Raw genomic sequence first — 57,671 nt, 5'->3', positions numbered from 1 at the left:
ACATTGCAGTATCCACTATTCGCTACCCGCGTCCTCAACTGACGAGAGCAGGCCTGTGATTCAGGGTGTCTGCCAATAACAGAGCGCCAAGGTTAATGAGAAAACAGATGAAAACAAGAATCGCGTCAGGAGTGGCGGTATCGTTGCTGCTTTGCGCAGGGTTATATGTGCAAAGTGCGGCAGCGACTAACGCTGGTTGTGATTGGGATAGTTCTTCCACCGTGATTTCGCCGCTTGAGACACGCTTAAACATCGGTGGTTATGTCACCGTGGGTGAGAGTTTGCCGATTGGCAGCGTGATTTATTCCCAGCGGATTCAAACTAATGGCAGTGGTGCGGCTTTGCTGTGTAAGGCTGGTATTTATGATTTAGTCGCTACGGTGACTAGTACACCCTACGGACAATCAACGTATAGCGATAGCTCGTTTCCTATGGTATTCAATACCAACATCCCTGGTGTAGGGGTAGCACTATGGCAGAGTACCCCCAATGGTGATCAACGTTTATATATACCTGGAAGGCTCCCTGCATTTCTCTCAAACAGCAGCGACACCATTGTCTATTTTTCTGGCCAAAACGGCGAGACTCCGCTGACTTTCAATGTCGATTTTATCAAAACGGCCAATAACGTGGGGAGCGGGACAGTCACCAGTAGCGATATGCCGAAGTACAGTACTTCATTTGATGGCAACGGGGTGAATTTTGTGTTTCGCAGAACTTCGGTGCTTGGTAATTTAACGGTGATCCCGGCAACTTGCAACGTGGGCAGCAACTATTACCTACCGCTGGGTGAGCATTACCCGGATGAGTTTAGCGGTGTGGGCAGTACCGCCGGCATCGCCGAAACCCAGATTGTCCTCTCTGATTGCCCGGCGTTTTATGGCACCACCTCTTACGGCATTATGAAACCTAATCTTATCAACATCAGGCTAACGCCACGCAATGGGTTTGAAGACGCTGAACAGGGGATTTCGAAGCTGAATACCGAAGCTGGGGATGCAGCTGCGGGCGTCGGAGTACAACTGAGCTTCAGACAGGAGAACGGCGGTTATCAGATAGCCAAGTTTAATCGGGATATCGATCTGGCTAACTACATTACCTTTATTGAAGATCGTGGCAGTAATTACAACTTAGGGGTTAAGGCCACGTATATTCAGACTGCGACCCCGATCCGGGCAGGCAAGGCTGATGCTCAAATCGAGTTTATGATCACCTATCAGTGACCGGGAGCGTGAAATGCAAATAGCGAATACGTTAAAAAGCCTCTCTGTGCTGGTGCTGTTCGGTTATGCTGCAAGCGTGCAGGCCGCTTCCACCGGGGTGCTTAATGTCACGGGCTCTATTAAGATCGCCACCTGCTATTTCGATAGTATCGAGGGGCAAGACAACAAGACCTACGATTGGGTGCTACCGCAGGTGTACATGGGGAATCTGAATAGCCTAGGCATGACTCATGGCCGCACTCAGGGCAGCATCCATATTGGCGGGACACATTGTACCAATGGGTATACCCCTTATATTACGTTGAATAATGGTGCCACCGTCAATGCGAGTACCGGTAATCTGGTTAATACCTTGAGTGATGAGGCTACAAACGTCGAAATCAGGTTGTTGATGAATGATACGCCGTTGGATTTACGCACCAGCCCGCGCGTGGGGTGCGCGGTGATCGTCAATAATCAGAGCCAGTGTGATATTGAATATGAGTATTACGCCACTGGCCGAGCCACACCCGGGCGAGTGAAAAGCGCGATACAGTTTAATATTTCCTACGACTGATGGCTTGGCGGGGAGAATGCTTCTCCCCGCAACCCCGTGAGTTATGGCACCAGTTCCAACCCGGCCACGCGTCGCCAGTAACCGTTGCACTCAGCGCGATCGGCAAGCGCCAACGGCTGCGCTCCCTGCTGGTTGGCGCGGAAGCGATCGAGCATCGCCAGTGTCTCCTCCCCTTGCGGTGACAGGCGTACAATATCCACCAGCCCCTGCATTCCAGCCAGTTCGTTACCCAGGTTGTAGCAATAACCGCTCATGGTCTGAATACCGTTCAGCACGAACACCTGCTGATTTTCCTGTGAGTTGACCATGCGCCCTTGTGGATATTTAATACAGCAGGTTTCACATTCGTCCTTACCGCGGTTTTCCGAACGCGCGGTAAAGCAGCGCGCGGAATAGGCCAGCGGCAGATGGCCATAGCTCAGCACCTCCACCTCAAACCGTTGGCGGAACCCCAGCTCTTCGCACTGGTTCAGCAGGTTCACCAGCCAATCGCGGGAAAGCTCCACCGGCATACACCAGCGGGTCATGCCCTGCTGATGCAACAGGCGCAGCGTGTAGGCGTTGTAACAATTGAGCGCATGCCCGGCGACAAACGGCAAACCGCGCTCGGCGGCCATATTCACCGTGCCGAGATCGTTGGCTTCGATCAGGAACTCGCCGTTTTCCACATAGCGCTTCAGTTCGTTCAGTTCTGAAGGCGCTTGCAGCAGCGCCAGAGTGGAGATCACCACCTGCTTGCCGGATTTGGCGATCTCCTGCGCCAGCGCCAGCCAGTCGCCCACTTTCATCTCGCGCCGTTTGGTGCAGACGCTCTCGCCAAGATAGATAATGTCGGCGCTGCTATTGGCGGCCTGCTGATAAAACGCCTCCACATCGTTTTTTGGCCAGTAGTAGAGCACCGGGCCTAAGGCATATTTCATGGTTCCTCCTGCTACTGCCATTTGCGGTGATAGGCGCCGAGTGTAGTCTGGGTGCCTTCGGACATTGCACCGAGTGTTTCCATCCAGGCAGCATCGGCCTGATAGGCCGCCGGATTGGCTTTGCAACGATCGATCGCCTGCCGCCAGACGCGCGCCACCTGGCTGACATAGGCCGGGCTGCGCTGGCGGCCTTCGATCTTCACCGAGGCGATATTGGCGGCCAACAGCTCCGGTAACAGCTCCAGCGTGTTCAGGCTGGTGGGCTCTTCCAGCGGGTGATAGAGCACGTTATCCACCCGATAGCGGCCTTTGCACAGCGTAGGATAACCGGCGTTTTCGCCGTCCTGATAACGATCGATCAGCACATCATTCAGGCGTGATTCCATCCCCTGCGGCGTTTGCTGCCAGCGCACAAAACGCGCGGGCGAGCAGGCGCCTACGGTGTTGGGGGATTCACCCGTCAGGTAAGAAGAGAGATAACAGCGCCCTTCGGCCATGATGCACAGGCTGCCGAAGGCGAATACTTCCAGCGGCACCGGACTGGTGCGCGAAAGCTGTTTGACCTGATGCATCGACAGCACCCGTGGCAGCACCACGCGGGCGACATCAAAATGGCGCTGATAAAAGCGGATGGCTTCTTCATTGGTTGCGGAAGCCTGCACCGAAACGTGACGCTCGACCTGCGGATAGCGTTGTGCGGCGTATTCCAGCATCGCCAGGTCGGCCAGGATCAGCGCATCGGCCCCGAGTTGCGCGGCCATATCCACGGCGCGCTGCCAACGGGCATAGCCATCGGGGTGGGCAAAGGTATTGATGGCGATATGCAGTTTGCGCCCATGCCGATGCACATACTCGGCCGCTTCTTGCAGCTTCTTCTCGGTAAAATTCAGCCCGGCGAAGTGGCGTGCGTTGGTATCGTCTTTCAAGCCGATATAAACGGCGTCTGCGCCATTATCCACCGCAGCTTTCAAGGCCGGCAGATTACCGGCGGGGCAAAGCAGCTCCATAGATTTAATCCTGATTCAGCCGTATGCCTAGTAAGGCATACGCTGTGATAATGGTTGCCGGTTAAGGTTTGCGCCCGGCAATGAGGTCAACGGGGGGATAATTTTAGTCAACCTGCTGTTAACAGGTTTTGATTTGAGGCAGTTTCTGGCGTATTGATAGAAAGGTGACTGTGGGTGTTAATTGCACTATTTGTTGATATAGGCCGGTGATGCCGTGTGCCAATGTGGCAAAATAGCGGCAGACTGAGTGGAAAGGAGTGAATGACAGTGTTGGAAAAACTACGGGCACGCATTGTGCGTCAGGGGCCGTCGCTGTTGCGCGTGCCGCTAAAATTCACGCCGTTTGCTCTGCAGCGTCAGCTTCTGGAACAGGTGCTGGGCTGGCAGTTTCGTCAGGCGTTGGTGGACGGGGATTTAGATTTTCTCGAATCGCGTTGGCTGAAGATTGAGGTGCGCGATCTGGCACTGCAATGGTTTATGACGGTTGAAAACGGCAGGTTGGTGGTGAGCCAACAGGCTGAGGCGGATGTCAGCTTCAGCGGTGACGCCAACGATCTGGTGTTGATTGCAGCGCGTAAGCAAGATCCCGATACGCTGTTTTTCCAGCGTCGGCTGCAGATTGAAGGAGATACCGAATTGGGCCTGTACGTAAAAAATCTGATGGACGCCATCGATCTGGATGCCATGCCTGCGCCGCTGCGCGTTGGCCTGCTGCAACTGGCGGCCTTTGTTGAAGCCGGTTTGCTGGAGGGCACGGTGCAATCCTCCCGTGTGCCGCAGCCATGCTGATCCGTGTTGAAATTCCGGTTGATGCCGCGGGTATTGATGCTTTGCTGCGCAGGGCTTTTGGCCGTGATGATGAAGCCGATCTCGTGCAGCAACTGCGTGAAGACGGCCTGCTGACGCTGGGTATCGTTGCCACCGACGATCAAGGCGGTGTGGTTGGCTATGCGGCCTTCAGCCCGGTTGATGTGGCGGGCGTCGATCGTCAGTGGGTGGGGCTTGCGCCGTTGGCGGTTGACGAAAGCCTGCGCCGCCAGGGCTTGGGTGAAAAGCTGATATACGAAGGGCTGGATGCGCTGAACGAGTTCAGCTATGCCGCCGTCGTGGTGCTGGGCGATCCGGCCTACTATGGGCGTTTTGGTTTCAGAGCCGCCGCCCAGTACGATCTGCACTGCCGTTGGCCGGGTACGGAAACCGCATTTCAGGTTTACCCACTGGCAGAAGATGCCCTTAACGGCGTGAGCGGGCTGGTGGAGTATTCGGCGCCTTTTGGGCGGTTTTAACGGGCAGTAGTAAGTATTACGGTGAGAGAGGTGGGTGAAGCTCCCGCCTCTTTTTTTGTTTTTCAGTCAGCCAATTCATTCGATATTTTAATCGCTTTAGCTCCATACGCGCTATTGCACCTGTTTTTAGGAAATAACTAATGCGTTGATTTTAAAAGGCAGAAACGAATAGGTTGAAAAAGGGTTTTTTTAGCCTTTTAGATTGTTATTCAATGATCATTAATGCAGTTAGCTTAATTCTTGGAGGGTTACTGCCGTAGAGGCAGTGTAAAGATGATTAACGTAAGCTCGGATCTAGGGTAGCGAAGAGGTTAACATAATACTTAAAACAGGTTATCCGTCATCATTTTTGTGAGGTTGCCTGTGTTTTTGAAATTGCGTTTCCTTTTTATTGAACTAATATATCAATGTATTTTCTGTCAGGTTGATTACATAACGTTTTTTCCACCTGTGCTGTCAGCGAATTGAATATCACGCATATACCCGTGCTGATGTGCAGGCTAGCCTTCCCGTCTTTTTATCGATGCGAGTCAGTTTCCAATGCTCCTTCGTTTGCCTGCTACTTGAAATCTGCTGGGTATACTATTTCCATCATTCATTCTTGGAGAAGAATAATGAGATTTTTTGCAAAGCACGGTTCAGGGAAAGGCATGGTACTCCTCGGGTTTATTATCTGTTTGGCGGCGTGTGATAACAGCCAAGCCTCATCAGAGATAATCAATAATAGTGCGGCACCGCTAAGTGATAATACGGATGTGGCTTCACCGGTTAATGATAATAAAGTGCAAGATCTGGCAGCGGTCTGCTCTTTCAATAATAAAGCCTGGTGGCCATTACCGCAGGGGAACAACGATGCTCCTCCCAATGCTTTTATTACCCGCGTTGATTTCCAGGATGATACGCCCGGGCTTTATACGGTAACAGATTTCTTGAAAGATTGGGGGATAACGCCAGGTAATTCATCGGGGTTAGCGCAGGGGCGGTTGAATATTGTGGCCGATCCAGACGCGCCTGCCAATAAGGTGTTACGCGTTACCTACAGCGCTACGGCAGGGCAGGATGCAACGGGTAACCCGACCCCTGGGATTGGTGGTAATTCAGCAATGACTTTTGATGCACCGTTGCCAAAAGGCAACACAGCGCTCTGGCTGCAGTATAAGGTGCGTTTTGATAACCAATTCACCTGGGTTCGCGGTGGGAAATTACCCGGCTTGGGCGGCGGTGGTAAGGCCCCCTCAGGCTGTATTGATAACAGTAAATTTAATGGCTTCACCACACGGTTAATGTGGCGCGAACGCGGCTCGATGTATAACTACCTTTATTACCCCACCAAGACCGAACATTGTGGCGACTATGCGGCGCTGAATACCCAATTCCTGCCGGGCCAGTGGTACACCATTACGCAGTATGTTCAGCTCGGTGATCCAGGGAAAGAGAATGGGCAATTAATTCAATTTGTCGATGGCGTAAAAGTGTTGGAGCTGGATAGCTGGAACTGGCGTTCAGATAATACGGTTTCTATCAGCACGCTGAAGATGGATACGTTTTTCGGTGGTGGAACGGCGGATTGGGCGCCGCAAACCGATCAATATGCCTATTTTGATGATTTTACCGTGACCACAGCCTCTCCACTGGGGTTAGTGACAACACATAAAACCCGCGATCAGCAGAGTAACGGGCCGTCATGCCATCCACAGCCGGGCTATCAGGCTTGGTCTGCCATGCAAAATTATCCGGCAGGCAGTGCGGTCTATGCCGTTGACGGCAGCGGTGAATACCACTACTACCGGGCACGCAGCGACATCGCTGCCGGGCTGTCACCGCTGGAGATGGAGCATGTGCTGATCGATATCTATGACGGGGTGGTCGCTTCACCGATCCCGGTTGATTTAGAGCAACCCTGGCTGGAACAGACCGTGGCACCCTGGTATGGCAATGGCATCACGCCAGGATCGAGTTGGACCACCGGGTTGGCGAACGCGGGCGGTTCAGAAGAGGGGGAGAATCCGGGGGATGATATCGACGATGGCTCGATCAAATGGAATCTGTACGCGCCCCTCACCAACGGTGGCCTGCTGCCGAATGTGAGCGGGGCGGTGAGCAACAGTTATGGCACGGCGAATCTGTTTGCGGTGAATGGCAATCTCACGCCGTTCAGCATTAACCCGGATAATACGCTGCGTTATGACAACACCGGGTCTGCCGTTACTACCGCGGTCCGTCTGTGCAATACCGGTTCCTGTGATAATGCCAATAAAGGGCTAAAGGCCAGCGCCGACAGCGTCACCAGCGATGGTTACCCGAAAGGGTTTACCTGGTTAGCCTGTGTCAAAGCTAATGAGCCCAGCAGCAAGAATGCGCTTGAGATCGAAGTAGCAACCGGCGATTTTCTGCTAGGGCCAGATTACAGCAGCCGGGTGAAAACGGTGATCCAGAAGACGAGTTCCGCTACCGGCGTGCAGCTTAACAGCATAGACGGCAGCAGCAGTTCTGTGGTGCAAACCGACACCAGTCAATATCATCTGTATCAGGTCAGTATCGCGATGGAGAACTACAATACGGGAACGGTGGACCTGTTTATTGACGGCAAAGCGGCGAAGGTGAAATCGGGGCCGGTGTTGCCTTATCGTGGCGTATTAAATGCCGTGTCACTCTCGGGGCCGGGTAATTATTTCTCTCTCGGTTCTGGCGCGGCAACCTCAACCGCGACCCATGGTTCATTGGCATGGATAATCTGGACTAAAGCGGCGTTAGCACCGGCTGATATTGCTGGTTCTCTGCCAGAGGAAGCGCTTGCGGGTTCACCCTGTAACCTATCGGTTTATTAAATCGATTTTCGTTCCGCCCCCCACTTCCCTTTGTGGCGAGTGGGGGTTCAACGAATTATTCTTGCCAAAATGGCCCATTTCCCACCGAATCTCTGACCAGCAGCTCTGAGGTAAACAGATTATCTTTGGATAAATACCCGCCATCGAGCATAGAAATCAGCCGGTCGATCACTTCATTCATCATGGCGCTGACAGGGTCTTTCACGCTGGATAATGCCGGGATCAGGTATGGAGCGGTGGGGATATTATCAAAACCAACCACCGAGACGGTATCAGGTACGCTGATACCCGCTGCGTTTAACTGCTTGATGGCACCCACGGCCATCTCATCATTGCTGGCAAGCACGGCGCTGAAGCCTATTTTACCGTTCAGTAAAGCGCTTACCGCTGCGGCACCGCTGTTCGGCGTCCATTTCCCTTTAACGATCAGATCCTCCTGCAGCGCGATACCATATTGACTCAAGGCTTCTTTATAGCCGGAAAGCCGCTCAATGGCAGTGGGTGAATCCAGTGAGCCGGTGATAAAGGCAATATCGCGGTGGCCCCGGGTGATCAGATATTGGGTGGCGTTAAAGCTGGCCCCTTTATGATCGCAGCAAATACAGTGGCTTTGGTGTTTCCTCAGCCTTCTGTTCACCACCATAATGGGCTGTTTATGCTGCTCGATAATGTCGTCCATGACATCGATGGTTAAGAAACGCGGGTAGATAATGATGGCATCACAGCGTAAATCGAGCAGAAATTGAATCGCCTGCTGTTCTTCTTCGGCACTGTGTTTGCCGTCCACCAGAATCAGCTGGCGACCGTGCTGCTCCAGTTTTTGCGCCGCCTGGGAAAGCAGCTCGCTGAAATAACTGCCGTTGTAGAGCGTGTTAGTGACAACTAAGCCAATGCATTGCGATTTATTGGTGGCCAGGTTTCTCGCCAGCAGATTGGGGCGATATCCTGCCTCTTCGATGGCTTTATATACCTGATCTTTCGTTGCTTCGCTGACGTATCCCTTCCCGGAAAGTACACGTGAAACCGTGGCTTTAGAGACGCCTGCCTTCTTGGCCACTTCCTGCATGGTAGACATGGGTATTTCCTGGCTTTTTGACAATGACGCACATTCTATACTCTAAATAATTCAAGTTGCATGTAGGCGGCAAGTCCGAGAGTCGCTAGGAGCATAGATAACTATGCGACTGGTGCGAACGGACGCAGCCAACACCCATGCGACTTGAAGTATGACGAGTATATACCCAAAAGAAAGCAGGTACAGCCAACGGCGATACCTGCTTGATGATTAACCAGATGAGCCCCGCGTCTTATAACGCCAAGTCGACTACGATACGCCCTTCGATTTTACCGGCGTGCATGCGGGCGAAAATATCGTTGATGTTGCTTAATGGCTCAACGGTGATATTCGCTGCCACCTTATGCCGCCCGGCAAAATCGAGGGCTTCCTGCAAGTCCTTGCGGGTGCCGACGATTGAACCACGCACGGTAATGCCGTCCAGCACCATATTAAAGATCGACAGATCAAAGGTGCCCGGTGGCAACCCGTTCAGCACCATGGTGCCGCCGCGGCGTAGGGTCCCGATGGCCTGCTCAAAGGCTTTCGGCGAAACGGCGGTGACCAGCACACCGTGCGCGCCGCCGAAGCTGTCATGGAAAACCTTCGCCGGATCGACATGTTTGGCATTCGCCACCACGCTGGCCCCTAAACGCTTGGCAAACGCCAGCTTGTCATCGTCGATGTCCACCGCCGCCACGTTCAGCCCCATGGCGAGCGCATACTGAATCGCCATGTGGCCGAGCCCGCCGATACCGGAAACCACCACCCAATCACCCGGTTTGGTTTCGGTCATTTTCAGGCCCTTATAGACCGTGACGCCCGCGCAAAGGATTGGTGCGATTTCGTTATATCCCACGTTATCCGGCAGGATGCCGACATAGTTCGCGTCCGCCAGGCAATACTCAGCAAAGCTGCCGTTCACCGAATAACCGGCGTTTTGCTGCGAGTGGCACAGGGTTTCCCAACTGTCCAGGCAGTGCTCGCAGTGGCCACAGGCGGAGTACAGCCAGGGTACTCCTACCCGATCCCCTTCCTTGATATGTTTTACGCCTTCACCGACCGCCACCACATAGCCCACGCCTTCATGGCCGGGAATAAAGGGCGGCTGTGGCTTGACCGGCCAGTCGCCCTCAGCGGCGTGCAAATCGGTGTGGCAGACGCCGGTGGCAACAATCTTCACCAGCAACTGGCCCGGCCCAACCTTGGGGATCGGCACTTGCTCAATCACCAAGGGTTCTCCAAAGGCCTTCACCACGGCGGCTTTCATCGTATTCATATTTTCATCCTTAAAAATAGACTGGGTTTAGAACAGCCCTAAAGGTGCCGTGTCATAGCTGACCAGCAGGTTCTTAGTCTGTTGGTACTGGTTTAACGCCATTTTGTGCGTTTCCCGGCCAACGCCCGACTGCTTATAGCCACCAAATGCGGCATGAGCTGGATAAACGTGATAACAGTTGGTCCACACCCGGCCCGCCTTGATGCTGCGCCCCATGCGGTAAGCCAGATTGGTGTCACGTGTCCAGACGCCCGCACCCAGGCCAAACTGGGTTTCGTTGGCGATAGCCAAGGCTTCCGCTTCGTCCTTGAAAGTGGTCACGCCAATCACTGGGCCAAAGATCTCTTCCTGGAAACAGCGCATCTGGTTATCCCCTTTAATCAGCGTGGGCTGAATATAGAAGCCGTTATCCAGCGCTGGTGTGATGCTGGCTCTGCCGCCGCCGATCAGAATTTGCCCGCCTTCATTGCGCGCGATATCGATGTAGGAGAGGATCTTGTCAAACTGCTGCTGTGAAGCCTGCGCGCCAATCATGGTGTCGGTATCCAGCGGATCGCCACGGCGGATGTTTTTGATTTTTGCCATCACGCGCTCCATGAAGGGGGCGTAGATAGACTCATGGATCAGCGCCCGCGAAGGGCAGGTGCAGACTTCACCCTGGTTAAAGAAGCCGAGCACCAGGCCTTCGACCGCTTTCTCGATAAATGCCGGTTCGGCATCCATCACATCGGCGAAATAGATGTTCGGTGATTTGCCCCCCAGTTCCACCGTGCAGGGAATAATATTCTCCGCCGCACAGGCCATAATATGGCGGCCAACCGGCGTTGAACCGGTGAAGGCAATTTTGGCGATACGCTTGCTGATCGCCAGCGCTTCACCCGCCTCGCGGCCATAGCCCTGCACCACGTTGAGCACCCCGGCAGGGAACAGATCGCCGATCAGCTCCATCAGCAGCGTAATGGCCAGCGGCGTCTGCTCTGCCGGTTTCAGCACCACGCAGTTGCCTGCCGCCAGCGCCGGTGCCAGCTTCCACGCCGCCATCAGCAGAGGGAAGTTCCAGGGGATGATCTGGCCTACTACCCCTAATGGTTCATGAAAGTGATAGGCAACGGTGTGCTCATCAATCTCTGCCGTGCTGCCTTCCTGCGCGCGCAGGCAACCGGCAAAGTAACGAAAGTGATCGATCGCCAGCGGCAGATCGGCATTCAGGGTTTCACGAATGGGTTTCCCGTTATCCCAGCTTTCTGCGACCGCCAGGTACTCCAGATTGGCTTCAATGCGGTCGGCCACCTGCAGCAGCAGGTTAGAACGGTGCTGGACGCTGGTTTTGCCCCAGGCGCTGGCCGCCCGGTGGGCTGCATCCAGCGCAGCGTTAATATCCTGAGCGTCGGAGCGCGGGAACTTGGCAATCTCACTGCCATTCACCGGTGAAGTGTTCATAAAGTATTGGCCGCCGAGCGGTTCTACGAATTTGCCATCGATGTAGTTGCCGTAAGCCGTTTTGAAAGAGACCAGTGCGTCCGGCGTGCCGGGATGTGCGTAGCGCATCGCAAACTCCTTATAGGGTATCGTTGTCAGAGTGTGGTAACCGCAGGTGGCGGCAGTTGCGTAATAGCTATTGCAGTCGCCGTGCCACTTTTCGCTCAAAATTAAATTTTATTTAAAATCAATTAATTAAAATTAACGCGTTGGTTTAACCTGCGGGAAGAATGGGGATAATCCGCCATTTGTGTTGCAAATCGCAACACAGGTAAAACCTATTGGATACAATATTGCAACACTTCCAGGCAGAAACGAGGTCACCAATGCGGGGAAATTCGTCAGCCACCAGCAGCGCCGTAACCGGCAATGTGCTGTTACTTAATGACTCCTGGTTGCGCAGCGAGCACTATGGCTTAAACCGCATGGCGGATGACTTCCCGCGCCTTCCTCAAGCCGAACTGGCCGATGCCTTGGCCAGTAACGCCGTGCTGCAGCAATTTGCCCGCCCGGCAGCGCAAACTCTGGCAGAGAAAATTGCCGACAAGCAATCCGTCGTGGTGCTCTCCGACGCCAGCGGCCTGATCTTGAACACCGTGGGTGACATGCGGGCTTTGCAAAAAGCCCAACGTTTTGCCTTGGCCCCGGGCAACCTGTGGAGCGAATGTGGTCGTGGCACCAACGCCATCGGCACGGCGCTGGCGATTGATGATGGCTGTGAAATCCTTGCTCATCAGCATTACCTCACCAGCAATCAGGGTTTGTACTGCGCCGCCATGACGCTGCAAACGCCAAACGGCCAGGTTGCTGGCGTGCTGGATATTTCAGGGCCGGCACATTATCCCCATCCCCATACGCTGGCCTGGGTTAAAGCCGCCGCACAGCAAATTGAGTACTTATGGCTGAAGCAGAGCCTGCGCCCGGATCAGTGGCTGATGAGCCTGCATGCACAGGCCGAGGGGGTTGATAGCACGACAGAGATGCTGCTGGTTTTCTCAGACAATGTGCTGATGGCGGCCAATCGCCTGGCGATGAGTGAACTACAGCTGAGCGCCGATCGCTTTGGCACGCTCACCTTCCAGCAGCTTTTTCCCCATAGCGAACAGCGGGCAAGCGGCGTCCCACAGCCGATCCTCACGCATCACCAACAGCGCTATTTCTTCTGCCTGCGCGCGCCAGCCCGCACGCACTTTGCAGTAACCCCTGCACCTGAGCGCCCATGTTCCCTGCCGGTGGATGCCACTAAACTGGTGCGGTTGTTGAATGCCGGGGTATCGCTGTGTATTCACGGCGAAACAGGCAGCGGCAAAGAGTACGTCAGCCGCGCGCTGTATCAGCAAAGCCGGTGGCGCGAGGGGAAATTTGTGGCCATTAACTGTGCGGCTATCCCGGAACCGCTGATCGAGTCGGAGCTGTTTGGCTACCAGCCAGGGGCGTTTACCGGCGCGAACCGGCAAGGTTATATCGGCAAGATCCGCGAGGCGGACGGCGGCGTGCTGTTTCTGGATGAAATTGGCGACATGCCATTAGCGCTGCAAACCCGCCTGCTGCGGGTGTTGCAGGAAAAAGAGGTGGCACCGCTGGGCTCCAGCCGCAGTTGGCCGGTCAATTTTGCGGTGATCTGCGCTACACACCGGGATCTCAATCAGCGTGTGGCCGCGGGCGAATTCCGTGAGGATCTGCTTTACCGGCTACAGGAGTTTGCCCTGACGTTGCCGCCGCTGCGCGAATGGCCCTCGTTACCGGCTTTTATCCTGCAACTGTGGCAGGAACTGGGCGGCGTGGCACGCGGTATCCAACTCGCCCCTGCGCTGCTGCAAACGCTGGCGAACCATGGCTGGCCGGGCAATGTGCGTGAATTAAGAAGCTTACTCAAGGTGTTGCTCGCCTTGGCGGACGATGGCGAGGTGTTGGGTTGTGAAGCTCTGCCAGAGAAATATCAACCTGAGCCTGCGCCATCTCGCGCTGCCCTGTATCAGCATGATGAGCGGGTGATTGCCGCCACCCTTGAGCGTTATAACGGCAACGTCAGCAAAGCGGCTCAGGCTCTAGGCGTTGCCCGCAGCACGCTGTACCGCCGCGCCGCCCGAGAAAAGCGCTAGCCTGCTTCGGCCCTGTTTCCCCCTCTGCCCTCCCTCTATCAATACGGCTTTGCCCCCAGCCAGATAAACCGATCGTATTCACAAAATCGACAATAAATAAATTTATCAATTGATATTTTAATTAAATATAAACAATCTTATGTGGAACCGGTTACCTATCTATGAGAGTTGTCCTCATGTCTAAGAATTACGCGGCGGTATCAAGATCGATAGTGGATGCAGTTGGGGGAGCGAGTAACGTCGCGGCGGTGACGCATTGCATGACGCGCCTCCGTTTTGTGCTCAATGACGGCAGCGTGGTTGATAGCGCCAGGCTGAAGGCCATCAACGGCGTGCTGGGCGTGGTAAGAAGCGAAAACCAATGCCAGGTGATCATTGGCAATACGGTTTCACAGGCCTACGCCGAAGTGCTGAAGCTGCTGCCAGAAGGGGCGGTAGCCCGGCAGCCTGCGCCAGAAAAAAACGAAATCACCCTGAAACGCATTGGAGCAGGGATCCTGGATGCGCTGATCGGCACCATGTCGCCGCTGATCCCGGCGATTATCGGCGGATCGATGGTGAAATTGCTCGCCATGATCCTGAATATGACCGGCGTCTTCGGTAAAGAGTCGTCAACGCTGATTATTCTCAACGTCATCGGCGACGGTGCCTTCTTCTTCTTGCCGGTGATGGTGGCCGCTTCCGCTGCGATAAAATTCAAAACCAATATGTCGCTGGCGATCGCGATTGCCGGGGTGCTGGTGCACCCCAGCTTTATCGATCTGATGGCCAAAGCGGCGCAGGGCCAGCAGGTGGAGTTTATCGGCCTGCCGGTCACGGCGGTGAAGTACACCTACACGGTGATCCCGGCATTGTTCATGACCTGGCTGCTCTCTTACATTGAAAAATGGATCGATCGCATTACGCCAGCCGTAACCAAAAACTTCCTCAAACCGATGCTGATCGTGCTGGTTTCCGCACCGATCGCTATCTTGCTGGTCGGCCCGTTGGGCATCTGGATTGGTAGCGGGATTTCGGCGCTGGTTTACACCATTCATAGCTATCTGGGGTGGTTATCCGTCGCCATTATGGGCGGGCTGTGGCCATTGCTGGTGATGACTGGGATGCACCGGGTGTTTACTCCTACCATCATTCAGACCATTGCGGAAACCGGTAAAGAGGGCATGGTGATGCCGTCAGAAATTGGTGCCAACCTTTCGTTGGGCGGTTCATCGCTGGCGGTGGCCTGGCGCACCAAAAACCCGGAACTGCGCCAGACGGCGCTGGCCGCTGCGGCATCTGCCATTGTCGCCGGTATTTCGGAACCCGCGCTGTATGGGGTGGCAATACGCCTGAAGCGCCCGCTGATCGCGGCGCTGATCAGTGGTTTTGTCTGCGGCGGCGTTGCCGGTGTTGCCGGGTTGGCAAGCCATTCGATGGCGTCACCGGGCCTGTTCACCAGCGTGCAGTTTTTTGATCCCTCCAACCCTATGACCATCGTCTGGGTATTTGGTGTGATGATCCTGGCGATCGTACTTTCCTTCATCCTTACGCTGCTGATGGGCTTTGAAGACATTCCCGTTGCGGAAGAGGCGGAAAGTGAAAAAGCCAAGCTTGCGCCCGCGTTGTCTGTAAATAATTAATTAACAAGAGGTATCTTATGTCAGCATCTGTTTTCCCCGCAGATTTTTTATGGGGTGGTGCTCTTGCTGCCAACCAGGCCGAAGGCGCTTATCTTGCAGGCGGCAAAGGGCTGACCACGGTGGATATGATCCCTCACGGTAAAGATCGGCTGGCGGTCAAGCTGGGCCAGGAAAAGCGTTTTACCCTGCGCGAAGATGAATTCTACCCGAGCCATCAGGGTATCGATTTTTATCATCGTTACAAAGAGGATATCGCCCTAATGGCGGAGATGGGCTTCAGCGTGTTTCGCACCTCGATCGCCTGGAGCCGTATTTTCCCCAACGGCGATGAAACCGTGCCGAATGCTGAGGGCATCGCGTTTTACCGCGATGTGTTTACCGAATGTAAAAAGCACGGCATTGAGCCGCTGGTCACGCTGTGCCACTTCGATGTGCCAATGCATTTGGTGCGTGAATACGGTTCGTGGCGCAACCGGCAAATGATCGAATTCTTCACCCATTACGCCCGCACCTGTTTTGAAGCGTTCGACGGGCTGGTGAAATACTGGCTGACGTTTAATGAAATCAACATCCTGCTGCACAGCCCGTTCTCCGGCGCGGGGCTGGTGTTTGAGCCAAATGATAACCAGGAGCAGGTGAAATACCAGGCCGCGCACCACGAACTGCTGGCGAGTGCCCTGGCAACCAAAATCGCCCACGAGGTGAACCCGCACAATCAGGTCGGCTGTATGCTGGCCGGGGGCAATTTCTACCCCTGGTCGTGCAAGCCCGAAGACGTATGGGCCGCGCTGGAGAAAGATCGCGAAAACCTGTTCTTTATCGACGTTCAGGCACGCGGAGCTTACCCCTCGTACACCCGACGCCTGTTCAGGGAAAAAGGCATCACCGTCGAGATGGCGCCGGGCGATGCGGAGATCCTGAAAAACAGCGTCGATTTTGTCTCGTTCAGTTATTACGCTTCGCGCTGTGCCTCGGCAGAGATGAACGAGCACAACAGCAGCGCCGCCAACGTGGTTAAATCGCTGAAGAACCCGTATATCCAGGCCAGCGATTGGGGGTGGGGGATCGATCCTCTGGGCCTGCGAATTACCATGAACATGATGTATGACCGTTACCAGAAACCGCTGTTCCTGGTGGAAAACGGCCTGGGCGCGAAAGACGAAATTAACGGACAAGGCGAAATCGACGACGACTACCGCATCAGCTATTTGCGCGAACATATTAAAGCGATGGCGGAGGCGATCAGCGACGGGATCCCGGTGATGGGCTATACCTCCTGGGGCTGTATTGATCTGGTTTCTGCCTCTACCGGGGAAATGAGCAAACGCTACGGTTTTGTCTATGTCGATCGCGATGACCAAGGGAATGGCACCTTAGCCAGAACGCGGAAAAAATCGTTTTATTGGTATAAGAAGGTCATTGCCAGCAACGGTTCGGATTTAAGCTGATAAAGAAAGGGAATATTGGCTTTAGGCGATATTCCTGTTCCCCCTCTCTCTGCGGGAGAAGGCCGAGATGAGGGGCCTTCCCCTCATCTCATCATGAATATCTTGTATTCATCTCTCAAATTCATTACCCACAAAAATCAAATAAAAACGTAGCCTTAATCACCCTCTTTTATGGGGGAACTATGCTATACCCTTCATACCTCGTGCGGCTTGGGTATTCGCCCTGTCATTCGCCAAAAATAGGGATGTTGCTATTTCATGAGTCATCAATTTTCCCCATCGGATTTAAAAACTATTCTGCATTCGAAACGCGCCAATATTTACTATTTACAATATTGCCCGATATTAGTGAACGGCGGGCGGGTTGAATATGTCACGGATGAAGGTAAACAATCTTTATATTGGAATATCCCTATCGCTAATACCTCCGTGGTGATGTTGGGAACCGGAACCTCTGTTACTCAAGCTGCAATGCGTGAATTTGCTAAAGCGGGGGTTCTGGTCGGGTTTTGTGGCGGTGGGGGTACGCCGCTGTATGCGGGTAATGAAGTCGAAACCGCCGTTTCCTGGCTAAGCTCCCAAAGTGAATATCGCCCCACCGAATATCTGCAGCACTGGGTCAGCTTTTGGTTTGACGATCGGCAACGGCTCGCGGCGGCGGTAGCTTTTCAGCGTGTGCGCATTCAACAGATTCGACAGCACTGGTTAAGTGCGCGCATGCAGCGTGAAAACGGCTTTGAACCTGATGAAAACCGTTTATGCCAGTTGCTTGCCAGTTACGAAAACAATCTCTCCAGTTGCCGTAACGGCACCGACTTATTGGCGCAGGAAGCGGTTATGACCAAGGCGCTGTATAAACTGGCGGCCGACACGGTGAAGTACGGTGATTTCACGCGCGCCAAACGCGGCGGCGGTGTCGATATGGCGAACCGCTTTCTTGATCATGGCAACTATCTGGCCTATGGATTGGCAGCGGTGGCGACCTGGGTGATCGGCCTGCCCCACGGTCTGGCGGTGTTACACGGCAAAACCCGCCGGGGTGGTTTGGTGTTTGACGCCGCCGATCTGATTAAAGACGCCCTGGTGTTGCCGCAGGCGTTTATTGCTGCGATGGCCGGTGAAGAGGAACAAGAGTTTCGCCAGCGCTGCATCGGCGGTTTTCAACGGGCAGACGCGCTGGATGTGATGATTGAAGCGTTGCAAACCACCGCCCTGCAACTGAGCCAGGCGGCCCGATGAATATCTTGCTGATCGCCCAATGTAGCAAGCTGGCATTGACCGAAACGCGCCGCATTCTGGATCAGTTTGCCGAACGCCGGGGAGATCGCACCTGGCAGACCGCAATCACCCTGGAAGGGCTGAATACGCTGAGAAAGCTGCTGCGTAAAACCGCCCGGCGCAATACGGCAGTGGCCTGCCACTGGATCAAAGGGGCCAATCAAACCGAACTGTTGTGGATCGTGGGCAACCTGCGCCGTTTCAACGAGCAGGGCGCGGTGCCAACCAATGCCACAGAGCGGGATATTCTGAAAAGCCAGAGTGAGAACCAGTGGCACAGCGTGGAAACGGTCAGCCTGCTGGCCGCTATCGCCGGGCTGTTTCACGATTTCGGTAAAGCCAACGTATTGTTTCAGAATGGCTTACGCGGCGAGGGAAAGAGCTTTCAGCCCTATCGCCACGAATGGATTTCGCTACGTTTATTCGTAGCCTGGGTGCAAGGCAAAAGCGATCGGCAATGGCTCACCGCGCTCAGTCAGATTGGCGAACAGGATGAGGAATCAATGTTGGGCAATCTGCTGAAAGATTCGCTCGATCCGTTTGAAAATCCTTTTATTCACTTGCCACCGTTGGCCAAAACCGTGGCTTGGCTGATCGTTTCCCATCACCGTTTGCCTGCTTACCCAGCGGAGGGCCAGCATAAGCCTGATTTAGCTCAGATTGAATGCTGGTTGACGCAGCAGCTGACCGCCGATTGGAACGCCACCAACCATCTTGATGCCGATTGGACGGTTGCGGACCGACGCAACGCCTGGGTGTTCCCGCATGGCACGCCGATGCGCAGCGCAACGTGGTGCGCCAAGGCGCATAAGTTTGCCAGCCGTGCGCTCCAGCAGCCTTCATTGGCCCATTTCGGCGTGATCGAACAGCGCTTTACCAGCCACCTGGCCCGTTTGGTATTGATGCTGGCGGATCACTTTTACTCTTCACTGCCCGCCACGGAAGGCTGGCAGGATGCCCGCTATCGCGCTTATGCCAATACCGATCGCAAAACCAAACAATGCAAACAGAAGCTGGATGAGCACAATATCGGCGTGGGCCAGAATGCTTTATTGCTGGGCCGCAGTTTGCCGCATCTCCGCAGCACGTTACCGGCGATCACCCGCCATAAAGGCTTTAAACGCCGAAGCGAACAGGCGAAGTTCCGCTGGCAGGATCGCGCTTTCGATCTGGCAGCGGCGATGCGTGAGCGCACTCAGCGGCAGGGTTTTTTCGGGGTAAATATGGCCTCCACCGGCTGCGGCAAGACGTTTGCCAACGCACGCATCATGTATGCCCTGGCGGATGAAAAGCAGGGCTGCCGATTCTCGGTGGCTTTAGGATTGCGCACCTTAACCTTGCAAACCGGCGATGCCCTGCGGGAAAAGCTTGGTTTGCAGGAGGATGACTTAGCAGTACTGATCGGCTCAATGGCGGTGAGCCAGCTCCATGAACTCAGCCATGATAAAGCCGTGCCACGGGGCAACGGCAGCGCCTCTGCGGATGAGTTATTTGCTGAACATCAATACGTGCGTTACGACGGCAGCCTGGATGATGGCCGTTTAAGCCGTTGGCTGAGCGACTCACCCAAGCTGCATAAATTATTGAGTGCGCCGGTGTTGGTGAGCACTATCGATCACCTGATTGGCGCCACGGAAGGCGTGCGTGGTGGCAAGCAAATTGCGCCGATGCTGCGTTTGCTGACGTCTGATTTGGTGCTGGATGAACCCGACGATTTTGATATCGCGGATTTGCCCGCCTTGTGCCGCCTGGTGAATTGGGCCGGGGTATTAGGCTCTCGCGTGCTGCTCTCTTCCGCCACCTTGCCGCCCGCGCTGATCCAGGCATTGTTCAATGCCTATCGGGCGGGCCGCGCCGATTATCAACAGGCCTGCGGCCAACCGGAACTCCCGGTTAATATTTGCTGTGCCTGGTTTGATGAGCATGATTCTGTGCAGGAGGATATTCAGGCCTCGGCAAGCTTTAAACAGGCGCATGAAGGTTTTGTTGCGCGCCGGGTTAAGCAACTGCGAGGTGCAGACGTTCTGCGCCGGGCGCAGTTGATCCCGGTTATCCTGCTGAGCCTGCGTGAAAGCGATGTGTTGAACAGCGTTGCGGCCACATTGCTCAGTTCGATGCAGCAGTTGCATACGGCGCACCATCTGCGCCACGAATCGGGCAAAACGGTGTCTTTGGGGGTGATCCGCATGGCGAATATCGATCCGCTGGTGGCCGTAGCCCAACGTTTATTGCAAACGCCTGCGCCGCAGGGGTGGCGCATTCATTATTGCGTTTATCACAGCCAGCACCCGCTGGCGATGCGTTCGCATATCGAACAGCGGTTGGACGAAACCCTCACGCGTTATAACGAACCAGCGTTATGGCAGATCCCGGAGATCAAGGCAGCGCTCGATTGCCCGGAACAACAGCATCTGTTTGTGGTGCTGGCCACCTCCGTAGCCGAAGTGGGCAGGGATCATGACTACGATTGGGCGATTGCCGAACCTAGCTCTATGCGCTCCTTAATCCAGTTGGCGGGGCGCATTCAGCGCCACCGTCAGCAGCGTTGTGAAATACCGAACCTGCATATCCTGCAAAAAAACGTTAAAGCGCTGAAAGGGAACGAGCTGGCGTATTGCCAGCCAGGGTTTGAATCGGGGAAATATCTGCTCAACAGCCACGATCTTAGCGAGATCCTACTGCCAGAGCAGTATCAGACCATTAATGCCATTCCACGGGCACAAGAACGATCTCCGCTGTTGCCGAAAGATAATTTTGTCGACCTGGAACACGCTAGCCTGCGCAGAAAATTGCAGGGTAAAAAAGACGAACGGGATTATTACGCCGCTCTATGGTGGCGCGAGCAGGCCACCTGGTGTGCTGAGCAGCAGCGCCTTACGCCGTTCAGAACGTCTGCACCTGATGAACAGCATTACCTGTGGCTTGAAGATGAAAGCGACGAGCCGATATTCCAATCCCCAGACAGTGAACCGGGGCAGTGGAAGCAGAGTTTTGGCTTTAGTGCGATCGAACCTGAGTTGGCCGCCGGGAACTGTGCCTGGATAACAATGGACTATCAGCAGGTTTATCAGCGGCTGGCAGATGAACTGAATATGGAACTTAGCGAGGTCAGCCAGAAATTTGGCGAGATCTGTTTGTGCGAGAAAGAGGAAGGCCTATGGCACTACCACCCGCTGTTGGGGGTGTTTGGCGCACTCGAGTGATACAAACAAGGGAACAAGGAGGCGTATGGAAGACAACGAATTCGGTCGGATTATCGTCCGCTACATCGAAAGCCGAAGGCAGCCCAAGCTTGAAGCCTTCGATAAAGAAGCGGAAAAGAGGCTGGCGGGGCTCACCGACAGCGAACAGCTTGCGGCCGCACAACAAGAAATCGCCCAGCAGCGGCGAGAGCTGGAACAACGTTATGAGGTGCGCAACTGGCTGACCGATGCCGCCAGCCGCGCCGGGCAAATCAGCCTGGTGACCCATGCGCTGAAATTTACCCACAGCGATGCCAAAGGCAGCAGCGTTTTTCTGCCCACAGTAGTCAGTGATTCTGCCTACCTTTCCACCGCCACATTGCGTAATCCGGCGATTGATGCGGTGGGCAACGCGGCGGCGTTGGATGTGGCCAAGCTGCTGCAAACGGAATACGAAGGCGAATCGTTAATTGCCGCCATTAACCGTGGCGATGATTCCCCATTGGCGGCTTTAGCCGAATCTGATCAGCAGTTGCAGCAGTGGATCAGCGGTTTCAAACAGGTGTTGGTGGATAAACAACCCAGTTCCCATAAGCTCGCCAAACAGCTCTATTTCCCGGTTGGGGACAACGACTACCACCTGCTAAGCCCGTTATTTTCATCTTCATTAGCGCATGCCATGCACCAGCGCATTGCGGATGCCCGCTTCAGTGAGGCAGCAAAAGAGATTTATGGCGCCTTTAAAGCCGGAGTTTGGCACTCGGCACCGCGGGTGAGCTACCCCAATACGGCAGTGCAGAATATCGGCGGCACCAAACCGCAGAATATCTCTTACCTGAACAGCGTCCGTGGTGGCCGCACCTGGTTGCTCTCCTGCGCTGCGCCGAGCTGGGAAATCACTCCTAAACCCCCAACCAAGCACAAATCGATCTTCCACGAGAATAGCGATTTCAGCCGGATGGCACGGCCCATCGTTCGGGAACTGCGCCACTATTTGTTGAGTGTAAAACAGCTCGAAAACACCAAAGAGATCCGCGACCACCGCTTAGCCTTTACCGACGAAATTATCGACACCCTGTTCAACTATGTGGCAGAGATCCAAAACCTGGACGTGCAGGTTGGCTGGAGTGCAGAAGAAGGTTGCCAGCTCAAGCGCTCGCAACAGCTCTGGCTGGATGCCGGTCGAGCGGAAAAAGATGAAGATTTTAAATTTGAGCGTGAAGGCGGCGATTGGCAAAAAGAGATCGCTCTGGACTTCGGCGTGTGGCTTAACCGCCGCTTGCAGCATGAAGAACTCAAATTTGGTGAAGTAGAACGTCGGGAATGGTCGACGGCAAAGCTGTTTAAACAGCGCTTGCGTGAGTTCGAGCAAGATCTGCAGGAGGGGCTGGTATGAGCACTCTGATTGTTTTGCGCCACGTCCGGGTCGAGAACGCTAACGCGGTGGCTGGGCTCACCTACGGCTTCCCGGCCATCACCCATTTTCTTGGTTTTACCCACGCGCTTGGGCGCAAATTGCAGCTAACGCATAGTCTGACGTTGGAAAACTGCGGCGTGGTTTGCCATCAACAGCAGCTTCATGCCCATGCATCCGGGCGCGATCGCGTTTTCTCTCTCACCCGCAACCCGCTGACCAAAGAGGCCAAAACCGCCGCCTTTAATGAGGAAGGCCGGATGCATATGACGGTTTCGCTATTAATCGAGTGCAACGGTGTGATTGCCAACGGGCGTGAAGGCGCGAAGGCCTTGGCTGAGCATTTGGAACCCTTGTGCCTGCGCCAGCGCTTGGCGGGGGGAACCATCGTGAGCATCGGTGAAGTCAGCGTAATGGCTTACCCAGATGAACCCAAGGCACTGCGCCGCCTGATGCGCCGTTTATTACCGGGCTTTGCCTTGCTCGATCGTTCCGAACTGCTGCAAGCGCATTTCGCGGCGCTAAAGCAGGCGGATCCGCAGGTGGAAATGATCGATGCCTGGCTGGATTTCGCTGCGCTGAAAATGCAGGCCACGGCAGATGAATCTACCCAATGGCGTTATGTGGCAAAACCGGAAAAGGGCTTTTTGGTGCCGCTGCAAACCGGCTATCAGGCTATTTCCCACCTGTATCCACCCGGTGAGGTGGAGAACGCGCGCAATCCGGCAACCCCTTTCCGTTTTGCGGAAGCGATCTACGGCGTTGGCGAGTGGCGCAGCCCACATCGGATTCAGGATCTGCAAACTCTGCTGTGGCGCTATCACTACCAGAACGATACCTACGTCTGCCGTGGCTTGACATCGGCCGCAGTGGAATACGACGAATTTAACGAAGAAGAGTAATTTTAAAGGAATAAAAAATGGCTAAAGCAACGATTAAAACCGCTTCCGTACTCGCATTCGAACGTAAATTAGCAAACTCTGATGCCATGCTGTATGCCGGTAATTGGGAGCAGCAGGGTGAGTGGCGGCCGGTAGAGATTCAGGAAAAAGCGGTGCGCGGCACCATCTCCAACCGTTTGAAGAACGCGATTGCCAGCGATCCGGCCAAGCTGGATGCCGAAATCCAGAAAGCCAACCTGCAACGTGTCGACGTTGCCGCGCTGCCTTTTGATTGCGACACCCTTAAAGTCAGTTTCACGCTGCGCGTCCTGGGCAATCTGGCCGTGCCTTCGGTGTGTAACGATCAGGAGTATCAGGCCGAACTGGCCAATGTAATTAATGGCTACATGGCGGAGCAGGGTTTTGGTGAGTTGGCAGCCCGCTACGCAGCAAACCTGGCGAATGGTCGTTTCTTGTGGCGCAACCGGGTGGGGGCTGATGCGATCAAGGTATGCGTGAAAAGCAAAACCCAGCAATGGGAATTCAACGGTGAAGAACATAGCCTGCGTGCATTCAGCCAGCCGCAGGGTGCTTTAGCGGAGTTGGCGCAGGAAATAGAGCAGGGCTTGGCTGGGGACAGCTTTGCGTTTTTGAGCATTGAGGCTTTTGTGCGTTTAGGCAATGGGCAGGAAGTGTTCCCTTCTCAGGAATTGGTGCTCGACAGCAACAGTAAGAAAAGCAAGGTGTTGTATCAGGTGGCAGGCGGTGCGGCACTGCATTCGCAGAAGGTGGGTAATGCGCTACGTACCATCGATACCTGGTATCCAGAGGCCACAGAATTGGGCCTTGGGCCGATCGCGGTTGAACCTTACGGCTCCGTCACCAGCCGTGGCAAGGCTTATCGTCAGCCTAAGCAGAAAATGGATTTTTATACGCTGCTGGATAACTGGGTCACCAAGGGTGATAAACCGGCGGTTGAACAACAGCACTATGTGATGGCCATTTTGATCCGTGGTGGCGTCTTCGGCGAGAAAAGCGAATAAGGGGATTGTATGGATCACTATATTGAAATCCGTATTCTCCCCGATCCTGACTTTGGCTCCTCAACCTTGATGGAGGTGCTGTTTGCCAAGTTACACCGGGCATTGGGCCAGGCAGGTGAGGGCCGGATCGGGGTCAGCTTCCCTGCGGCAGGTAAAACCTTGGGGGACCGGTTGCGTTTGCACGGTTCTCTTACTGCGCTCAGTGCATTAGATGCGCAACCATGGCGTAAAGGGCTGCGTGATAATACTGAGCACAGCGGCATTTTACCGGTGCCGGAGAAAGTGAAATACCGCACCGTGCGGCGCGTGCAGCCGAAGAGCAACGCGGAACGCTTACGCCGCCGTTCGGTGAACAAAGGGTGGCTGACGGAAGAAGAGGCGCGTCTGCGTATTCCTGATTCAGTAGAAAAACGCACATCTCTGCCCTTTATTCGGCTGAAGAGTTTATCCAGCGATCAAACCTTTCTATTGTTTATCGAGCAGGGGCCGATTGGCGATAGCGCAACCGAAGGAGCATTCAGCGCATATGGTTTAAGCGCAGTAGCGACCATCCCGTGGTTTTGACCCTAATTTTACGGCCGCTCCTAACTTATTGATTTAATAGGTTAGGATTGGCTGCTTGTAAAAAAGGGTTTTTTAACAGGTTTGCCTGTTGTTGTTTAGCTAACAGTAGGTTAGAAACGATCTGCAACAGTTCACTGCCGTACAGGCAGCTTAGAAACATAGAACGAACTCAGCCCCAGCACGACGAAAGTTCACTGCCGTACAGGCAGCTTAGAAATGAAATTCTCATAGTCCCAGAGCAATTAAAGTGTTCACTGCCGTACAGGCAGCTTAGAAATGTTCAGAAATGAGCCTTTGAGGATGCCAGTAGTTCACTGCCGTACAGGCAGCTTAGAAAAAGCTGGGTAACCGTCTGGCGACCGGCGTAAAGTTCACTGCCGTACAGGCAGCTTAGAAAGATTCCCGATACCAAGGGAACCCGGCTGGAGAGTTCACTGCCGTACAGGCAGCTTAGAAATTGTATACGGGAACCGGTTGGGTAATAAAGCGGTTCACTGCCGTACAGGCAGCTTAGAAACGGCGTTCGCTGGACGGCGAACAAAGGAGCAAGTTCACTGCCGTACAGGCAGCTTAGAAAGACCCGGCCAAGGCGCTCGAAGCGCTGGAAACGTTCACTGCCGTACAGGCAGCTTAGAAATATGACCCGATGGCGGTTAATGAATTCCATGTGTTCACTGCCGTACAGGCAGCTTAGAAACGGCGAGGGGGTGATCGATGAATGAATACCTTGTTCACTGCCGTACAGGCAGCTTAGAAATGCTGGCACGGCAAGCAATGACGTACAACTTAGTTCACTGCCGTACAGGCAGCTTAGAAATGGTCGCTGATCACCACGCGGCTCGCGCTGCTGTTCACTGCCGTACAGGCAGCTTAGAAACGGTATTTTGGGGGAGTTGTTCATAAAGTTCGGTTCACTGCCGTACAGGCAGCTTAGAAAATGAGCCCCTTGCATACCTGGCAGGCTGGCTAGTTCACTGCCGTACAGGCAGCTTAGAAAATGGGATGGCACCGTTGACCAGGGGGGCGCAAGTTCACTGCCGTACAGGCAGCTTAGAAAAATACTATTCTGCTTATCGCTGAGCAAATGGTGTTCACTGCCGTACAGGCAGCTTAGAAAATGCAACAGTACGCGCGCGCACGCGAGGTTCAGTTCACTGCCGTACAGGCAGCTTAGAAAGACGAAGAGTTAGACCGCCGCCTTCAGGAGTTGTTCACTGCCGTACAGGCAGCTTAGAAATGTAATGCCGAATACTGTTCCTCGGTTGGTAGGTTCACTGCCGTACAGGCAGCTTAGAAATTCCGGCATATCGTCAGCATCAATGCCCAAATGTTCACTGCCGTACAGGCAGCTTAGAAAAAGGTCAAAGCCGAAAGCGCCAGCAACGAGCAGTTCACTGCCGTACAGGCAGCTTAGAAATGAGCGCGGGGAACCAGGACCGCCTGGCGCAAGTTCACTGCCGTACAGGCAGCTTAGAAACAATGTTGAATGCCAGCGACACCATGGCGTCGAGTTCACTGCCGTACAGGCAGCTTAGAAATGGTGTATGACGTAGGACCGGCAGCGCTGATAGTTCACTGCCGTACAGGCAGCTTAGAAACTCGAGTCCTGCGAATTTGATGAGCAGGAGTAGTTCACTGCCGTACAGGCAGCTTAGAAAACCAATCCAGAACACTACCGGCTCATAGAAGCGTTCACTGCCGTACAGGCAGCTTAGAAATGTTTGTTGTTTCCGCCTCGGAATACGGCATCGTTCACTGCCGTACAGGCAGCTTAGAAACAGGGCCATGCGATGATTATCGTCACGAAAGCGTTCACTGCCGTACAGGCAGCTTAGAAAACGCTGTAGAAGTTATCTAAATGGCCGCAAAAGTTCACTACCGTATAAAATCACTGTGGTGCACATCGGTAATTTCACGTGTGGTTTCAAAACAAGGTAAGTTTTTATTATTGGCGGCAATGTTTAATTTTTTCATTTTGCTTATTATTTAGACAAAAATCCCGTCGGAAAATAATGGCTTTGACGAAAAATATTTTCGCTAAAATAAAGGTATGCGCTAGCGTGACAACGTTCAACGACATGACACGCTGGCCGTTTATTTTTGCGAAATATATTTTTTCGCTCTTATTCGTACATGGAAAATCGCCAAGTGAGCTTTACCTTAAATAAAGGAAAAGTGATGCCGCCGCCGTTAGGCGCAAGAAATCAGCATTGACACCGCGCGTTCTGTAATACCCAATAAGAACCTAAAGGAGGAAGTTATCTGAAGTTAAAGAAGGCAAAGCTAAAGCAACTGCGGTGCGCCATCATCATATGCGTGGTCCGTCGGATATGTGCCATTTTTCGGTTATTGTTTCCATCTTTCATCCACCTGTTTGAGTGAAGGTGGCGCCATTTTAGCGAATAAAATCGCAGATAACGTGATATTAATCACGCAGTGGTGGTTATTTATAAATAATTATTCATTTTGTATTCACAGAGGTGAATAGGCATGGCTTATGCCGCTATTCGCTGATGTGAATTAATTGCTAAAAAAGTACGGGTGGGTTAGAGCCCGCTCGGCTTAACTCGGCTGAGTATTGCTCGGTATCACATTCATTTGTTCCATAGATAATCAAATACAGCCAAGGTGTTTTTTTATTGTTATTATATAAACCCGGTTTCATTTGCATATCGATGCAGAGATTATTTATTAATGTGCTATTTTGGTTTTCTATACCCAAAATAATTCGAGTTGCTTGTAGGCGGCAACCGAAAGACAAATCGGTCATGGCCGATTTGAACGCTGCTTGCCGCGGCCCCGAAGGGGCGAGGCCCAATATGGGCCGAGTAACGCAGCCAACACCCAAGCAACTTGAAGTATGAAGGGTATATATGAATTGTCGCTAATTGTGACAATCTTCAACCGTAAAGGTGCCGGTAACAGGAGTGATAACCTTGAATCCAACCGAAGACCAGCAGCACATCATTCGTTTTCTCAATAAACAGCATGTGCTCACGCTGTGCGCCGGTAATGGTGCGGAAATGTGGTGCGCCAACTGCTTTTACGTGTTCGACGCCGAGCGTATGGCGCTGTGGCTGATGACCGAGCCGCATACCCAGCATGGCGGCCTGATGCAGCAAAACAGCACGGTGGTGGGAACCATTGCCCCGCAGCCCAAGAGCATCGCGCTGATCAAAGGCGTGCAGTACCGTGGGGAGATCGCTTTGCTGCAGGGTGATGACGATCGGCTGGCCCGCGAGCGCTACTGCCAACGTTTCCCGGTGGCGAAGGCGATGAAAGCCCCGATCTGGCAGCTCACACTGCAGGAGGTGAAAATGACCGACAACACCTTGGGTTTCGGCAAAAAGCTGCATTGGGTGCGTCCATCATCTTGTTAAAATAGCCTGTTAATAACGCGACCATTAAGGAGAGATGGATTGAAAAGCAGAGATCGAGTTGCACTGGTGCTGGTGGCAGCGTTTGCCCCCATGGTGATGGCGCAAGAGAGCGGTGTCTCTTTCAGCCACAAGAACTGGGAACTGGTATGTGACAACACTAATACCTGCCGTGCTGCGGGCTACAGCGACGGGGATGAATCCACGGGGTCAGTGCTGTTCACGCGTCTTGCCGGCCCCGGAACGGTGCCTACGGGGGAGGTGACTTTGGGGGATATCGAGTCTGATGGTGCCAACCCGGTGGCAGCGCTGACGCTGTGGATTAATGATAAATCCATCGGTGCCGTCAAAGCGGCAGCGGATGATACCTGGCGTTTATCCGAAGATCAGACCCGCGCCGTGATTAGCGCGGTCAAAGGCAGTAGCCGCGTTGAGTTTAGAGGTGGCCCGTCGCCCTTTGTGCTTTCTGGTGATGGGGCTTCCGCCGTGATGCTGAAAATGGATGACGTTCAGGGGCGCATCGGGACTCCAGGGGCGTTGGCACGAAAAGGTAACAAGCCAGAAAGCAGCGTACCAGTGGCCATTCCTGCCCCGGTGATTCAGGCTGTGAAGGTGGCGAAAGCGCAGGAGCGCCCGCTGACTGCGCCAGAAATCGCGGCGTTGAAGCCCAAGCTGTTGGCAACGTTAAAGCCGGATGATTGCGACCGCCTGCAGCCTTCGGCGGATCGTGATGAGGAAGGCGAAGAGGCCATCACTCTGACCCCGCTGGGTGACAAGCATGCCGTTATCTCAGCGTTGTGCTGGCGGGCAGCCTATAACGAGGGCTACGGTTATTGGGTGATCGACAGTGCTTTGCAAGAAGCTCCGGTGTTAGTGACGACGTTGGGGTCGGATTACGGTGAAGGCGTTATTTCTTACAGTCAAAAAGGGCGCGGATTGGGCGACTGTTGGGGAATGGGAAGTTGGGTGTGGGATGGCCAAACCTTCCGCCAGAGCAGTGAAGCTACGACGGGTATGTGTCGTTATATTCGCTTAGGCGGAACCTGGAGCCTACCGACCTTTGTTGCAGATGTGAAACCCGCGCAGTAAGGCGAAAGAAAGCGTGAGATGTTCCGTTGAGAAAGGGCATCTTTGGCGGTTTGGTAGATAATAATGGAGAACGTATGGCAAGGGTATTAATCACCGGGGCTTCCGGCCTGGTCGGCGGCGAACTGTTGCAACTGTTGCAGGCCGATCCGCAGGTAACGGCGATTGTCGCCCCCACGCGGGCGGCGCTGGTGCCGCACGGCAAGCTGCAAAACCCGCACGGCGGCGATCTGTCTGAACTGCTGGCGGGGTTGGATCAGCCGGTGGATGTGGTGTTCTGTTGCCTGGGCACCACGCGCCGTCAGGCTGGCAGCGCCGAGGCGTTTCGCCATGTGGATTACCAGTTGGTGATGGCATCGGCACTCGCCGGGCAGCGGCTGGGGGCGCAACACTGCTTAGTGGTGAGCGCCATCGGTGCCAATCCTCGTTCTCCGTTTTTGTACAATCGTACTAAAGGCGAGATGGAGCAGGCACTGCGCGCGCAGAATTGGCCGCGCTTGACGCTGGTGCGGCCTTCTATGCTGCTGGGCCGGGCGAAACCGCGTTTGCTGGAGCGGCTCAGCGAACCGCTGTTTGCGTTGCTGCCCGGTAAATGGCGCTCCGTCGCCGCCAAAGACGTGGCGCAAACCCTGCTGACGCAGGCCTTCAGCGCTGGCAGCGGGGTGAAAATTGTAGAATCAGACCAACTGCACTGTGCGCGGTGATCGCTCTTGGCGCTGGCTCGTTCAGCGCTCATTGATGCCCGGCAGTGGTTAAAATGCCTGCGTTTTTAACCGCTGGTTGCTGCGTGGTTTGTCGAACCGGTTGTAAATTGGCATAAAATTGTTTCCCCAGCGCCAAGAAGATCACCCCAGAAGGTGAGGCATGTGTTACTGTGCCAGTAAAAAACGTTAAATTTACCCCACCGCAAAATACCTTTTCAACGAACTTAATCCTGCCTCCCGCCGGTGTGATATCCAGGCTTAACCGGGCCGTTATGGCCGGTCATTGCGCCATCTGGTGCAATCTCCCGCGGTTTGCAATATTGCAGCGCTGCAGCTGCGAATGTTGGTTAGTGCTTACTCGCATCATGCCGATAACGTTCTGATTCACCCTTGTTGCCCAATCGCGGCCAGTAAGGCCGTAGTTTGGCCATCGGTTGAGACGTAAAATTGTGAGTAAGTGCTCACTGGAGGGTCTGGTAGACAGGGGTATTGGTGTGCTGCTGCTGTTGACGAGGCCGCTTTTGCTGTGAACAAAAATCAGTCACCTGAGCTTATGGTGTTATCACAAATGTGCTAACGTTAATGAATCATGAGCAGTAAATTATTTGAGGAGATGTGAGAATGGAAAGCCGTATCCAGTTTCGTATTGGAAACGAAACAAAGCAATTGGCGCAGAAAGCGGCAGAGGCTAAAGGCACCACCTTAAGTGAAGCCTGTCGTCAGCTAGCCGAACAACTGGCTGCCGAACAACGCATAACCGAAGAGCATGAAAATTGGCTTAAGGGTAAGGTCGACGCTGCTTTTGCCCGCTTACATGAAGGGAGTGCGGTTTATCTCAGTGAATCGCAGGCTGAGCAACGGATGGATGATGTTAAAGCCAAGGTCAGGGCCAGATACGCAGCGAAATAAGGAAAACCATGCGCATCGAATGGGATGATGTTGCGTTGCAGGATCGGGAACGCATTTTTGAATTTCTCTATCCGTTTTACCCGTTGGCCGCAGAACAGGCCGATGCTGAGGTTGAGCAGGCGGCTAAACGGTTATTGCATAATCCGCATCTGGGTAAACTTTGGTATGGAGAGGCCCGTAAGCTATTGGTCAGCAAAGCCTCTCTGGTACTGGTTTATCGCGTTGTGGGCGATGTCATACAAGTCTTGGCGGTTGCCCATCAGCGCGAAAAATTCCCCGGCTAACGCAGCTTATGCACTACCTGATTGCTGCTACCGCGCCAAATCAGCGCCGGGTCTTTTAATTCCTGCACAAACTTGCCGTCTACCAGCACGTTGATTCGCTCGACGATCTGCTTCTGTGCCTCATTCAGTTCCCCCAGCTTATAACCGGTCCACAGCCAGATATCCTTGCCGGGGCATTCGGCGCGTACCCGCTTCACCAACTGCAATACGGCGGCGACGTTGGCAGGGTGCAGCGGATCGCCGCCGGAAAGCGACAGCCCTTGGCGCGGCACGCGGCTGTCGTTGAGATCGGCCACGATCTGCTCTTCCATCTGCGGCGTAAACGGCAGGCCGGAGTCTAGCCGCCAGGTGCTTTGGTTGTAGCAGCCTTTGCATTGATGTACGCAACCGGCGACAAACAGCGTGCAGCGCGTGCCGGGGCCGTTGACCACGTCGATGGGGTAATACTGGTGGTAATTCATTTTTTATTCCTTTCCCCCTGGCACGGCAGAACTAGTGCTGTTTATTCACACTATGGATAGATATGGTGTAAATCACCACCGCCTCCGGTTTTGCCACATCAGGCGAGACGTTTACTGCAGAAGGAGGGATGACGACCTGAACTTCACCCCCGTCACGGATCAGCTTCACGCTGTCGCGCAGGATCGGCGGCATATTCGCTACCCGGAATATTTCGAAGGCGTTATCAATTTTCGGGCCGTCAACCACGGTACCGTCAATGAGAGTACCTTTATAATTTACCTCAACGGTATCCGTATCTTTCAGGGGCGCGCCAGTGCCTTTATTTTTTACGAAGTAAAACAGCCCCTGCTTGGTCTTTTTGACCCCTTCCTGTTTGGCAAACGCCTCCAGCCACGCTTTATCTGCGGCAACCATTTTGTTTTTTCTGTCCTGCATCAGAACCTTAATCTGTTCATCCAGGACGCGCAGCGTGTCATTAACATCTTGCTCGCTCATTTTGCTCTGATGGTTAAAAGCGTCGCTGAGGCCTGCCAGCAAAATATCTTTACTGAGCGTGATGTGCAGTTCTTTCTGTTGCGCAAGCTGGCTATCTATGTAGTTTGCCAAGGCTACGCCGGTTGCATAAGCGCGTTTTTGTTCTTCACTGTCTAGCTGCAACGCTGGAGTGGGGCTTTCTGCCTTGTTTTCTGTTTTCTGCTCGGTTGGTGGCTCAGTGGGTAACGGTGGGGCCAACAACGCCGTTGGCGCAGGCTCTGCCACCGGAGTGTTCACGGCCTGAGTGGGTTCAGCCAGGGTATCAGCAGCCCGTTTTTTCTCTGGTACTGCAACATCGATGATGCGTGATGGCGGCATCATTATGGGCGGAATGGCAAGAATTGAGAGGGCTGATGTCTGCGCCGTCGTCACGGGTTCTCCCTCGCTGGTGGCTGATACATAGCCTGGGAGCGCCAGGAGACTGAATAAATACACCTTTTTGAATGAGAAAATAAAAGACATCGCTAAACCTTGAATAAACAATGATTACGGGCAAACAGCAAAAGAGCATAAGAGGTTTGGCCACAAAAGCAATTCTTGCCTTACGGAAAGGTGTCATCCGCAAGGCTTAAAGGATATCGATTAACCTATCTGCCCATTCCCCAGGTGTTTCACCCGGCGTTTTACCTCTTCCTGCTTACCGGCGTTGAACGGCCGTGAGTCCGGGCTGCCCAAATAGCCGCAAACGCGGCGGGTGACCGACACTTTTGCCGAATCATGGTTGCCGCATTTCGGGCAGGTGAAGCCTTTGCTGGTGCAGGAGAACTCGCCGGTAAAGCCGCACTCGTAGCACTCGTCGATCGGCGTGTTGGTGCCGTAATAAGGCACGCGGGTGTAACTGTAGTCCCACACGTCTTCCAGCGCCTTCAGGTTGTGCTGCAAATTCGGGTATTCACCGTAACAGATGAAGCCACCGTTGGTGAGCGGTGGATAAGGCGCTTCGAAATCCAGCTTGTCGTAAGGGTTCACCTTTTTCTCTACGTCGAGGTGGAAACTATTGGTGTAGTAGCCTTTGTCGGTGACGCCCGGCACCACGCCGAACTCGCTGGTGTCCAGGCGACAGAAACGATCGCACAGGTTTTCGCTCGGCGTGCTGTACAGGCTGAAGCCGTAGCCAGTTTCTGCTTTCCAGCTTTCGGTGGCGGCCTTCAGGCGCTCAACGATGGCGATGGCTTTGGCGCGCAATTGCTGATCGTCATACACGTGCTTTTGCCCACCGAATAGGGCGTTGATGGTTTCATGCACGCCGATATAACCCAGCGAGATCGACGCCCGGCCATGTTTGAAGATCTCGGCGATATTGTCGTCGGCTTTCAGCCGCACGCCGCACGCCCCTTCCATATACAGAATCGGTGCCACGCGCGCCTTGATGCCTTCCAGGCGTGCAATGCGCGTCATTAACGCCTTTTTCGCCAGCAGCAGGCGTTCATCCAGCAGCGCCCAGAAACGGCTTTCATCGCCGTGCGCTTCCAGCGCGATGCGCGGCAGGTTCAGGCTGATCACGCCGATATTGTTGCGGCCATCGTGGATTTGCTCGCCGTTTTCTTCGTATGTCCCCAAGAAGCTGCGGCAGCCCATCGGCGTTTTAAACGAGCCGGTAACCTTCACCACCTGATCGTAATTGAGGATATCCGGGTACATGCGCTTGCTGGCGCATTCCAGCGCCAATTGCTTGATATCGTAATTGGCATCGCCAAATTTGTGGTTCAGGCCGTCGCGGATGGCGAACACCAGCTTCGGGAACACCGCCGTTTTGCGGTTTTTGCCCAGCCCGGCGATGCGGTTTTTCAGGATCGACTGCTGGATCATGCGCGATTCCCAGCTCGTTCCCAGGCCAAAGCCGAAGGTGACAAACGGCGTCTGGCCGTTAGCGGTGTGCAGGGTGTTCACTTCGTATTCCAGCGACTGGAAGGCGTCGTAACACTCTTTCTCGGTACGCGCCATCGCATAGCCTGCCACATCCGGGATCTGCCACTGCTGCGCGATCTCCTGATGCTTGCGGAAGCTGGCAGTGACAAAAGGCGCCAGGATCTCATCGATCCGGTTGATGGTGGTGCCGCCATAAATATGGCTGGCCACCTGGGCGATGATCTGCGCGCTGACGGCGGTGGCGGTGGAGATCGACTTCGGTGGCTCGATCTCGGCATTGCCCATCTTGAAGCCGTTGGTCAGCATGCCTTTCAGATCGATCAGCATGCAGTTGAACATTGGGAAGAACGGCGAGTAGTCGAGATCGTGATAGTGGATCTCTCCCCGTTCGTGCGCCAGCACCACGTCGCGCGGCAGGATATGCTGCTTGGCATAGTGCTTGGCGACGATCCCGGCCAGCAGATCGCGTTGGGTGGGGATCACCTTACTGTCTTTGTTGGCGTTTTCGTTCAGCAGCGCCACGTTACTTTGCTCCACCAGGCCGCGGATCTCCTGGTTCAACCGCCCGCGCAGCTCGCGCGACACATCGCGATCGTGACGATATTCAATGTAGGTACGTGCCAGTTGCTTGTAGTGGCCAGCCATCAGTTGGTTTTCAACCGCCTGCTGGATCTCATGGATATCGACACGCGGGCGTTGTTCCATCTGTTGAGCGACCACACGGGCGACGGTAGCGCAGTAGTCGGCATCGATCACACCAGCGGCCAGCGCGGCCCGCTCAACGGCCTGCTTGATGCGCTCTTCGTCAAAAGAGACCTGACAGCCGTCCCGTTTAATCACTACTGGTTTCACGTTGTTACTCCTGTTCCCGTTGGGGAACGTTACACCCGCATCTTGGGGTATTGGCACAGTTTCGGCTTATCCACAGGGCAATGCCGCAGAACACAAGGGCTGCGGGGGCGTGTGGATGACGTTGTGGATAACTACTATATATAGATAATTAATTTACTGTGAGCACTATATATGGGTGTGTCGTCGGCTTTTTTGACCTGGGACAAAGAATTCAGGAGAGCGTTTGAAGGATGTACAACGGTCAATTTCAGGAAGAATGGCAGCCCTTGCTATCAGCGGGCTGAACGCCAAATGGCCGTAACACGCCAAAATCGCCAAAGCGTGATGACGATCGCATCACGCCGGAGGGGGGCGAAAATGGTCCAGTAAAAAATCAACCCAGGCACGCACCCGTGGCGGCAGATCGGCCGAGGCGTAATAGAGCCAGATTTGCGTTGGCCGTGGCCAGTATTCCTGCAACAGCGGTTGCAGCGTGCCCTGTGCGAAATGCTGTTCCGCATACCAGCGAGACAGGTAGACAATCCCCAGCCCGGCCAAGGCGGCATCCAGCAGCATTTCTGGCTGGCTGCTCATCAGGCGGCCAGGCAGATCCAGCTCCAGGGTTGCGCCGTGCTGTTGCAACCGCCATTTGACGCTGCGCCCGGTCGCCGGGTTGCGGTGCAGCAGGCAATGGTGTTGCCGCAGATTTGCCGGGGTTTGCGGCGTGCCGTGCTGGGCCAGATAGCCAGGAGCGGCCGCCAGCACCATCTGCATCGGGTAAAGCGGGCGTGCCACCAGGCGGCTGTCGGGATCGATCTGGCTGCCGATCCCGACGTCAAACCCTTCCCCCACCAGATTCACCACCCGCGCATCCAGTGACAGATCTAGATCGATCTGCGGGTAGCGCGCGAGAAACTCTGGGATCAGCGGCATCAGCATCTGGCGGCCAAAGCCGGGGATCATGCTGACGCGCACCGTGCCGGAAGGTTGCTGTTGTGTGCTTCCGGCCATTTCCAACGTGGCGGAAAGCGCCTGCCACAGCGGAGCCACCTGAGCCAGCAACGCTTTGCCCTCTTCAGTGAGCAGAACACTGTGGGTATTGCGCTGGAACAGGCGCAGCGCCAGCTTTTCTTCCAGCACGCGGATATTTTTACTCACCGCAGCGGGCGTGACGCCCAACTGGCGCGCGGCGGCGGAAAAGTTTTGCGTCTGGGCCGCACTGAGAAATGCAGGCAGCAGACGGTGCACGTCAAAAGGCAGCGACATCGTGGTTGATACTTTAGGTTGAAATTAATGTGACTGATAACAGCCTACACCGGAAACGGCAGAAATGAAAAAATGGGGCAAGTTAATAACCTATTGGGTTAATAATGCCGGTCAGTTAAACGCAAAACTGCATAATCATGCCGCAATGGCTAAAGGAGTCGCCCCCTCTCCCTGTGGGAGAGGGCCGGGGTGAGGGGACTGGTTAGCCTTAACTGACAAGCATTACCTATTGGGATAGGCTCTATACCCAAAATAATTCGAGTTGCTTGTAGGCGGCAACGGAGTGAAGCCCTAGGAGCATAGATAACTATGTGACTAGGGTGAACGAAGGCAGCCAACACCCAAGCAACTTGAAGTATGAAGGGTATAAATCAATTAAGGATCGAATTATGTCTCGTACTCTCGTGTTAACCGCCCACCGGTCCCCGGATGATTCCCGTATCAACAAAGCGCTGATCGCGGCGCTGCGCCCATTGCCGAACGTCACCGTACATGAACTGATGCGCACTTACCCGGATTACCAGATTGACGTGGCCCGCGAGCAGGAGCTGCTACAAACCCATGATGCCATTGTGATGCTGTTTCCATTTTACTGGTATAGCTCACCGGCGATCCTCAGTGAATGGCAGGATGCGGTATTAACCTACGGTTTCGCTTACGGCAGCGAGGGCAACAAGTTGCATGGCAAACCGTTGCAACTGGTGGTGACCACCGGCGGTAATGCGCAGGCCTACTCGCCGGAAGGGTATAACCGCTATCCGGTGGCTGACTTACTGCGCCCGTTTAACGCCATGGCCAATCTGACCGGCATGGATTACCTGCCGCCACACTTGGTGCAAGGGGTATTTGATATGAGCGATGAACGCTTGGCGCAGGAAGTGGCTGGCGTGGTGCAGTTGGTACAGCGTCTTTAAGCTTTTTGGCGCATCTCTGTCAGTAAATCATTCAGGCAACTGGGCTGATGTATCACCAGGTTTTCTTTCTGTTTTTTGCTCAGTTGCTTAACCCGATATTCCAGCTTCAGTGCCGTTGAGCGATCGCCTGCCTGGCAGTGAAAAACCAGCTCCAGTTCACCTTTACCCCGCAGCGCTTTTGCCCCTTTACCGGCCTGATGCTGCGCCACACGCCGCGCCACATCGGTGGTGATGCCGGTATACAGCATGCCGCCCGGCATGCGCAGTATATAAAGGTGCCAGATAACGTCATCCATTGGTGTACAGACCATTTTTCAAAGTGATAGGGAAGAAGGTATGGCCTTAGCCGCAGGGTGTAACACAAGGATAGGTCCCATTATGGCCCTTCGGTGCGCTAGTTCCAGATACTTCAAGCTTAAAACGACTTTGCCATCAACCTCAGGATATGGATATATCCGTCATCAATCAAACCGCAGGGCTTGGGCTGATGCCGGGGCGTGATAAGCAGATTTGTCACTCAAATGGCCCCAGTCCACAGGAGCGTGCTCCAAAAGCCCGTCACCGGTGTTGTCGGGCTTGAACATGGCTTTGCCTTGCTGACGGTTTTTTGGCGTTGCGGCGGCATCACGCTGAATTAAGGGACACAGCCTAAATAAGACTAAAATAATAGGGTGATTATACCCTTCATACTTCAAGTTGCTTGGGTGTTGGCTGCACTCTTTCACCCTGGTCACATAGTTCGCTATGCTCCCAGGGATTCATTCGTTTGCCGCCTACAAGCAACTCGAAGTATTTTGGGTATAGATGGCTAAAACGTATAAAAACTAATCATTCTTACCAGGGTAAGAGACCGATCTGGTGCGTAAAAAATTGGTCAAATGACCTATTAATTAACATTAATCACTAATCAGTTAGTTTTATTAATGTCTATCTGCCGTTAATTATTTGGAGTAATAAATAGTAATTACGTATTAAATTAGTTTTTTATTCCATTTATCGGTGTGTTGCTATTTCTTTTAGATGAATATTTTATTTTGAATATTCTGATGCAGATTCCAATTATTTTCTATAACATCTTGCAGTAAAGTTAAGTGATTCTGAACATTTAAAATGTATGTTTTGGTAAGGGAAGGTAAGTGGGGAAAATAGCGTGGACTATTTTGTAAAGTGAATGGTGAAGTATGTTTAAAGTTGAAAAGCCCGATGTTGCATTCCGTCGTCTACTGAATGAACTGCTTCCTTATGCAGAAAAAATAGTGCCAAGGCAGCCGGGGGAAACGACTCAAGGTGTTAAAATAGAGTCAGAGCCTGACTTTTTTAATTTATACCTTTTGGAAAGAGGCAGTGCTAATCTTTGTCGATTAGATGACAACCTTATCGTTTCTACAGTTTTTTCTCCTTATGTTATTGGTTTGGCCTGTTATCCGGGGGGCGGTGTCTATTATTCGATCGAATTGGGGGCAGATAGTTGTATTTATCAAATACCTAGGACGCGTGCGCAATATTTGATTAATAAGTTAGAGTTGCAAAAGGAGCTTATAAGTATTATTTCTTATAAGTTGTCAAGAATGTGTTTTCGCGATAATTGTATCTTTAAATATAAGTCTGAAGATATTGTGAAAGGCATGTTGGCTCATTTGATGGAGTTTCCTGAGGATTTCAGGAAGAATACCTCTGTACTGGCGTTTATTGAAAAACGCACCACGCTATCACGCAGCAGCATTCAACGTATTTTAGCGACATTAAAAAATGAGAGCAAGGTGCATATCGTTAAATCCCGATTGGTAAATATTTGCGATCTCTCTATGACGCGCAAGTAGAAATAAAAAACCTTACACTTCAAAAGCATGGTGGGGTTTTTCACCCCTGTAACACTCTCTGTGAGAGGAGCGGAAAACCGTTCCACACCCGTGCTTTGACAGTGACGAGCCGATGCCTTTCTGTGATGTTATTCATTCATCGCACAGCGACAGTTTTATTAAAGAAAAATCAAATTCTTTCAAATTTCAACTCATTTTTAATTAATTTAGGTAAGGAAATCTACATGCACACTTTATCAGCTACGCCCTATACGAGAATATTTTTTACAGAATGGCAACTTGAACCTCTGTCAAGCAAATACAATATGATAATGGACCAGACAATTACGGGTTCTTTGGATATTCATAAGCTTGAACGTGCGGTTAAGTACGTCATTCATAAATATCCTGTGCTGCATAGCCATCTGGTTGAAGAGGATGGGCAGCTTTTATGGCGTAGAAATGCTGAGACGTGTGTAACAGGATTAGAAAGGTGCAATAGCCTAGAGGCTTTAGCTGAGTTAGCAACGCGACCTTTTGATCTCAATAATGGTCCGCTATTTAGCTATGGTTTCTACCATGATAAAGAAAATGAGGTGTATGAGTTTGTTCTGGTTATGCATCATGTCATCATCGATGGGCTTTCAGTGGCTGACGTTTATACTGAAATGTCGGATTATTATAATGACAGTGTGACAGCGGAAAATCACATTAATGATAACAGATTTTTCTTGGAAAGAGGGCGGGATTATCTGGATAAACTCAACGAGCTGTCTACTGCCAACCCCGCTGAGTATTGGCAGAAAGCATTAACAGGATTACCTAAAAAGAACGAAATTCCTTATGTACATCTCCCTGATTCCACCCCCATTAATAGGCAAGTAAAATTCTTGCTTCCACTAAGAAAATGGGAAGTGCTTAAAAGAAACGTAAAACATGCTAATGCATTTTTGGTGTTTAAAACGATTTGGGCCTTACTGATTGCACGTTATTGTCAAAGTGAGGCTGCGCATATCGCTTACCCAGTTTCTATGGAAAGCGGTAGCCATCTGAGTTTAGGGGCACAGGTAAATACGGCGGTGTTCCCTTTTTTTGTCCATCAAGGGGATAGTTTTGCTGATATTTATCAGCGTACTTTAGCCCACAACCGCTCTTTGAAGGCCAAACCGGGGTTACGTTTTACCCGCTGGCCGATTTATGAGGTGCTGAAAAATAGCGGGATACGTCCAAATGTCAGTTTTGCCCAAGCGCACTTCAATGAGCTGACACTGGCGTTAACGGGCTGCCAAACACGCTGTAACCACCGTTTTGACCAGAGCTTGGCCAATGCTGAACTGGTTTTGGAATATCAGGAACAAAGCGGGGACATGGCATTTCGTATCCGTTATGAGCCAGAGCTGTTTGCTCCGCAGCAAATTGCCGCAATGGCCGAGCAGTTTCAGTACCTGCTAAATCAGCTGTTACTGCATCCAGACAAACCGTTAGAGAGCTTTCCCCTGCTGACTCCAGCGCAACAGCGTGAGCAACTGATCGATTGGAATCCCCCGCAGTCAAAACAGGCGATGGCACCGGGCACGTTGCACCAGGCTATTACTGAGCAGGCCAAAAAATACCCGCAGCGTATTGCCTTGATCGATGAACGCCAGCAGTTGACCTACCTGGCGTTAGAACAAAAAAGTAGTTGTCTTGCCAGGCGTATTAAGGAGCACTATCAACGCATTACACAGGAAAGTATTGGCCCGGACACCCTCATTCCTCTGTGTCTGAACCGTGGCGTAGATATGATAGTGACCATGCTGGCGATTATGAAAACGGGGGCCGCTTATATTCCGTTGGAGCCACAACTGCCCAAGCAGCGCATCAATTATATTCTTGCCGATAGCGGTGCTCGATTGCTGATAACCGAACAGGGGCTGCGGGCAAAACTGCAGGATATGGCGTTGCCAGTTGAGCTCGGGTTAGTGGATGACCCTGCCGACAGTGGGGCCACCAGCGATGTTCCTTTGGCCGTTGAATCCTCTCCTCATCAGATGGCTTATGCTATTTACACCTCAGGAACCACGGGGCAACCCAAGGGCGCTTTGCTGGAGCATCAGGGTGTACTCAATATGGTTCGCGAGTTTCAGGCCATCCTCGGACACTCTGATAAAGCGCGGTGCTGCCTGCAATTTGCCTCAGTGGTGTTTGACGCCCATGTGGCGGAAACCTATATCGCTTTGTGTGGCGGCCATACGCTGGTGGTAGCGTCTGAAGAACAACGCCACGACCTGCCTGCGTTATTGGCGCTGATTGAACAACATCACATTGAATTTGCCCATTTGCCGCCCGCGTTATTAAAGCTAAAGCCGAACATTCCGGCCTGTTTATCGCAGATTGTGGTTGCGGGGGAAGCAACATCGCGAGCGTGTCTCGATCACTACACCCAATTGGGGCACCAACTGTTTAACGGTTATGGCCCTTCAGAGGCGAGCGTGTGTGTTGCGATCAATCTTTATCGTTACAACGGGGCGAATACTATCGGGCGGCCACTGCCTGGTGTGCGTCTCTATGTTTTGGATAGCCAGCAGCGGCCACTGCCTATCGGTGTGCCTGGTGAGCTTTGTGTTTCGGGGGTTGGGTTGGCACGGGGTTATCTGAATCAGCCGCTGCTGACGCAGGAAAAGTTTATTGCCAACCCGTTTGCACAGGCGGACGAAAGTGAATATCAGCGGCTTTATCGTACCGGTGACAGGGTGCGCTGGCTACCGAATGGTGAGCTGGAATATGTTGGCCGTGACGATTTCCAGGTCAAAATTCATGGACATCGGATTGAGTTAAGCGAGATTGAACAGGCCTTTGTGGCAGTAACCTCAGTAGCGCACTGTGCGGTCGTGGTTCGTGGGCAGGAGGAGACACCGCGGATCGTTGCTTATTATGTCGCTGAGGTCACGCTCAATGATGAACAGGTAAAACGCCAGTTGGCTGAGCGGTTGCCGGACTACATGGTGCCAGCGGTATTGGTACAACTGATGTCGCTACCGTTAACCATCAACGGCAAACTGGATATGCGTGCATTGCCTGAACCCGGCTACAGCCAGGCTTGTCATGACTATCGCCCGGCCACCACCTATCAGGAAAAGCAGCTACAGGCGGTTTGGCAACAGGTGATGGGGCTTGAAGATATCGGGCTCAATGATGATTTCCTGCGTTTGGGAGGGGACTCCATTACTGCGATCCGCCTGGTGTCGGAGATGCGCAGGATTGGCATGGTGTGCCGTACTCAGGATCTCTATCACTATCGCTCGATTGCTGCTTTGTTGGACAATCTTGCAACAACGGCCCTGCCCAACGCAGTGCAGGCTGAGCAGGGGATACTTAGCCAGGATATTCCCCTGTCACCCACCCAGCTCTGGTTCTTTGAGCAGGAATTCGCGCATAGCCATTATTGGAATCAATCATTCCTGATCCGTGTGCCAGAGTTGGATCTGGGCAGATTGCAACAGGCGATCGACGCGTTGGCGGTGCACCACGACATGTTGCGCGCCTATTTTACGTTGGAACAACAGGGCTACCGGCAGCATTATCAGGAGCAATCAGCCCCTCGTACTTTACTGCGCTGTCACCGAACCGAGCTTTCTGATGCTGAATTGGAGGCACTGTTCAGTGCGTGGCAGAGTGGCTTTGATTATCAGCAAGGGCCTCTGTGGCAGTTTGGTTATGTTGAGGGGTATCAAGATGGTAGCGCCCGCATTTTCTTTGCCTGCCATCATCTGATTATCGATGCGGTATCCTGGCGTATTCTGGTGGAGGATCTGCGTCGCTTGTATCTTGGCGAAGCTCTGGGGCCAAAGTCTGCCAGCTATCGGCAATGGGTGAATGCCCTACTGGATTATGAGCCAACCGGTTTGAGGGAGGCGGATTACTGGCAGCAGCAGTGTGAGCAACAGCGGGATTATCGCGCTGATTTCGCGTTGAGCGATCGGCTTAACCTGCATTATGGCCAATTGGATTCTATGGCCACTGGCAAACTGATGCGAATGAGCGGGCAGACCAACGATCTGCTGCTCACCGCATGGCTGCGTACCCTGCGCCATTACAGTAATACCCACAGCCACACGCTGATGTTAGAAAGCCACGGACGTGATTTACCCGGTGGCCATCTGGACGTTGGGCGTACCCTTGGCTGGTTTACCGCCCTGTACCCGGTAAACTTTACTCTGGCAGATAACCCGCAGGCGGATGTTGCGCAGGTGCGCGCGGCGTTGGAGGCGGTGCCGAACCAAGGTATCGGCTACGGCGTGCTGCGTGTGCGCGGCGGGGAACATCGGCCAGCGTTGCGCCACCCTGGGGTGATTTTCAACTATCTGGGGCAATTTACCGATCAGGGGGCTGAATGGCAATTGCTGGCCGAGCCATCCGGCCAAAACAGTGATCCAACCAATACCAACCGTGAACTGCTGATACTCAATAGCTGGGTGGCAGACGAGACACTGTGTTTCCGTCTGGACGGCATGTTGACTGCGGCGGCTTTGCTGGACATTGCCCAGCAATTTACCCATCAAGTCCAGCAGTTGATTGAGCAAGACAGCGGGGCACCGGTGGTGATGGGCGAGGAACTGCCCGCAACGCTATGGCAAAGATTGCAGCAAAGCTATACACCGCAAGCGATCTTCCCCTGTAATAGCCTGCAACAAGGGTTTATCTATCATGCAGTCAGCCAACCTGACGATCCGAGCTATCGGGTGCAAATGGTGCTGGATTATCTTACTGAGCTGAATCCTGATACCTATCGGCAAGCGTGGGAAATGGCTGTGGTGCGTTTCCCGATTTTGCGTACTTGTTTCAATTGGCAGTGGCAGCCGTTGCAGGTGATTTGTGCAGAAACGGCAATCGACTGGCACTATGAGGACTATCAGCAGCAGGAGAATTGGCAACAGGCGCTTGACCAGTTGTGCGAGCAACAGCGAGTGCAGCCGTTCGATCTGCAACAGCCTGGTCTGTTCCGCTTACGGCTGGTGCAGATTAGCGCCCAGCATTACTGCCTGGTTTATACCGTACACCACAGCATCACCGATGGGTGGAGCGGCCAGCTTTTGCTGAAGTATGTACATCAAGCCTACCAGCAATTACTGGCGGGGCAGCAGCCCGACAGCCAGCAGGAGGTCACCTACCTGCTGGCACAGCGTTACTATATGGAACAGGCGGAACACTGCCGGGCCTATTGGCAACAGCGGCAGCTCAACCAATGTCAGGCGAATGATATCTCCTACCTGCTCAGCCTGCCTTATGAGCAAAAAAACAGTAAAAACGTAGAGCAGACCCTGCTTCAACGCCAATTGCCTCCTGCTCTGTATTCATCGTTGCAGCAGCTATCGCTGAATCAGGGGGTGACACTGAACGTGATGTTGCAGTTTGTCTGGCATAAGTTACTGCACATCTACAGCCGACAGGAGGTCACGCTGGTGGGGACTACGGTGTCAGGCCGTAATCTGCCGATTGACGGCATTGAGGACAGCGTTGGTTTGTATATCAACACGCTACCCTTGCGGGTGGATTGGGATAACGACCATAGCTGTTTGCAGCAGTTGCAGGAAATTCAGCGTTCCCTGAATGAACTGGACGAATACTGTTACCAACCTCTGGCTGAACTGAGCTATGGCGGCGAAGCGCTGTTCCACACCTTGCTGGTGTTTGAAAACTACCCGAGTGCTGATACGGCTGATATGCCGGTGCGTGTCCGCTCAACCGCAGAGAAAACGGATTATCCGCTGAATCTGTTGGCGCACACCACCGATGATGGGCTATTGCTTTCACTGGCGTATGCCAACGCGTATCTGACCCGTGATAAAGCGGACACTCTGCTATCTTTGCTGGTCACCCTGCTGGAACATTTGCCAACGCATTTGTATGTTCCCCACCACCAATTGCCGTTGCTAAGGGCCAGCAAACCGGTTCAAGCACCGACGCTGGCACTGGACTCAGCGTTTGACTACCGCTGCGCGCTGCATCAGCGCTTTATGGACTGGGCGTTAGAGCATCCGGATGATATTGCGGTTATTGATGCTTTGGGCAGTTGCAGCTATGGCGAGCTGTATCAGGCTGCTTTGGTGCTGTCGAACCAGATCCGTCAATGCGCAAAACGTGATTCGGCGTTAGTCGCTATTCTGATGGACAAAGGGCGTGCGCAGGTTATTGCCATTTTGGCTACCTTGATGGCAGGGAAAGCGTACCAGCCGATGGACAAATCCTGGCCGGAAAAACGCCGTTTGACGATCGTTGAACAGGCTGAGATCGGGATCGTCCTGTGCGATGAGCCTTGGCAACATCCCGCCTTCACTTCTTTGGTGCTTGATAGCACCGGCAAAGCGTTGGGGATAGCATTACCCGAGTCTTTATTAGCACCACAGCCCGTAGAACCCGACGCGTTGGCCTATGTCATATTTACTTCTGGTTCTACCGGGGTGCCGAAAGGCGTGGCGATCTCACATGCGGCGATCACCAATACGGTTATCGCTATGAATAACCTGCTGAATGTTGGCACAGACGATGCGACTTTTGCTGTCAGTGCGCTAAGTTTTGATGTCTCTGTCTACGACATTTTTGGCATGTTGTCGGCGGGGGGGCGCGTGGTGCTCCCGACGGAGTCGCAACGCTATCAGCCTCAAGCATGGTATCAGCTGTTATTGCAGCATCAGGTGACCGTCTGGTTCTCAACCCCGGCCTTCTTTGATCTGCTGCTTCAGCATAAGGAGCAATATGCCAGCGACTCTGTTTCCCCATTACGTTCGGTGATATTAGGTGGAGATTGGGTCTCACCAATGCTGGCACAGCGCTGCTTTGCCTGGGGGGCACAATGCCGTTTCCTCAACTGTTGGGGCGTTACCGAAGTGGCTATCTGTTCAACCATGTATGAAGTGGGAAAAACGGAGCAGTTCCAGCAAAGCATTCCACTGGGGCCGACCTTGGCAAATCAGTCGCTTTATGTTTTGGATGCCGAACTGAAGCCGTTGCCGCAAGGTGTGGTAGGTGAGTTGTATATCGGTGGCGTCGGCTTGGCGCAAGGCTATTTCAACGATACAGAGCGAACCACTGAGCGTTTTATTTTTCATCCAATGACCGGGGAGCGCCTGTACCGCACCGGAGATCTGGGCCGTACGCTGGAGGACGGTAACATCCAGTTCCTGGGGCGTATCGACAATCAGGTCAAACTCAATGGTTACCGTATTGAACTGGGTGAAATAGAGCGCACCCTCTCTGCCGTACCGGAGATCGGCCAATGTGTGGCGCTAGTGACCGAGAGCAACCCCAGAATATTGCTGTATTACACCGCCAGCCAGGAGATGGACCACACTTACCTGCACGAGTTGCTGGCGCAGACGTTGCCGGAATATATGCGCCCCGCCGATATGATCCCGTTAGAGAGTTTTCCACTCAGCGTCAACGGCAAGGTCGATCGCCGAGCGTTGCCTATACCGGAACAGAGCGTCGCTCAGAAGGCCTATACGGCCCCGAGCACCGAGTGGGAGACGCTTTGTTGTGACCTGTGGGCAGAGATTTTGCGGGCCGAACGCATTGGGGTTGACGATAACTTTTATAGCAGTGGCGGTAATTCCATCCAGGCAATTACCCTCTGTAACCGGCTGAGTCAGGCGTTGGGGAGGGAAGTGACTTTTGCCATGCTCAGCGCTTATCCGACAGTCCGGCAGTTTTGCCAGCACTTGGAACAGCAGACGGCGGTCAATGCGGCTGGGCCCATCGCGGCGCTGGCGCAGACCCGATATCCACTCTCATCATCACAGATGCGTTTGTGGTTTCTTGACGAACTGATGCAGGGCAACGATCTCTATCAAGTTCCGGTGCTGTTTGAATTGGGCGAGGAGATTAATGTTGACGCTTATCTGCTGGCATTACAGGCGGTGGTGACACGCCACCATTTGCTGCGCAGCACGATAGTGCAGAATGCGGACGATGGCACCACGCAGTTTGTATTGCAGCAGCGCCCTCTGCCGCTAGAACGTCTGCACGTGACGGCTGAAGAATGGGAAACCACCCTGGCGGCCGTCATTCACCGGCCTTTCGACCTACGTAAAGAATATCCGCTCCGTCATATGTTGATCGAACGTCGGGAGACTGACGGGCGGGTAACCCGTTTCTCTTTGCTTAACGTGCATCACATCGCTTTTGATGGCTGGTCGGCGAATCTGCTGTTGGCGGAACTTGAAGGGCACTATGCATTCTTTGCCTGTGATACCCCGCTGACGCTGCCCGAGTTGACTATCCAATATTCTGACTATGCCTCTTGGCTGGAGAGCCAGCTAGGCAACGAGCGCGACCAGGCTCGGCAGCAGTTCTGGTTGGATAAAATGCAGGGATATCAGTTGTTAGAGCTTCCTACCGATTATCCGCGGCCAAAAGAGTTTGACCATCGAGGGGCAACGGTTTCTTTTGACATAGACCTTGAGCTGAGTGAACAGTTGCGTAGCCTGGCCCGCACCACGGGTGTAACGCTACACGCGGTATTACTGGCAGGTTTTACTCTCCTGCTGGGTAAATATAGCCATCAGCAAGATATTGTTATTGGCGCGCCGGTGGCTAACCGCTCGCATTCCCAGATCGAACCGCTGATTGGTTTGTTTGTAAACACGCTGGTGCTGCGTAATACCATTGATCCAGAACTGCGCGTTGATGAGATGATCCGGCAGGTGTTTAGCAATACCGTGGCCAGTCAGGAGTATCAGGACATGCCGCTGGAGAAGCTGGTTGAAAGCTTGAATGTCGAGCGCGATCTGTCCAGACAGCCGCTATTCCAGGTCGTGTTCAGCGTTGAGCAAGTCATGGGCGCGCAGCAGGAAAAAGCGATATTTACTCCGCTTGATCTCAATCACTACTACCAGGTAGCGAAGTTCGATCTCGGTCTGATGATTGAAGATGGGCAGCCGCAACTTGCCGCTTACATCAACTACGCCTGTGCGCTGTTTTCTCCTGAGACCATCGACCGTTTTATGCAGCACTATCGGCAATTATTGCGTTACATGGTACAAGCGCCAACGGCAAAAGTAGCCAATCTGAGCCTATTGTCTGGTGAGGAACAGCGTAAGCTACTGCAACCCGCGCTGGAGACTCGGCCATCAGCCGAATATGCCCACGCGATTCATCATGGATTCATGGCATGGGCCAAACAACACCCTAATGATATCGCCTTGATCGATTCACAGGGGAGCTGTACCTATGGTGAGTTGTACCAACTGGCGCTGGTGCTCTCTAACCAAATCCGGCAGGGCAATTTGGGTAGTTCGGCATTAATTGCCGTAGCGATGGATAAAGGGCGGGCGCAGATGGTCGCGGTGTTTGCGGTGCTGATGGCTGGCCGTGCTTATTTGCCGATGGATACCTCATGGCCTGAGAATCGCCGGGCGAGCATCATGCAGCAAGCGGGTTGCCGCCTGGTGCTGGCGGATCGGCCTTGGCAGCAGGAAGCATTTACCACGATTTACCTGTTACCAAGCGGGGTCGCACCAACACTAGCGGTTCCAGAGGTGATGCTACCTCCCGAAACCGTAGCCCCAGAGCAATTGGCCTATGTCATCTTTACCTCGGGCTCTACCGGGGTTCCGAAAGGCGTCGCAATTCAACATGCTGCGGCCAATAACACGCTGATTGATGTCAATCAGCGCCTGAAAATTGTCCCTGGTGACGCTACGTTGGCCATCAGTGCGTTGAGTTTTGATCTGTCGGTTTATGATATTTTTGGCCTGTTGTCCGCAGGGGGGCGTTTGGTGATCCCAAGTGAGAAACAGCGCTACCAGCCGGATGCCTGGTGCCACCTGATGTTAGAGCACCGGGTGACGCTCTGGCAGTCTGCCCCTGCATTGTTTGAACTGTTGATGCAGTATGTGGAACGTGAAAAGTTACAACTCAATCGCAGTTTAAGCCGCGTGATGTTAAGTGGCGATTGGATCCCGGTAAATCTGCCACAGCGCTGTCATCGTTGGGCTCCTGACTGCCGCTTTATTAGCGCAGGCGGGGCAACGGAAGCGGCCATCTGGTCGATCATGTATGAAGTGGAGAAAGGGGCGCTATTTCAGCAGAGCATCCCTTACGGCCAAGCGCTTGCCAATCAGTGTTTTTATATTCTGGATGAGCATCTGGTGCCAGTACCGCCGGGCATTATCGGTGAGCTGTTCATTGGTGGGGTTGGGCTGGCGCAGGGATATTTCAACGATCCGGCACGCACGGCGGAACGGTTTATCAAGCACCCGGTAACGGGGGAACGGCTCTATCGCACTGGCGATCTCGGCCGCTGGTTGCACGACGGTAATATTGAATTCTGCGGGCGCGTTGATAATCAGGTCAAAGTAAATGGTTACCGGGTTGAGTTAGGTGAAATTGAAAATACTCTGATGGAAATTGGTGCCATTAAGCAATGCCTGGTGGTGAAAGCCATGGGTGAGCAAGAGCGGTTAATTGCCTATTACGTGAGTGACACGCCCTTGGACCATTCACGCTTGTTGACCCACGTTCAGGGGCGCTTGCCAATGTATATGGTGCCCGCTGCGTTTATTTTCCTGACGGAGTTCACGCTCAATGCCAATGGGAAAATAGACCGCAAACGGCTGCCGTTGCCAGCGGATGATGATGCTACTCGCCAGTATGTTGCCCCGGAAACGGAGCAGGAACGGCAGTTGTGCGCATTGTGGCAAGAGGTATTGCAGCGAGAGGTGATTGGCGTGACCGATGACTTCTTTGCCAGTGGGGGGAGTTCTATTCTGGCTATTTCGTTGTGCCAGAAAATGTCCAGTTTACTGGCGGAAACCGTGCCGGTGGTGAAGCTGTTTAAATACCGCACTATCCGCAGCATGTTAGCGGTAGAAAACTATCAGTCTGTTCAGCGCCTTAACCGTTATCAGCCGGGTGCGGGGAATCTGTGGATGATTCATCCTGCCTTGGTGGGGTGTGAAACCTACATTAATTTTGCCAAAAGGGTGGAGGGTGAGATCAACTGCCTCGGGGTGGATAACTACAACCTTTACCACTGTCAGCAGCAACTGACCGATTTATCCTCGGTGGCAGCCTACTACTTGGCGCAAATGGAGTCGCAAGGGCTGTTGGAACAACCGGTGATTCAACTCTTGGGTTGGTCATTGGGTGGGCTGATTGCCCTCGAGATTGCCGCTATGTTGGAGGCGCGCGGCGTCAGGGATATCCAGCTTTATCTGTTGGACAGTTACTATCAGGCCAAGGTGAACTATCAGGATATGCCAGACTTGCGTAAAAACATGCTTGCAGAGCTGGGCGTGCATGGGGAGGGCGCGAAGCGGGCCTTGGCCGTTGAAGATGCGGAGAATGCCATCGGCCAAGGGCAGACTTCTGGGCGGCTACGGCATACAGAGGTGACCCTGTTTAAAGCCACTCAGATGTCTGCTTACTATCAGGCTTTGGCGGGAGATAAGGGAACCTGGCAGAGTGAGGATAATGGCGTTGGCGCGGTGTGTGATCGGCTGAATATCATCCCGTTAGCGTGCAATCACCATAATATTCTCGATTGCGTCGATGAGATTCGGAGGGTGATAAAGCCGTTGTGATGATAACCGCCAGAGATGGCGCAATTCTCTGAAACCGAGATTGGCAGAGCCGCAAGCAGGCCCTGCCAATCTTTCAAAACTACCCTTTCACCAGCCAATATACCGCCTCAAACGGCCGCAGCGTCATGGCCTGCGGTTGTTCTGCCGCATCTGCGTAGTTGCTCATCAAGGGTTGCCACACATCGGCAAGCTCAACGCCTGCGGCGTTCCACGCCAAAGGCTCACGGCTCAGGTTAGCGACAACCAGCAGCCGCTGCCCGTTCCAACGGCGCTGATAGCACCACAATGCCGGGTGATCCGCGGCCAGATCCTGATAATCACCGTGCGTCAGCAGCGGATACTGCTTGCGCAGGGCGATCAGATGGCGATAGGCATAGAATACCGAATCCCGATCCGCCAGCGCCGCTTCCGCATTAATCTGCGGGTAATTCTCTGCGCAGGCGATCCACGGCGTGCCGCGGGTAAACCCGGCGTTGGCGCTGGCGTCCCACTGCATCGGCGTGCGGCTGTTGTCGCGCGACTTGCAGGCCAGGATCGCCAGCAGCTCGGCGTCGCTTCTGCCTTGCACGCTCAGCTCGGTGTACATATTCAGGCTTTCCACGTCACGATACTGACTGATATGACTAAAACCGGGGTTGGTCATGCCGAGCTCTTCGCCCTGATAAATATACGGCGTACCCTGCATACCGTGCAGCAGCATCGCCAGCATCTTGGCGGCGGTGACGCGCAGTTCGCCCTCGTCGCCAAAGCGCGAAACGATGCGTGGCTGATCGTGGTTACACCAGAACAGCGCGTTCCAGGCACGGTTGTGCATGCCTTGCTGCCAGTGGCGGAAAATCTGTTTCAGCTCAACGTAATCCGGCGCAGCCAGCGTCCATTTCTGCCCGTTAGCGTAGTCCACCTTTAAGTGATGGAAGTTGAAAGTCATCGACAGTTCTTTGCCACCCTGCGCCGCGTACTGCTGGCAGTGCTCCAGCGAAGTGGAGGACATTTCGCCCACGGTCATCAGGCCGCGCGGCTGAAACACCTCGCGGCTCATTTCCTGCAGGAACTCGTGGATGCGCGGGCCATCGGTATAGAAACGGCGGCCATCGCCCTGGATATCGTTAGGGAAGTCCTGCTGTTTGGAGACCAGATTGATCACGTCGAGGCGCAACCCGTCGACGCCCTTATCCGCCCAGAACTGACACACTTTCTTCAGCTCTTCGCGCACCGGCGGGTGCTCCCAGTTGAGATCGGCCTGCTCGGTGGCGAACAGGTGCAGGTAATACTGGCCGCTGTCGGCATGCCATTGCCAGGCGTTGCCGCCGAACTTGGAACGCCAGTTATTGGGCGGTGCATTACCCTCACCGTCGCGCCAGATATAGAACTGGCGCAGCGGGCTGTGGCGATCCTGTGCCGCTCTAAACCACGGGTGCTCGGTGGAGGTATGGTTGAACACCATATCCATCACGATGCGGATGCCGCGCTGGTGGGCCTGTGCCACCAACCGCTCAAAGTCCGCCAGGGTGCCATAGGCCGGATCGATGGCGCAGTAGTCGGCCACGTCGTAGCCGTTATCCACCTGCGGCGACACATACACCGGCGTCAGCCAGATGGCGTCGATCCCCAGTTCCTGTAAATAGTCCAGCCGCTGGATGACACCCGCCAGATCGCCATAGCCGTTGCCAGTGCTGTCCTGGAAGCTCTTTGGGTAGATTTGATAGATGACACCGTTTTGCCACCAGGGGATAGGATTGCTCATCGGAAGCGTTGCCTCTTTATGTATTGCCATAGGCCCACCCGCAGGCAGGCCCCTTATTGATTCAGACCGGCAACTCACCGCGGCTGGCCTTGCGTTTGTACACCATGATGGTCAGCAGCAGCGGGACTATTACAGCAACCAGAATCGCCAGAGAATAGATTGCCCAGAACTGCGGTTTAATGGAGAGAATCCCCGGCAAGCCGCCGACGCCGATGCCGTTGGCCATCACGCCGGTCAAGCCGCAAATCAGGCCTGCGATGGCTGAGCCGATCATCGCGCACAGCATTGGGAAGCGATATTTGAGGTTGATACCGTACATGGCCGGTTCGGTAACGCCGAGGTAGGCTGAGATCGCCGCCGGTACTGAAATTTCACGCTCGTTGGCCTTGCGGCTGATAATGATAATGCCAAGCACCGCCGAGGCCTGCGCGATGTTAGACAGTGCAATCAGCGGCCAGACCGGCGTGCCGCCCATGCTTTGGATCATCTGCATGTCGATCGCCAGCGTGGTCTGATGCACACCGGTAATCACCAGCGGCGCATACAGGAAGCCGAATAGCGCAGCGCCGATCGGCGCAAAGCTGCCGGTCATCACCGCTTTTACCGCCCAGGCTACGCCGTCGCCGATCATGCGGCCAAATGGGCCGATCAGCGTGTGCGCCAGGAACACGGCCAATAGCAGAGAAACCACCGGCACCACGACCAGATACAGATAATCCGGCACGATCTTTTTCAACCGGGTTTCGATCCAGCCCAGCGTCAGGCCGGCGAGGATCGACGGGATCACCTGCGCCTGATAGCCCACTTTCTGAATGGTGAACCAGCCGAAGTTCCACACTTCCGGCACCTGCTGGCCGAGCAGGTAGGAGTTCATCAACTGTGGCGAAACTAAGGTAATGCCCATCACGATCCCGAGTACCGGCGTGCCGCCCATCTTCTTCACCGTTGACCAGCAGATAGCGACCGGCAGGAACATAAAGATGGCTTCACCGAGCAGCCACAGGAAATCGTAAATGGTTTTCCAGGCCGGATGCATCTGGGCCAGCGTTTGCCCGCCAGACATCGGGATATCGCCGATCACGTTGCGGAAGCCGAGGATCAAACCGCCGCTGATCAAGGCTGGCAGCAGCGGGAAGAAGATTTCAGCGAAGTGCGAGATAGCACGTTCGAACCAGGTCATGTTCTGGCGTGCGGCCAGCTTGGCCTGTTCTTTGTTAGCTTCGTTGCCGCCGGTGGTGGCGATCAGCGCTTTATAGTAATCGCCCACTTCCGGGCCAATGACGACCTGGAACTGCCCGGCGTTGGTAAAGCAGCCTTTGACCATACGCAGCTCTTCGATCGCTTTAGGGTTGGCCTTGGCGGGATCGTTAAGCACGAAACGCAAACGGGTAATACAGTGGCTGACGGTGGCGATGTTCTCGCTGCCACCCACCAGCACAATCAGGCGGTCGATATCCTGCTGCTGAACTTTACTCATGATGAAACCCTTTTTTAGGCGCAGAGGTGTGGATAAATAAAGCTTAGTCATTCGCGGGTGTTTATGAAATGGGAACGTTCCCATTTTGGGTTGAGGATCACAAAATGGATCATCAAGGGATCTGGATCCCATCAGAGCAATGCAGCCTTAACATATTGATTATTCTAAATGTTGGTAACGGCTTATGGGTTCGGGTTGGCCCGCTAAGGGCCTGCGGTTTTTAACGGGGCGCTGTGATAGGTAGCCGGGCATTGTCAGCCCCGGCAGGGGGGATTATTGACAGGCGTTGATTAAACGAAAGTTATAATCCTTTCGACTTTAAACGAGCCACGTGATCAACAAACAGTTGAACAGGGTTGGTACTGCTGGTGACAACCCCGGCAGTTTGATTGATCGCATCCAGGTGATCCATTGAATAATCGGAGCGGATCACCTTACCGAGATGCATACTATAGCGCCCAACCAACCCATCATTCTGGAAACGTTCTTTGGTGAACAGAAATGAAAGGGCAACCATTGAAGTATGCAGCGGATCAAAATTATTAAGCCCCTGTTCAATCGGATTGTAATTAATAACCCCACCCCAAGAATAATAATAAACGCCATTCTCAAACTCTTTACCTTCCCCTCCCCACTGAGTAGGTAACCCCTGCGGATATTTGGCATTGAATTCAGCAACGCCTGCGCTGGTGAGTGAGTTAAGCGCGGCAACGCTGTCTTGTGGCAGGGAAGGGCGGCCGGTCATAAGGGAAAGGAATGAACCGAAAGCGTTCATCACTGCGCTTGCAATCGCCTCTGGAAGGGATCCAGGTTTCACTGCCAAACGGACCAGATCGGCAATTTCCGAACCAAAGTTTGCCCCATTTACGGAGGTTACAGATGCAACCAGTTCGGGGTGAATGGCGGCGACGTAGCGACAGGCCAACGGGCCCTGGCTGTGGCCAATCAGGTTGACCTTGGGGGCACCGGTTAGCTGGGTGACTTGTTTTACAAAACTGAGTAATTGTTCCCCACGAGCTTCATTACTGTTTTCTGCCGATAGAGAAGCGGTGAATACGGCCGCTCCCGCCTTTTCCAGTGCGGGCTGAATACCGAAAAAGTAAGGATAGAGCCCAGCGATCTTATCGAAACCACTGAAGCCGTGAACGAGAATAATTGGATATTTTAATGGTTGAGACATGATGAATACCTTTCATGATTATTTGGCAATATGGCCAAATAAAGAGTAAAGCGCGGTGATAATTTCTACATGCCATGACCGTTGTGTGGGGGGTAATACAAAAAATGCCACATGGTGATGCTGTTGAATATTAATATTCAATAAAGGTATTTATACCCGTCATACTTCAAGTTGCTTGGGTGTTGGCTGCCCTTGTTCACCCCAGTCACTTACTGATGTAAGCTCCTGGGGATTCATTCGGTTGCCGCCTACAAGCAACTCGAATTATTTTGGGTATATATTATTCGACAGCGGCACGAAATACAGCATTGTTGCGCGGCGGGTAAAATGATGATGGGCAACCATCATCAGGCCAGCCTGCTGGGAATAATGATCTGGCGCACACCTAGCTCACCGCTGAGCTGGCCAAGCAGTTGCTGGGCGGCCTGCTGCCCGGCGGCGCCATAGCCGAGTTCGACGGAGAATGTCTCCGGGAACAGGAAGTTCAGCAACGGGGTGTTGCCAATGGCGCACACCTGTATCGGCGCAAGAGGTTGTTGCTGTTGCAGATATTTCATCGCGCCGAGGGCGATGGTATCCGACGCGCACACCAGCGCGCTGGTATGGGGTTCAACCACGCTGGCAGCCAGCTGGAAACCGCTCTGATAGCTCAGTTCACCCAGCGCGGCAACCGGTGGGATCTTCAACTCACGGCAGGTATCAAGATAGGCCTGGTAGCGGCGCATCCCGGTAGTGGCGTCGGTTTCCTGCACGCCGAGGTAGCTGATATGGGCATGGCCCAACTGGCGTAAACGCTGCATCAGCAGTTTTACCGCGCCATCATCGTCATAACAGACGGAAGAAATACCGGGATAATCGCGCGCCATTACCACCATTTTCTCCTGCCAGGGCGCTAACATCGCGGCGCTCAGGCCGGTAAAGCCGAACAGGATCACCCCGTCGACGTTGCGCTGCTGCAAGACATGCAGGTGCTCCTGCACCAGGCGGGTTTCAAACTGGCTTTCCATCACGATCGGGTCAAAACCGTGCTGATACAGCAACGGCAGCATGGTGCGCAGCGCCTGATTTTCTGACGGTGAATCCAGCCGCGAAACGATGATCGCCACCACCTTGTCGCTTTGGCCGCGCATGGCGCGCGCTGATTTGGACGGCGTAAAGCCGTGGCTGCGGATCACCGCCTCCACCCGCTCACGGGTTTGCGGGCTTACGCTGCCTTCGTTATTCAATACGCGTGATACGGTGGATTTACCCACTCCGCTCAGGCGGGCGATATCCTTGATTGTCAGCCGGTTTTGCATGGTTTACTTGTTGTTTATGTTAAGAGGCCTAGACTGATGACACCCCACAATAGCGTATTTTGCGCTATGAATCTTGGTGCAAAGTGGGGATCTTTGCGCAAAACGGAATGACTGCGGTGGTCATTCAATCTTTTTATTTACCGGAGATGCAGTCTTTATGGACCCCGATCCTAGCCCGAGAACAGTTATTCGGCTTCCCCGGTAAAACCTCCCCGCATTGCGTTGCTGTTTTACCGGAGAAATAAACGGTAAACAGCGGTGCGTTTTCATCGCCCCTGTTGTTGTAATAGAAAGATCTGCCCGGGCGGCCGTGTTGTCGTGCCTGAAAGCCGTTCCTGCGTGCAGATCTCCTGTTCACCCACTGTCGTGAGGCACTGGGTGGTGAGGTGCGAACCATGAAATTCAAAAATATTCCCCGCCAACTGTTCGGCTTGTTTAGCCGCAGCCTGCCGCGCCGCCTGGTGCGGCGTGATGCTTTGCTGGAAAGCGTCAGCGGAGTGGCGCAAGAGCTGCCTGCCGGCTTGGCTCAGCAGCGCCTGGAGTGTGCTGCTGCCAGTGCGATGCAGCTTTATGAGCGCTTTAACAGCCACCCGGAAGGCATTACCGAGCGCGAAGCCGAAGCCGCGCGCAGCCAGTTTGGCGCCAACGTGATTGAAAACCAGCAGGCCGAAACCTGGTGGCGCCATCTGTGGCACTGTTACCGCAACCCGTTCAACCTGCTGCTGACGGTGTTGGGGATGGTTTCCTACGCCACTGAAGATCTGACCGGTGCGTTGGTGATCGGCCTGATGGTATTGATCTCCACACTGCTGCATTTCATTCAGGAAGCCCGTTCCAATAAAGCGGCGGACGCGCTGAAGGCGATGGTGAGCAACACCGCAACGGCGTATCGCAGCGATGCGCTGACCGGTAAAAGCGAACACGTTGAGCTGCCGATCGCCCAATTGGTGCCGGGGGATATCATCAAGCTGGCCGCTGGCGATATGATCCCGGCGGATCTGCGCCTGCTTTCCGCCAAGGATCTGTTTATCAGCCAGGCCGCGCTGACCGGTGAATCGCTGCCGGTAGAAAAAAGGGTCGAATCGCGTACTGCGCTGGATTCGCCGCTGGAGTGCCAGAACCTGTGCTTTATGGGCACCAACGTGGTGAGCGGCACCGCGCTGGCGATGGTGATTGGCACTGGCCGTAACACCTATTTCGGCCAGTTGGC

At 53.7% G+C, this 57,671-nt stretch carries 39 protein-coding genes and 1 CRISPR repeat array (2 of these 40 cut by a window edge); of the genes, 24 read left to right on the top strand and 15 right to left on the bottom strand.

Features of this window, described 5'->3' with window-relative positions:
* The 3 genes in view from BMI79_RS15325 to BMI79_RS15315 are tightly spaced (at most 16 nt apart) and all read left to right on the top strand, a layout consistent with a single transcriptional unit that may run on beyond the window.
* Nucleotides 1-79, top strand: the 3' portion of a protein-coding gene (locus BMI79_RS15325; protein WP_076943007.1) for a fimbria/pilus outer membrane usher protein. 2,477 nt of this gene lie to the left of the window's left edge; the window shows 79 of its 2,556 coding nt (coding positions 2,478-2,556); its start codon lies off the left edge, out of view; its stop codon occupies nt 77-79.
* A gap of 16 nt (nt 80-95) precedes the next feature.
* A complete protein-coding gene (locus tag BMI79_RS15320; RefSeq protein ID WP_125828819.1) occupies nt 96-1,223 on the top strand; it encodes a fimbrial protein in 1,128 nt (375 codons plus the stop codon).
* A 13-nt stretch (nt 1,224-1,236) separates the two neighbouring features.
* Nucleotides 1,237-1,779: a fimbrial protein gene (locus BMI79_RS15315; protein ID WP_076943005.1), complete on the top strand. Its 543-nt coding sequence runs from the start codon at nt 1,237-1,239 to the stop codon at nt 1,777-1,779.
* Nucleotides 1,780-1,820: 41 nt separating this feature from the next.
* Here BMI79_RS15315 and BMI79_RS15310 read toward each other — a convergent pair whose 3' ends face one another.
* Nucleotides 1,821-2,699, bottom strand: a complete 879-nt coding sequence (locus BMI79_RS15310) for a U32 family peptidase (RefSeq protein ID WP_076943004.1) — start codon at nt 2,697-2,699, stop codon at nt 1,821-1,823.
* 11 nt (nt 2,700-2,710) lie between these two features.
* Entirely contained in the window at nt 2,711-3,706 is a 996-nt protein-coding gene (gene ubiU / locus BMI79_RS15305) for a ubiquinone anaerobic biosynthesis protein UbiU (protein WP_076943003.1), read from the bottom strand.
* A 267-nt stretch (nt 3,707-3,973) separates the two neighbouring features.
* Between ubiU and ubiT the strand changes: the two genes are divergently transcribed.
* The 3 genes from ubiT to BMI79_RS15290 all read left to right on the top strand — a co-directional run bounded on the left by ubiT (nt 3,974) and on the right by BMI79_RS15290 (nt 7,820).
* A complete protein-coding gene (ubiT, locus tag BMI79_RS15300) occupies nt 3,974-4,495 on the top strand; it encodes a ubiquinone anaerobic biosynthesis accessory factor UbiT (RefSeq protein ID WP_076943108.1) in 522 nt (173 codons plus the stop codon).
* Nucleotides 4,489-4,992 carry a GNAT family N-acetyltransferase gene (locus BMI79_RS15295; protein WP_076943002.1) on the top strand — a complete coding sequence of 168 codons (504 nt, stop codon included), beginning with the start codon at nt 4,489-4,491 and terminating at the stop codon, nt 4,990-4,992. The genes ubiT and BMI79_RS15295 overlap by 7 nt, the downstream gene beginning before the upstream one ends.
* Before the next feature lie 614 nt (nt 4,993-5,606).
* A complete protein-coding gene (locus tag BMI79_RS15290) occupies nt 5,607-7,820 on the top strand; it encodes a polysaccharide lyase (RefSeq protein ID WP_076943001.1) in 2,214 nt (737 codons plus the stop codon).
* A gap of 55 nt (nt 7,821-7,875) precedes the next feature.
* On the opposite strand, the gene BMI79_RS15285 is transcribed toward BMI79_RS15290, so the two are convergent.
* The 3 genes from BMI79_RS15285 to exaC all read right to left on the bottom strand — a co-directional run bounded on the left by BMI79_RS15285 (nt 7,876) and on the right by exaC (nt 11,701).
* Entirely contained in the window at nt 7,876-8,895 is a 1,020-nt protein-coding gene (locus BMI79_RS15285) for a LacI family DNA-binding transcriptional regulator (protein WP_076943000.1), read from the bottom strand.
* Nucleotides 8,896-9,127: 232 nt separating this feature from the next.
* Nucleotides 9,128-10,153 carry an alcohol dehydrogenase AdhP gene (gene adhP, locus BMI79_RS15280; protein ID WP_076942999.1) on the bottom strand — a complete coding sequence of 342 codons (1,026 nt, stop codon included), beginning with the start codon at nt 10,151-10,153 and terminating at the stop codon, nt 9,128-9,130.
* Nucleotides 10,154-10,180: 27 nt separating this feature from the next.
* A complete protein-coding gene (gene exaC, locus BMI79_RS15275) occupies nt 10,181-11,701 on the bottom strand; it encodes an acetaldehyde dehydrogenase ExaC (RefSeq protein WP_076942998.1) in 1,521 nt (506 codons plus the stop codon).
* Between the two features lie 257 nt (nt 11,702-11,958).
* Between exaC and BMI79_RS15270 the strand changes: the two genes are divergently transcribed.
* The 9 genes from BMI79_RS15270 to cas6f all read left to right on the top strand — a co-directional run bounded on the left by BMI79_RS15270 (nt 11,959) and on the right by cas6f (nt 25,166).
* A complete protein-coding gene (locus BMI79_RS15270; RefSeq protein WP_076942997.1) occupies nt 11,959-13,734 on the top strand; it encodes a sigma-54-dependent Fis family transcriptional regulator in 1,776 nt (591 codons plus the stop codon).
* A 176-nt stretch (nt 13,735-13,910) separates the two neighbouring features.
* Nucleotides 13,911-15,356 (top strand): PTS cellobiose/arbutin/salicin transporter subunit IIBC, encoded by a 1,446-nt coding sequence (gene ascF, locus BMI79_RS15265; protein WP_076942996.1) that lies wholly within the window; start codon nt 13,911-13,913, stop codon nt 15,354-15,356.
* A gap of 17 nt (nt 15,357-15,373) precedes the next feature.
* Entirely contained in the window at nt 15,374-16,804 is a 1,431-nt protein-coding gene (locus BMI79_RS15260) for a 6-phospho-beta-glucosidase (RefSeq protein WP_076942995.1), read from the top strand.
* A gap of 258 nt (nt 16,805-17,062) precedes the next feature.
* Nucleotides 17,063-18,043, top strand: a complete 981-nt coding sequence (gene cas1f, locus BMI79_RS15255; protein WP_076942994.1) for a type I-F CRISPR-associated endonuclease Cas1f — start codon at nt 17,063-17,065, stop codon at nt 18,041-18,043.
* On the top strand, nt 18,040-21,285 hold the full coding sequence (gene cas3f, locus BMI79_RS15250; RefSeq protein WP_076942993.1) for a type I-F CRISPR-associated helicase Cas3f: 3,246 nt from the start codon (nt 18,040-18,042) through the stop codon (nt 21,283-21,285). Before cas1f ends, cas3f begins: the two co-directional genes overlap by 4 nt.
* 25 nt (nt 21,286-21,310) lie before the next feature.
* On the top strand, nt 21,311-22,660 hold the full coding sequence (gene csy1, locus BMI79_RS15245) for a type I-F CRISPR-associated protein Csy1 (protein ID WP_076942992.1): 1,350 nt from the start codon (nt 21,311-21,313) through the stop codon (nt 22,658-22,660).
* Nucleotides 22,657-23,580 carry a type I-F CRISPR-associated protein Csy2 gene (gene csy2, locus BMI79_RS15240; protein WP_076942991.1) on the top strand — a complete coding sequence of 308 codons (924 nt, stop codon included), beginning with the start codon at nt 22,657-22,659 and terminating at the stop codon, nt 23,578-23,580. The genes csy1 and csy2 overlap by 4 nt, the downstream gene beginning before the upstream one ends.
* A 17-nt stretch (nt 23,581-23,597) precedes the next feature.
* Nucleotides 23,598-24,602, top strand: coding sequence for a type I-F CRISPR-associated protein Csy3 (gene csy3, locus BMI79_RS15235; protein ID WP_076942990.1), 1,005 nt, complete (start codon nt 23,598-23,600; stop codon nt 24,600-24,602).
* 9 nt (nt 24,603-24,611) lie between these two features.
* Entirely contained in the window at nt 24,612-25,166 is a 555-nt protein-coding gene (gene cas6f / locus BMI79_RS15230; RefSeq protein WP_076942989.1) for a type I-F CRISPR-associated endoribonuclease Cas6/Csy4, read from the top strand.
* 129 nt (nt 25,167-25,295) lie between these two features.
* A CRISPR array of direct repeats spans nt 25,296-27,004; the repeat unit is 28 nt; unit sequence GTTCACTGCCGTACAGGCAGCTTAGAAA.
* Between the two features lie 420 nt (nt 27,005-27,424).
* Here cas6f and speFL read toward each other — a convergent pair.
* Nucleotides 27,425-27,505 carry a leader peptide SpeFL gene (gene speFL / locus BMI79_RS23620; protein ID WP_422066821.1) on the bottom strand — a complete coding sequence of 27 codons (81 nt, stop codon included), beginning with the start codon at nt 27,503-27,505 and terminating at the stop codon, nt 27,425-27,427.
* A 597-nt stretch (nt 27,506-28,102) separates the two neighbouring features.
* Here speFL and BMI79_RS15225 point away from each other — a divergent pair.
* The 5 genes from BMI79_RS15225 (at nt 28,103) to BMI79_RS15205 (ending at nt 31,526) form a co-directional block, all read left to right on the top strand.
* On the top strand, nt 28,103-28,546 hold the full coding sequence (locus BMI79_RS15225; RefSeq protein ID WP_076942988.1) for a YhbP family protein: 444 nt from the start codon (nt 28,103-28,105) through the stop codon (nt 28,544-28,546).
* Between the two features lie 90 nt (nt 28,547-28,636).
* Entirely contained in the window at nt 28,637-29,632 is a 996-nt protein-coding gene (locus BMI79_RS15220; protein WP_076943107.1) for a DUF1176 domain-containing protein, read from the top strand.
* Nucleotides 29,633-29,706: 74 nt separating this feature from the next.
* On the top strand, nt 29,707-30,333 hold the full coding sequence (locus tag BMI79_RS15215; protein WP_076942987.1) for an NAD(P)H-binding protein: 627 nt from the start codon (nt 29,707-29,709) through the stop codon (nt 30,331-30,333).
* A 621-nt stretch (nt 30,334-30,954) separates the two neighbouring features.
* The gene (locus BMI79_RS15210) at nt 30,955-31,242 is read left to right on the top strand and encodes a type II toxin-antitoxin system RelB/DinJ family antitoxin (protein WP_076942986.1); all 288 of its coding nucleotides are present in this window, start codon (nt 30,955-30,957) and stop codon (nt 31,240-31,242) included.
* 8 nt (nt 31,243-31,250) lie between these two features.
* On the top strand, nt 31,251-31,526 hold the full coding sequence (locus BMI79_RS15205; RefSeq protein WP_076942985.1) for a type II toxin-antitoxin system RelE/ParE family toxin: 276 nt from the start codon (nt 31,251-31,253) through the stop codon (nt 31,524-31,526).
* Here the strand turns inward: BMI79_RS15205 and nrdG are convergent.
* The 4 genes from nrdG to BMI79_RS15185 all read right to left on the bottom strand — a co-directional run bounded on the left by nrdG (nt 31,523) and on the right by BMI79_RS15185 (nt 36,488).
* Nucleotides 31,523-31,987 (bottom strand): anaerobic ribonucleoside-triphosphate reductase-activating protein, encoded by a 465-nt coding sequence (gene nrdG / locus BMI79_RS15200; protein ID WP_076942984.1) that lies wholly within the window; start codon nt 31,985-31,987, stop codon nt 31,523-31,525. The two genes, BMI79_RS15205 and nrdG, sit on opposite strands and share 4 nt — an antisense overlap.
* A gap of 31 nt (nt 31,988-32,018) precedes the next feature.
* Nucleotides 32,019-32,894 carry an FKBP-type peptidyl-prolyl cis-trans isomerase N-terminal domain-containing protein gene (locus BMI79_RS15195; RefSeq protein WP_125828815.1) on the bottom strand — a complete coding sequence of 292 codons (876 nt, stop codon included), beginning with the start codon at nt 32,892-32,894 and terminating at the stop codon, nt 32,019-32,021.
* A gap of 210 nt (nt 32,895-33,104) precedes the next feature.
* The gene (nrdD, locus tag BMI79_RS15190) at nt 33,105-35,243 is read right to left on the bottom strand and encodes an anaerobic ribonucleoside-triphosphate reductase (protein WP_076942982.1); all 2,139 of its coding nucleotides are present in this window, start codon (nt 35,241-35,243) and stop codon (nt 33,105-33,107) included.
* A 336-nt stretch (nt 35,244-35,579) separates the two neighbouring features.
* Nucleotides 35,580-36,488 carry a LysR family transcriptional regulator gene (locus BMI79_RS15185; protein WP_076942981.1) on the bottom strand — a complete coding sequence of 303 codons (909 nt, stop codon included), beginning with the start codon at nt 36,486-36,488 and terminating at the stop codon, nt 35,580-35,582.
* Between the two features lie 389 nt (nt 36,489-36,877).
* Between BMI79_RS15185 and BMI79_RS15180 the strand changes: the two genes are divergently transcribed.
* The gene (locus BMI79_RS15180; protein ID WP_076942980.1) at nt 36,878-37,402 is read left to right on the top strand and encodes an NAD(P)H-dependent oxidoreductase; all 525 of its coding nucleotides are present in this window, start codon (nt 36,878-36,880) and stop codon (nt 37,400-37,402) included.
* Here the strand turns inward: BMI79_RS15180 and BMI79_RS15175 are convergent.
* Nucleotides 37,399-37,698 carry a GIY-YIG nuclease family protein gene (locus BMI79_RS15175; protein ID WP_076942979.1) on the bottom strand — a complete coding sequence of 100 codons (300 nt, stop codon included), beginning with the start codon at nt 37,696-37,698 and terminating at the stop codon, nt 37,399-37,401. The genes BMI79_RS15180 and BMI79_RS15175 overlap by 4 nt on opposite strands.
* 885 nt (nt 37,699-38,583) lie before the next feature.
* Between BMI79_RS15175 and BMI79_RS15170 the strand changes: the two genes are divergently transcribed.
* Together BMI79_RS15170 and BMI79_RS15165 are read left to right on the top strand one after the other, a co-directional pair.
* On the top strand, nt 38,584-39,222 hold the full coding sequence (locus BMI79_RS15170) for a helix-turn-helix domain-containing protein (protein WP_076942978.1): 639 nt from the start codon (nt 38,584-38,586) through the stop codon (nt 39,220-39,222).
* A 125-nt stretch (nt 39,223-39,347) separates the two neighbouring features.
* Nucleotides 39,348-50,762 carry a non-ribosomal peptide synthetase gene (locus BMI79_RS15165; RefSeq protein ID WP_083704450.1) on the top strand — a complete coding sequence of 3,805 codons (11,415 nt, stop codon included), beginning with the start codon at nt 39,348-39,350 and terminating at the stop codon, nt 50,760-50,762.
* Between the two features lie 79 nt (nt 50,763-50,841).
* Here BMI79_RS15165 and treC read toward each other — a convergent pair whose 3' ends face one another.
* From treC to treR, 4 genes are all read right to left on the bottom strand, one after another.
* Entirely contained in the window at nt 50,842-52,506 is a 1,665-nt protein-coding gene (gene treC, locus BMI79_RS15160; RefSeq protein WP_076942976.1) for an alpha,alpha-phosphotrehalase, read from the bottom strand.
* Nucleotides 52,507-52,567: 61 nt separating this feature from the next.
* Nucleotides 52,568-53,983 (bottom strand): PTS trehalose transporter subunit IIBC, encoded by a 1,416-nt coding sequence (treB, locus tag BMI79_RS15155; RefSeq protein ID WP_076942975.1) that lies wholly within the window; start codon nt 53,981-53,983, stop codon nt 52,568-52,570.
* A gap of 301 nt (nt 53,984-54,284) precedes the next feature.
* Nucleotides 54,285-55,163, bottom strand: coding sequence for a lipase family alpha/beta hydrolase (locus BMI79_RS15150; protein ID WP_076942974.1), 879 nt, complete (start codon nt 55,161-55,163; stop codon nt 54,285-54,287).
* A 347-nt stretch (nt 55,164-55,510) separates the two neighbouring features.
* Entirely contained in the window at nt 55,511-56,461 is a 951-nt protein-coding gene (treR, locus tag BMI79_RS15145) for a trehalose operon repressor TreR (RefSeq protein ID WP_076942973.1), read from the bottom strand.
* Nucleotides 56,462-56,856: 395 nt separating this feature from the next.
* On the opposite strand from treR, the gene mgtA reads away from it, so the two are divergent.
* Nucleotides 56,857-57,671 carry the start of a magnesium-translocating P-type ATPase gene (gene mgtA / locus BMI79_RS15140; protein ID WP_076942972.1) on the top strand. It continues 1,894 nt past the right edge of the window, so the window shows 815 of its 2,709 coding nt (coding positions 1-815); it begins with the start codon at nt 56,857-56,859; its stop codon lies off the right edge, out of view.

Origin of the sequence: Serratia oryzae (genome assembly GCF_001976145.1) — a bacterium.
GTDB classification, from domain to species: domain Bacteria; phylum Pseudomonadota; class Gammaproteobacteria; order Enterobacterales; family Enterobacteriaceae; genus Chania; species Chania oryzae.
Note: the sequence above shows the minus strand (reverse complement) of the source record. Positions and strands in the feature narration are given on the sequence as shown.

Coding starts and splice junctions, on each gene's coding strand:
- csy1 (WP_076942992.1), top strand. CDS start 21,311: ATGGAAGACAACGAATTCGGTCGGATTATCGTCCGCTACATCGAAAGC.
- csy3 (WP_076942990.1), top strand. CDS start 23,598: ATGGCTAAAGCAACGATTAAAACCGCTTCCGTACTCGCATTCGAACGT.
- treC (WP_076942976.1), bottom strand. CDS start 52,506: ATGAGCAATCCTATCCCCTGGTGGCAAAACGGTGTCATCTATCAAATC.
- BMI79_RS15220 (WP_076943107.1), top strand. CDS start 28,637: ATGGTGATGGCGCAAGAGAGCGGTGTCTCTTTCAGCCACAAGAACTGG.
- csy2 (WP_076942991.1), top strand. CDS start 22,657: ATGAGCACTCTGATTGTTTTGCGCCACGTCCGGGTCGAGAACGCTAAC.
- BMI79_RS15290 (WP_076943001.1), top strand. CDS start 5,607: ATGAGATTTTTTGCAAAGCACGGTTCAGGGAAAGGCATGGTACTCCTC.
- cas6f (WP_076942989.1), top strand. CDS start 24,612: ATGGATCACTATATTGAAATCCGTATTCTCCCCGATCCTGACTTTGGC.
- BMI79_RS15170 (WP_076942978.1), top strand. CDS start 38,584: ATGTTTAAAGTTGAAAAGCCCGATGTTGCATTCCGTCGTCTACTGAAT.
- BMI79_RS15285 (WP_076943000.1), bottom strand. CDS start 8,895: ATGTCTACCATGCAGGAAGTGGCCAAGAAGGCAGGCGTCTCTAAAGCC.
- BMI79_RS15315 (WP_076943005.1), top strand. CDS start 1,237: ATGCAAATAGCGAATACGTTAAAAAGCCTCTCTGTGCTGGTGCTGTTC.
- adhP (WP_076942999.1), bottom strand. CDS start 10,153: ATGAATACGATGAAAGCCGCCGTGGTGAAGGCCTTTGGAGAACCCTTG.
- BMI79_RS15270 (WP_076942997.1), top strand. CDS start 11,959: ATGCGGGGAAATTCGTCAGCCACCAGCAGCGCCGTAACCGGCAATGTG.
- BMI79_RS15185 (WP_076942981.1), bottom strand. CDS start 36,488: ATGTCGCTGCCTTTTGACGTGCACCGTCTGCTGCCTGCATTTCTCAGT.
- BMI79_RS15210 (WP_076942986.1), top strand. CDS start 30,955: ATGGAAAGCCGTATCCAGTTTCGTATTGGAAACGAAACAAAGCAATTG.
- BMI79_RS15260 (WP_076942995.1), top strand. CDS start 15,374: ATGTCAGCATCTGTTTTCCCCGCAGATTTTTTATGGGGTGGTGCTCTT.
- ubiU (WP_076943003.1), bottom strand. CDS start 3,706: ATGGAGCTGCTTTGCCCCGCCGGTAATCTGCCGGCCTTGAAAGCTGCG.
- ascF (WP_076942996.1), top strand. CDS start 13,911: ATGTCTAAGAATTACGCGGCGGTATCAAGATCGATAGTGGATGCAGTT.
- nrdG (WP_076942984.1), bottom strand. CDS start 31,987: ATGAATTACCACCAGTATTACCCCATCGACGTGGTCAACGGCCCCGGC.
- BMI79_RS15215 (WP_076942987.1), top strand. CDS start 29,707: ATGGCAAGGGTATTAATCACCGGGGCTTCCGGCCTGGTCGGCGGCGAA.
- cas1f (WP_076942994.1), top strand. CDS start 17,063: ATGAGTCATCAATTTTCCCCATCGGATTTAAAAACTATTCTGCATTCG.
- treR (WP_076942973.1), bottom strand. CDS start 56,461: ATGCAAAACCGGCTGACAATCAAGGATATCGCCCGCCTGAGCGGAGTG.
- speFL (WP_422066821.1), bottom strand. CDS start 27,505: ATGGCACATATCCGACGGACCACGCATATGATGATGGCGCACCGCAGT.
- treB (WP_076942975.1), bottom strand. CDS start 53,983: ATGAGTAAAGTTCAGCAGCAGGATATCGACCGCCTGATTGTGCTGGTG.
- BMI79_RS15205 (WP_076942985.1), top strand. CDS start 31,251: ATGCGCATCGAATGGGATGATGTTGCGTTGCAGGATCGGGAACGCATT.
- BMI79_RS15320 (WP_125828819.1), top strand. CDS start 96: ATGAGAAAACAGATGAAAACAAGAATCGCGTCAGGAGTGGCGGTATCG.
- BMI79_RS15310 (WP_076943004.1), bottom strand. CDS start 2,699: ATGAAATATGCCTTAGGCCCGGTGCTCTACTACTGGCCAAAAAACGAT.
- BMI79_RS15175 (WP_076942979.1), bottom strand. CDS start 37,698: ATGGATGACGTTATCTGGCACCTTTATATACTGCGCATGCCGGGCGGC.
- BMI79_RS15150 (WP_076942974.1), bottom strand. CDS start 55,163: ATGTCTCAACCATTAAAATATCCAATTATTCTCGTTCACGGCTTCAGT.
- exaC (WP_076942998.1), bottom strand. CDS start 11,701: ATGCGCTACGCACATCCCGGCACGCCGGACGCACTGGTCTCTTTCAAA.
- BMI79_RS15180 (WP_076942980.1), top strand. CDS start 36,878: ATGTCTCGTACTCTCGTGTTAACCGCCCACCGGTCCCCGGATGATTCC.
- BMI79_RS15165 (WP_083704450.1), top strand. CDS start 39,348: ATGTTATTCATTCATCGCACAGCGACAGTTTTATTAAAGAAAAATCAA.
- BMI79_RS15295 (WP_076943002.1), top strand. CDS start 4,489: ATGCTGATCCGTGTTGAAATTCCGGTTGATGCCGCGGGTATTGATGCT.
- cas3f (WP_076942993.1), top strand. CDS start 18,040: ATGAATATCTTGCTGATCGCCCAATGTAGCAAGCTGGCATTGACCGAA.